The following is a 55,460-nucleotide window of genomic DNA, read 5'->3' on the forward strand; positions in this document are numbered from 1 at the left end:
CTGCGACGACAACCAGTTAGCCAGCCCCCGAACCCCCTGGCAACGACCCCCCTCTACGACCGCCCATCGCAGCCGGCGAGCGAGAGCTTCCGCCGGGCGGTAGCTCTCCGGGCAGGTGAGAGCGGGTTTCCCGCCGGGTCGGGGACCTACTATCCGGGCGCGAATGTGACGCAGGTCCTGTGGGCCGCCTCACCGCCCAGGCGCCGGAATGTCACCTTCCGTGGCTGTTTGTATCCCATTGGGGAGTGTCCCTGGCCGGATCTCGGTCTGTACGGGCCGTTCCAGGGAGCTCCCACCGGTGCCCGTGCGCCGGTGCCGTCGGCCACCGCGCTCGGCGGCGTCGGCATGGGTGTCAGGCGGCGACGGTCATGACATCATCCAGCTACGCAAAGGCGCGAGGGGGTTACGTCGGATGGCGGCAGTGCGGGCAGGTATGGGGCAGCGGCGCTGGCTGGTCCCCGCGTCCCTCGCGTTGGCGAGTTCGGGTGGCATGCTCGGGGATCTCCTGTTCGGCATCGGGCTCCCCACGAAGTACGCGGTCGGGGGCATGGTCGCCGCCATGGGGTCCGTTGCCGTTCTGACCTTCACGGCCGAGCGCAGGGCCGACGCCGGCCGGGCCGAGGCCGAGGCCGATCACTCGGTCATCGACCAGCTCGCGCCCGAGCCGGTCCTCATCGGGCGAACGGCACTGGCCCGCGCCCTGTGCAGCGAGCTGGAGGATGTCGCACCTGCCCGAGAGGCCCTGCGCACCTCGGATCCGGCCCAGGGGCGGGCCCGGGTGATCGTGGTCCACGGCGCGGCCGGCACGGGGAAGACGACGCTGGCCCTGTACGCCGCGCATCAGGTCAAGGGCAGTTTCCCCGACGCGCGCCTCTACATCGATCTGCAGGGCGACGGCACCGCGCCGGTCTCCAGCGCCCAGGCGCTGGAGCACTTCTTGCGCAGCCTCGGGGTCGCGACGCCCGAGATCCCGCGCAGCGTGGGTGACCGAGCGGCCTTGTTCCGCTCGCTGGTCGGTCGGTTACGGATGCTCGTGCTCCTCGACAACGCGCATTCCACCGAGCAGATCAGGCCCTTGATTCCGGCCGGGCCGGGATGCGCGGTCATCGTCACCAGCCGCAGGGCCCTGACGGGCGGCAACATCAGCAATCGCCAGGAGATCCGGGTCGCTTTGCCGGAGGAGGACGAGGCGCTCGCCGTCTTCTCCCACTACGCCGGTCGGTCCCGGGTGCATGAGGATCCCGCCGCTGCGCTGGAGATCGTCCACTTCTGCGGAAGGCTGCCCCTTGCGCTGCAGATCGTCGGTGCTCGGCTGCAGTCCCGCAGCGACCTCACCCTGGGGCGGATGAGGGCACGGCTGGAGGACGAGCGATCGCGTCTGCGCGAGCTGGCCTACCAGGACAGCAGTCTGCAGGCGTGTCTGCTGCTCAGTCACCGCGATCTGTCGGAGCCCGCCCGGCGGGTGCTGGGCGGGCTGGGCGGACTGCCGCGCGGGCGGCTGGCCGAGTGGCACGTTGCGCTGGTCGCCGCGGACGGTGCGACCGCGGTCGGCGCTCTCGACGAGCTCATGGAAACCGCGCTCATGGAGCAGGGCGGGAGCGCCGCCGACCCGGAACCGGAGTACCGCCTCCACGACCTGGTCCGGGTCTTCGCCCGCGACCAGTACGGGCAGCTGCCGCCGGAAGATCGCCGCCTGGCTGAGCGCAGGATCGTCACCGGCTACCGGGATGCGGCCCTGCAGCTGGCCGCGGTCCGGGCGCCCGAGATCGCCGCCCGTGAGTCCGTGACCCCTGCCGGGCACATGGCAGGGCAATCCGCCGCGGAGTGGTTCTCGGCAGAGGCGGAGCGACTGGTGTGGGTGCATGCCCGGGCTGCCGAGGTCGGTGAGCCCGAGGCGGCGGTTCTGATCGCCGAGTGCGCCTCCTACTTCCTTGACGAATTGAGCGCGGCATCTGCGGACCTGGGTGCGATGTTCGCCGCGCCGGGCACGGGCCCGCACTCGGCGCACACCCGTGCCCGGGCGGCGTTGCGCCTGGCCGATCAGGACTTCGACGGCGCCCTGGCGGCCCTGGAAGGCGGTGACGCGTCGGCCGACGGGCCGTACGGCGCGGCCAGGGCGCTCGCGCTGACCGCCCGGATCGAGCGCGAGCAGGGTCGCTACGACGCGGCGACCGCGCACATGTCCGCTGCCGTCGAGCAGCTGCGCGCGCTGGGCGACCGCTGGCACCTGGCCCTCGCATGGGAAATGCTGGGCGAGATCAAACGGGCACGGGGCATGCCGTCGGAGGCCGAGTCGTGCCAGCGCGAGGCGCTCGCCATTGCCGTGGAGTTCGCGGACCTGCGCGCCCAGGCCCGGCTGCGCCGCACCCTTGCCGAGACGCTGGCCTACAAGCGGGAGTTCCCGGAGGCCGGGGAGTTGTTGCGGGCATCCTCCGCCGGCTTTCGACGTCTGGGCGACCGCACCTGGGAAGCCCGTACGTTGTACGTCGAAGGCCGGGTGCAGCGGCTGCTCGGAAAGCGCACGGCCGCGCTCGCGAGCTACGAGAGGGCCCTGCACATCTTCGACCAGCTCGGTGAGCGCCTGTGGTCCGGCCGCGTCCGCAACGCCCGCATCCGCCTCTTCGCGGGTCTCGGCGACATGGGACGCGCCCGTGAGGAGGCCGAAGCCGCGCTCGCCGTCTTCGCCGAGGTCGGGCACACGCTGTGGCACGCGCACACCCTCCGCGATCTGGGGTGGCTGGACCTGCGAGCCGGCCGGCCCGAGGAGGCCGTACCGCTGCTGGAGAGCGCCGTTCGCACCTGCCGTGAGGCCGGCGACACTCACGCCGAGGCAGCGGCGGGCCACCTGCTGGGGGTCGCGTACCGCAATACCGGCCGAGCAGCGGATGCCCGCCGAGAGCTCGAGGCCGCCAGGGCGATCTACGCCGCCGGGGGCTACGCCTGGCAGGAGGCCACCTGCGTACACGACCTGGTACGTGCCCTCCGGGCAGCGGGCGACGCGACCGGAGCCGACGAGCTGGCACGCGCAGCCGCCACGGCGAATCCGTACTTCGCCGCGATGTCGGGTCGTGACGGCGCGGTGGCCGTGCCCGACGAGGACTGATCCGAGGAACCTTCTGCCTGAGGCCGCCACCCGGAACTGCTGTGCGGGGGCGACCTCTCGGGCAGGTGCGGCCGGTCCTGTCAGTGCTTGGCGATCTGCTGGAGTGCCTCGCCCTGGTAGCGGGCCCCGGCGTTCCAGAGGATGAAGGAGCTCATCTTGTTCGCTGCCGCGGCCTTGATCTGTTCGGCCACCTCGGCCGGCCCGTAGGTGCTGCCCATCGAGAAGTCCTGCAGCCACGGGATGATCTCGGTCTGCGTGCCCTTCGCCTGGCGGGCGAAGTCGGCGAGCGAACGCTGCACGATCGCGTACGGGGCCGTGTCCGGCTCTGCGACGCCGTACTCCCCCGGCCCCCAGTGGGACGGGTAGACCATCGGGGCGATGTAGTCGGTGACCTTGACCAGGGAACCGATGTCCTGGGCGATCTCGGTGGGACGGGTCGCGGCGATGCCGAAGACGGAGACGCCGAGGTAGGCGGGGTGGGGACGGAGTGCGGTCCGGGTGTCGGCGACGAACGAGGTGATCGACTGCTCGGGCGTGGCGGTACCGATGCCCGGGAAGCGCATGTCCCTCAGCGGGCCGTCCGGTCGGCGCACGTAGTCGTAGAGGATGTCGTCGAAGCCGAGGCGAGCTGCTTCGACGGCGAGGTCCTGATTGTACTTGCGGACCGCGGGGTCGGCGAAGTTCGTGAAGGACAGGGCGCCGTAGTGGCCGCCGTCGTACGGTTCTCCCCCCGGAGTCAGCACGAGCCGGTCCCGCTTGCCGGACTCCCAGGAGGCCGAGGCGAGCTTGGGGTCGCGGAAGGCCACGATGCGGCCGATGGCCTGGGCGCCGGCGGCGTGGATCTCTGCGATCGCCTTGCGGGCGTCGTAGTAGCCCTTGGCCGCGCCGATCTGGCGGGCCAGCGGCACCTGGGAGGCGTACCCGACCTCACCGTCCTCGTCCTTGACGTCCAGTTCGACGGCGTTGAGCTTGCCGCTGCGGACCAGAGCGAGGATGTCGCCGCGCAGCGTGTCGTCGCCCCAGCCGATGGCCGTGATGTGCGCGGCCCGGACCATGGGACGGCGTCCCCGGGCGGACACGTCCTTGGTGGTGGTGTTTCCGGCGCGGTCCACCGCCGTGACCTTGACGAAGGGTGTGCCCTTCGGCACCTTGATCCGGAAGGCCCCGGCCTTGTCGACGGGGACCCTCTTGCCGTTGACGCTCACTTGGGCGTCGGTGGAGGCCTTGCCGGTGATGGTCACCGGCTCGGCGTTCTTGATCACGGGATCGGCCACGTGCAGCTCGGGGGCAGTGGTGTCCACGCTGAAGCCCACGACCTGGCGGGAGGAGACGAAGGGGAGGCTGCCGCCGGCGGCCACCACCAGGGTGTGCCGGCCTTCCTTGAGGTGCGGAAGTGCCAGTTTCAGGCGGGCGCCGTCGGTGGTGAGGGGGATCGCCGCACCGTCCAGGGTGGCGCGCAGCTTGTTCCTGTCGCCGGCCGCGTCGGCGGCGAGGTAGGCGCTGACCTTTGCGGCCGCGCGCCCGTCGAGGACCGCGCCGTCGCTCACGCCCTGGATGTCCGGACCCCGCGCGAGGAACGTCCAGGCTCCGACGCCGGCTCCGGCCAGCGCGAGCGCCCCGGCTGTCGCTTTGAGGGCGCCGCGACGGACGCGGCGGCGGGGCCGGAGGGAGGGGCTCGAGTGCGCTATGCGTGTGGGGAACATCTTGAGGTCCTTCGTGCCGTGGGGTGGGCGTGGGCCGGATGTTGCCTCCATTCATTGCCGCCCCGTCTGCCGGTCGCCTCGCTCCGCTCGGATTTCATACGAACGGCCGCGATGGGCTCCGGCGTGGCAGTTACGCCATGCAGGGGGCACTGCGGTACGAGGGCACCCCTCGCAGGTAGTCATGGCGCGACACATTGCCTTGGAGAGGCTTGCTTCCGATGCGCCACCCGCTCGTTCCGCTCGGCGCCCTCGCGGGCGCCGCCGCCCTGCTCGCCACCGGCTGTTCCGCGCGGCCGTCGCCGGCCGCGGGGCAACACCCTGCTGCCGCGTCCTCGGCGGCGGCCGGCCCCGTCGCCGCCAAGAGGCCGGCGGAAGTCGGCGCCAACGAACTCGGCCAAGTGCCGGTGCTGATGTACCACCAGCTCACCGAGGATCCGGCCAGCGTCTACGACCGCACCCCGGCCGACTTCCGGGCCGAGTTGGAGCGCCTCGCCCGGGAGAACTACGTGCCGGTGACCGCACGGGACTTCCAGACGGGCCGCATCGACATCCCGGCCGGCACGCACCCCGTGGTCCTCACGTTCGACGACTCGACCAACAGTCAGGTGCGCCTCGGCGCCGACGGGGCCCCGGCGCCGGACACGGCCGTCGCCATCCTGGCGGAAACGGCGAAGAAGCACCCCGCCTTCAAGCCGGTGGCGACCTTCTTCGTCAACGCTGACGCCTTCTCGGCCACGGGCTCCGCCAAGGCCCTGACCTGGCTGAAGGAGCACGGCCACGAGGTCGCCAACCACACCGGCCGGCACGAGAACCTCAGCTCTCTGGACCAGGCGGACGCCGCGAGGGCGATCTCGGCCGGCCAGGAGGCGATCGAGAAGGCCGCGCCCGGCACGCAGGTCACCTCGCTCGCCCTGCCCTTCGGCGCCATGCCCGAGCCGGCCGGGGTCGCCCTGCGCGGATCGGGCTACCGCTACGACGGGGTGTACCTCGTCGGGGCCAACCCGTCGGTCTCGCCGTTCGCGAAGGCCTTCACACCCGGCGCGATCCCCCGGATCCGCTCGGCGGGACCCGACGACGAGGACGCCGAGTTCGGTTCGTCGCGTTGGCTGGACAAGCTCGCCGCCGGGAAGAGCCGGTACGTCTCGGACGGCGACCCGAACACCGTCGCCTTCCCGAGCGCCTCGCAGAACGAGCTGTCGCCGGCCTTCGCGAAGCGGGCCAGGCCGTACTGACTCCCTGACCCCTGACCTCTGACCTCTGACCTCTGGCGGCCTACGGATATCCAGGGATGTTTCGTACAATACTGGAGTAAATGTACGGCGTATCCCTCCGTGCACGGAGCCCGGTCGGCTCCGCGCAGGCACCGCCGGGCGATGGGAGTACGGACATGGTCGAGCCGGACACCCCGGAACGGCGGGGCCGCCTGAGCCGCCCCCTGGTGCTCGCCGCGGCCGTCGCCCTGGTCGACCGCGAGGGCCTCGCGGCGCTCACCATGCGCCGGCTGGCCGCCGACCTGGGTGTGGAGCCCATGGCCATCTACCGGTACACCGTCGGCAAGGAGGCCCTGCTCGACGGGCTCGTCGAGGCCTTCTTCGCCGAGGTGAACGACCGGCTGCGCACTTCGGCCGGCACGGCTTCCGACGTCCCGCCCGACGTACCCGCCTGGCGGGCGGAGCTGCGGCGGATCGCCCGCGCCTTCGCCGCCGTGGTGCACGCGCACCCCGAGATCCTTCCCGTGGTGGCCACCCGTCCGCTCAGCGTGCCGGTGGCCCGGCGCCCGGCCCCGATGCTGCAGCTCACCGAGCACATCCTCGCCGTCCTCGGCCGGGCCGGTTTCGACGACGCCACCGCGCTGACGATCTACCGCGCCTTCGTGGCGTGGAACCTCGGCTGCCTGCTCGTGGACAAGCGCCAGGTGGTCGACAACCCCGACGAGCCCGACCTGATGCTGCGGCTCGGCCTGCACCGGCTGCCCGCCGCGGAGTACCCGCGACTGCGCGCGCTCGCCCCGAAACTCGCCGATTACGACGACGAACACGAGCTCATAGCCGGTCTCGACAGCCTCCTCAGCCGCATGCCCGAGGCGCCACTTGACGCCTTCTACGGCGGAGGCGCACGCTGAGGATACGACGTACACATCGCTCATATGCGTACGTATCCCACCCGACGGCGCCGCAAGGAGGCCCGTCATGTCCCACGAGAACGAGTACACGGTCCTGCGCGTCCGGGTCACGGCCAAGGACGCCGACACCCTCCGCGCACTGCTGCGCGAGGCCCGTCCCGACGTCGGCGGACGCGTCCACGAGGCCGAGGACGGCAGTCTCACCATCGACGCCTACGTCTCCCCCGAACAGGCCGAAGCCCTCGAGCGCGACGGCGTGACGGTCACGACCGTCGAGGACGCCGCCGCCGTCGGCCGCGCCCGCCAGGCCGAGGTCGGGCAGGGCGACCGGTACGCACCGCAGGACGCGGTTCCGCAGGGTCTCGCCCTCAAGGTGAAGGACGCCTAGGAGGGACGCCATGCCGTACCTGAACATCACCGAAGTCTCCTCCGGAGTGACCAGCCTGGCCACCGCCTTCGGCGACACGGCCGACCTCGTCGAACTGCCCGAGCGCACCTTCGAGGGCCGGGCCTGCCACGCCCTGCGGATCGGCGTCCGCACCGTGGCGCCGAAGCCCACCGTCGTCCTGATCGGCGGCGCGCACGCCCGCGAATGGGGCAGCTGCGAGATCCTGCTCAACCTCGCGGCCGACCTGCTGCACGCCCACGCCGGCGGGACGGGCCTGGCGTACGGCGGTACGAGCTTCACCTCCGCCCAGGTGCGCACGATCATGGAGGAGCTCGACGTCATCGTCTTCCCGCTCGTCAACCCGGACGGCCGGCACTACAGCCAGACCGTCGACCCGATGTGGCGCAGGAACCGCAACCCGGCCCAGTCCGGGGGCGACCCGGCCGCCATCGGGGTCGACCTCAACCGCAACTACGACCACCTCTTCGACTTCAAGACGGCCTTCCACCCGAACGCCCCGGTCAGGGTCTCGGACGACCCGGCCGACCCCGACCAGGTGTACCAGGGGCCCCGGCCGTTCTCGGAGCCCGAGACGCGCAATGTCCGCGCGCTGCTCGACGGCCACCCGCGGACCCGCTGGTTCGTCGACGTGCACAGCTACACCCAGAACATGCTCTACGTCTGGGGCGACGACCAGAACCAGTCCCTCGACCCCACGAGGAACTTCCGCAACCACGACTTCGACCACAAGCGCGGACTGCGGGACGACCTGCTCTACGCGGAGTTCCTCTCCAAGACCGACGCCGACGACTCCGCAGTGCTCGCCGAGCAGTTCTGCAAGGCCCTGAAGGGCGTACGGGGCAAGGAGTACACCCCGAAGCCCGCCTTCGACCTGTACCCGACCTGCGGGACGAGCGACGACTACGCCTATGCGCGGCACATCCTCAACCCGTCGAGCGAGAGGATCCTGGCCTTCACCATCGAGTGGGGCAAGAGCTTCCACCCGCCGTGGAACGAGATGAAGAAGATCGTCCTCGACGTCGACGCCGGCCTGGTGCAGTTCTGCCTGACCGCCGCCACGTGACGGTGGTTCCCCTCCGTCCCCCTTGGATGGTTGAGGCGCCCGCAGCGCGGGCGCCTCAACCATGACCGGGGCCGACCGGGGCCTCGGCGGCCTACGCGGCCCGGGTGTAGTGGTAGAAGAACGGGTCGATCGACGGCGGCACGCGCGTGACGTTGTCGAGGTCGAGCAGTTGGTGGCTGACGAAGTCGGCGCGGCGCTGGTACTTCACGCCCTCCGGGAAGTTGGCCGGGTCGGGCGTGTTGTTGCCCGAGAACACCCCGTAGAAGTCCCGGCCGACCGCCAGCAGTCGGATGTAGTCGCCGATGTACGGAACGAAGCGCGCCACGGGCACGGAGGCCGACGCCTGGTGCAGCAGGTGGCGTTCGGCCGGGGTCTGCCAGCCGTCGGCCGTCAGCTCCAGCACCGTCATCCACTGCCCGTCCTTGAACTGCTGGTAGGCCAGTCCGAGGAGGGAGTCCGTGTTGACGGCCAGCGCCGGGTTCTTGCCGTTGGTGACGGTGCGGACATCGTCTGCCGACCAGGTCTGGCCGAGGTCGGTGGAGTGGCGTACGTGCAGGGTGCAGCCCGACTCCGCCGCGACCCGGTCACACCAGGCCACCCAGACACTGGCCGCGTCCGTGGGGTCCACTGCGATCGCGAGGTCGCCGCCGAGGCGTTCCTGGCCCATTTCGGCGTTGAACCGCTCGGTCCGGTCCGTCACCACCCGCTGGCCGATGGCCGAGTCATCGGCGTCCTTCAGGTCCTGGAAGGAGTTCACCCCGACGCCTCCGCCGTCGTCACGGGTGACCACGACGTCGAACGTGACCTTCGAGATGTCGCCGCCCACGTCGACGGAGTTCTGCCAGCTCTCGTAGGCCGCGTAGACGGTGCCGTCGGGGTGGAGCGCGATGCGTACCGGTGGCCCGTCCTGGCCGAAGGGGGTGCGCTGTTCGACCCGGTTGTGCTTGAACCCGGCGGGAGCCGGAGCCGTACGGGCGTCGTCGGAGACCTCCACGGCGGCGGACCGGGGGCTGCGTCCCAGGTCGTTGTTGCCGACGTACACCCGGTCGCGGCTGGGGCCGGCGCCGGTGCTCCCGGCGACGAGCCACGGCTGGTCCGGTGTGTCCCGGGAGACCAGGACCTGCATGGGTGCCGTCGAGGAGATGCCCGGCGAGCGGAGGATCTGCATGCGCAGGACGTCCTCCAGCTGGCCGGCCCGGGCGTTGAGGATGCCCGCGTAGAGGGCTCCTCCCTTCGACGCGAAGCCGATCGAGAGGTCCCCCGTGCCCTGGGTCGAGGTGGCGCCGGGGACGATGTTGCGCAGGACCCACGTGTCCCCGCCGTTGGTCGACACGTACACCGGGGCGAGGGGGCCCCGCATCGGGTCGAGGGTGAACGCGCTCGCGACGATCTGTTGGGGATCCTCGGGGTTGACGGCGAGGTCGGGCTCGGCGTCCTGCGAGCGGTCGCCGCTCAGTGCGGCGGGGGTGATGTTGACGACCTTGAGCGTGGACATGCCCGCTCACCTCCGTGCTGCCTGCAGCGTTTCGAGCTTCTGCGCGGGCTGGTAGTCGTCCGGGTGGACGATCTGGAACGGGGCCCACGCCGCCAGGTCGCCCTCGGTGGCGTGCAGCAGCCACATTCCCTCCTGCGAGGCCTTCGGCTTCGGAGCCGAGTACCAGTGGATGTCGCGGCTGTTGGGGTAGAGCACGGTGATCCGCCCCGGGGCGAGCTCCCCCTGCTCCACGTGGCCCACGTCGAGCTGTGCGACCCACCAGTCGGGCGTGTGCTCGGTGACGTTCGGCGACTCGCCGCTGCCCGCTCGCGCGCGGGTCGCCTGTTCCAGGCCGACGACCACGCCGACCACCACCGCGTCCGCCTCGTCCGCGTGGGACACCATGTCCTCGTCCTCGATGTCGCGCTGGAGCGCGGAGAACGGCATCGCATCGGCGGTCGTCGCGGCGCGCGCGATGTTGGGCCGGACGACGTCCGGGGACACCCGTCCGACTTCCTTGACGGCCAGGGCTTCGCCGTAGACCGCCTCGTTGGTGAAGAAGGCGGCCGCATCGCCGACGGCCGGCAGGTCGAGCTCGCCCGACAGCTGTACGGTGACCTCGCTGCCGGCGAGGTTCTTCAAGGCGTCGGGTGCGTGCAGCACCGCGTCCACCCTGACCACGGCGGTCCGCTCGTCGGCCGGTACGTCCGCCACCCGCGTGTCACCGAGCCGGGTGACCGTACCGACGAAACTCAGCGGTGCCTGCCTGATGAGGTCCCTCACGTCCTCGGGCATGGCGGTCCTCCTCTCGCTTCGGTCCGGTCCCCGCTAGCGCGTGCCGTGCGCGGCGGCCGGGTGCGCTCTGCGCCATTCCATCCGTGCGCAGAGCGCGCACAGGACGGTGACCAGAGCGGTGACGGACACGATGAGCCACTCGAGGGCTCCGCTGCCGGCGTCCGGCTCGACGCCGAAGAGGAGCTCGATCCAGTCGTGCCAGAGGAGCGTGACGAGGAGGAGCAGCCCGGAAAGGGCTCCCAGGGCGACCTCGAGCCAGAACCGGGGGCGGAGGGTGCCGGGGTTGCGGTCGTGCGGGGCATGGAAAGCCATCGCGGCCTCCCCTCTGTTACGCGCCCCGCGCGGAAGGGGGCGCTCGGGGATCGGCGTACACCTACGAGGCACGCGTACTACGTAAACAAGTCTCCGCGCGGGCACATGCCGCGGTCAAGGGCCGCCGGGCCCTCAGCTCCCCTCCCCCGGGTCACGGGCGGGTGCGGGGGCCGTGGTCCTGGGCGAAGGCGTCGAACACCTCGCGCGGTGTTCCGCTGGTGTGGAGGAAGCGCTCGTCGAGGATGACGGCGAGGTCCTCCAGCGCGGCGCGCAGTGCGGCGCCCGCGAGCCGGACGTCCGGATGCCGGGCGCCGGCTGCCTGGCCGGCGAGGTTGTCGGCGTACGCGAGGTTGCGGGCCAGGGACGTACGGTCGTCCCCGTCGTGGAAGTAGTACGACTCCGCGTACTGCATGAAGTCGACCGCGATCACGGAGATTCCGGCGGCCAGGCTGTCGATGACCGCCGCTCCCGCGTCGGTGTCGATCTGTTCCGTCGTGGGGTGCGTGCACGACAGGTGCCACAGGCGCAGGGCCAGCGCGCGGCGCCGGGCCAGGGCCGGGTAGATTCCGAGGGTCCACGACACGGTCGCCGTCAGCAGGACGAAGCCGACCACGGCCTCCATCGGGGCCAGGATGCGCAGCCAGCCCTCGGCGGGCGCGATGTCGCCCAGGCCGAGCGTGGAGACGTGGACCAGGGAGATGTAGAGCGCGTCGAGGAAGTCCGCGTGCTGCGCGGGCCGCAGCCCGACGGCGTAGGTGAAGTCCTCCGGCATGTGCGGCCAGTAGATGAGCGCCCAGCCCACCACCACGACCAGGGCCCACAGGGCAACCACCGTGACCATCGCCAACGGTCCCGCCAGCCCGGACGCGCGGCGTCCGCCCCGCAGCGAGGCCGTCAGCCGCCACAGGAGCGACATCACCAGCCGGCTCAGCCCGCCGTGGCGCGTCGGGTGCCACAGCGTGTGGAAGACGTCCCGCAGGATGTACAGCACCGAGACGAAACCCACGGCATTGACGAACCAGCCCACTGGCTTTACCTCTCACGTCACATCCGGCGCTTCGGGAAACGTACCGTCCGGACGGCCCGCGGGGCGGTGCTGCCCTGGCTCTCCGGCACCACTCGGGTGCCCCGGGGTCGCCCGTTTGGAGTAATCACGCGCGCCCGCGGACATGCCGCACAGCCATGCTGGAAGGGCCCGAACGGGCTAACCCGAGAGGAGCAAGCCATGCGCCTAAGGCGAACACTCGGCCTGGCTTTCGCAACCCTGGCCTTCGCAGGAATGAGCGCCACGGCGTCGTTCACGGCCGAAGCGGCCACGACACCCCAGGTGTCCTGGGGGGACTGCAAGTACGGCCACGGTTACCCGGTCAAGCACAGTGACGGCTATTGGTACTGCCAAGGTGGCACGTACGACGGCCAGCGGATCTACGGCAACACCGGCTATTGAGCCTGCACGCCCTTGGGCCGTCGGCTCGCTGCCGACGGCCCGAGCGGGTGTCTCCTCACCGGTGCGGGGATCCGGGACCGCCGCCCCGTCGGCGCTGTCCGCTCCCGTCCCCGGCCTCGCCCTCGCGGGCCGGCCGGTCCTCGCCCGTCCGGACGCCCTTCAACGGCTCGCCGCTGCCCGTGCCCGCCCGGTGGTAGCCCTCCCGCGCACTGGCCGTACCGGGAACGGTGCGCTCATGCGCCTGGCTCTCGGATCCGGAGTGGGCTCCCGGTTCCCCTTCGTCGCGCGCCCGCGCGAACGCGTCCTCGTCCTCGTGCCTGTCCTTGCGCTTTTGCCGGCTCATCCCGTGCTCCTTTCCGGTACCGCCCGGGTGGCTGCCCGGGAGGTGCGCAGCCCGAGCGGCCGCCACTCGCCGTGGCCCCCCCGGCGGCCGCCGGCCGCGCGGTGCGGTCTGCGTGCGCCGGATGGCGTCTTCCCGGCCGCCGGGCCGCCAACCCGCACCGCCACGGGAGCGTGGTGAACGACGCGCCGGACTCTCGGCCCTGCTGCGCAGTCGTCTCCGTGCCGGGCGCGCATAGTGGTGGTGTGAGCACGGATCGCGATGTCGCAGCCGACGACGGCACCCCCGACCCGAGCCGACCGGCGCCGGAGGGCACCGGCGGCGAGGAGGCGCAGGTCATCGTGGTCGGCGCGGGACCCGCCGGTTCCGCCGCCGCGGTGCACCTGGCGCGCGCGGGTGTGGACGTACTGCTGCTGGAGAAGAGCGACTTCCCTCGGGAAAAGGTCTGCGGCGACGGTCTCACCCCCCGCGGCGTCCACCAGCTCGTGCGCATGGGCATCGACATCGACTCCCCGGGCTGGATGCGCAACCGGGGCATGCGCTGGGTGTGCGGCGGACAGCAGGTCGAACTGGACTGGCCGCGCCTGGGCACCATGCCCGACTTCGGGCTCACGCGCAGCCGCCACGACTTCGACGACCTCCTCGCCGCACACGCCCGCACCGCCGGCGCCCGCCTGCACACCCGCGTCAAGGTGACGGCCCCGCTCACCGACCGGGCCGGCCGTGTCATCGGGGTCTGCGCCACCCGCGGTCCGGACGGGGAGCCGGTGCGCTACCGGGCGCCGCTCGTCGTCGCGGCCGACGGGGCCTCCGCACGTACGGCTCTGGCCCTGGGACTGCAGCGCGACACGCACCGGCCCGTCGCGGCCGCCGCCCGCCGCTACTACCGCAGCCCGGCCCGCACCCACGACCCGTACCTGGAACTGTGGGCCGACCTGCGCTGTCCCGGCACGGGGCGGGACCTGCCCGGATACGGCTGGGTGTTCCCGCTCGGAGACGGACGCGTCAACGTCGGCCTCGGCGCCCTGCCACAACACCGCCACCACCGGCCGGTCGACCTGCGCGCCGCACTGGAACACTGGCTCCGGCGCACCCCCGCGCAATGGGGCCTGCACGAGGACAACGCCGACTCGCCGCTGCGCAGCGCCCCCCTGCCGATGGGCCTGAACCGGCGCCCGCAGTACCGGGGCGGACTGCTCCTCGTCGGCGACAGCGCCGGCATGGTCAGCCCCTGGAGCGGCGAAGGCGTCGCCCAGGCCATGGAAGCCGCGGAGGTCGCGGCCGAGACCATCGTCCTGGCCCTCGCGCGACCCGCCGGGCCGCGACGCGAGCACGCGCTGCAGCAGTACCCGGCGCAGATCCGCCGCCTGTGGGGCCGCTACTACCGCCTCGGCAACCTCGCAGCCGACCTCGTCTTCTCCCGCTACGGCTTCCGGCCCCTCCTCCACCCACGGGTCATGGCCTCCCCCGCGCTCCTGCACACCCTGGCCCGTCTCCTCACGCAGGTGTCCGACGAACCCGCCCACGACACCGTCGACGCCGTCCTGCACACCCTTCTCCGCCTCGTCCCCAGCCCGCGACGCTGAGCCGGCTCTTCGAGCCCGACCGCTTCAGGCTCCACGCTTCACGCCTCCTGTCGCCCTCGCCTGCCCTCAGGCGTGGCGCGCCATCAGCCATGGGAAGTTTTCTGAAAATTGCTGCAAGCTTTTGCAGGCGTGGATAGGGTGAGGTCATTCCTCAACCACCCACGAAGGGACCCGAATCCATGCAGGTACCGAGACGTCGGCGCGCGACCATCGGCGTGACGGCAGCGCTGGCCGCCGCACTCCTCTCCAGCGCTTCGCCGTCCGCCGCCGCGGACGTCCCGGCGGGTGCGCCGATCCACTTCCAGGTCACGGCCGGCACCGAGTGGGGCGACCAGGTGTTCGCCGTCGGCAGTGCTCCGGCGCTCGGGTCCTGGGATCCGGCACGGGCCGTACCCCTCGATGCGCGCGGCTATCCCACCTGGGCCGCCGACGCCGTCATCACCTCCGGCTCCCCCGTCGAGTACAAGTACCTGGTGAAGAAGGCCGACGGAACGATCGCGTGGGAGGAGGGCGCGAACCGCCTCCTGCGCCCGTGGGCCGACGCCCCCGTCACCACCCGCGACACCTTCCGGCTCACCGCCGCCACGCCGGCCTCCGGTATAGCGCCCACGTGTGCCGGCTGGTCCGAGACCTGGCGCTACACCTCCGTCTTCAACGGCTGCGGCAGCCCCTACACCCTCCAGGTGCTCTACCGCGACGGCAGCACGTCGACCTGCCGGGAGGTCGCCCCCTCAGCGACCGCCACCTTCCCGGGGTACGGCCCGTACGAGAACCACCCCGTGGCCGTCAACCACTGCTGACGGCGGTCCGCCGGCCGGCTCCGGGCGGTTTCCGGCCGGTCCACGGAAGGCCGCCCTCTGGGTGTGGGACCGACCGCGGTGCAGCATCCTGCGGGTATGGGATCGATCATCGTCCTGTTCGAGCTGGAACCGGACCGGGCCATCGGCCCCGACGGCGTCAAGCCCGTCGTGGTCCGCGTCCACGCCGCCGGGGCCGACCCGGACGTACCGGAGGACCCGGCGCCCCGCACGCTGTGCGGGAAGGACACCGACCCGATGGAGCACGCGCACTACCGGCCGGCGGCACCGGGTGAGCCGTGGTACCCGGCCCCGCTTGAGGACCGGCGGTGCCACGCGTGCGAGGCGGCGCTGCGGCGGCTCTGAGGGCCTGCCCGCCGCCGTTCCTCAGTCCGGGCGGGCGTCCTCCGCAAGCCCGGCGGTCCAGCCGAAGGGAAGCTCGGCGCCGTCCACGGTCACCGCCTCGACGGCCCGCGTCTCCGGATCGATCTCGGCCTGCACCCCCTCGCCCGCGTAGCGCGGATAGCCGGAAACGCCGAGCGCACCGGTGGCCTCGACCCGGGCGGTGCGCAGGACGGTCTCGCGGTCGCGTTCGGCTTCGGAACCCGGTTCGGCGGGCGGTCCCGGGTGCAGCACGATCGTGTACCGGTCGGGGACGGGGGCCCGGCCGGGCTCGGCGGAGGCAGTCATGGGGCCAGGCTAGTGAGCGCCCGGCCCGCGGGCCCGCAGGCGAGGCGTGGAGTCGCCCCTCCGGCCCCTCCCCGGCCGTTTACCGGCCGCTCCCGGCCGCCGCTCCCGATCCTTCACGGCCCGCAGAACGACGGGGCATGCCGGTTTAGCCGCTGCGGGTGCGGTTAGTCACCCAGTATCGGGAGGCGCTCCCGCCGCCCGGGACCATCACGGGAGGTGACGGCGATGGTACTGCCGATCCGACGCCACGGGAGCAGCCCGGGTGCGGTGCTGCAGGGACGTGACCCGTTCGCGGAGTTCGAGAGCATGTGGGACCAGATGGGCCGCTTCCTGGAGCAGGCCGCCGCACCCGCCGCGAGCAGCGGGACCTGGCTGCCGATGGCCGAGGAGTCGGAGGACGACGACTCGTACACGCTCAAGCTGGAGCTGCCCGGCTACCCGGCCGAGAGCATCGACATCGAGGCCGAGGGCGAGGAACTGATCGTCAGGGGAGAACTGTCCGAGGAGCATCACGGCAAGGTCCTCAGCAGTCGGCGGGCCGGCTTCACGTACCGGACGAGCCTGCCGGCCGGAGCGGATCCTGAGCACTGCGACGCGGACCTCGACGACGGTGTCCTCACTCTGACCGTCCCCAAGACGACACGGCAACAGCGCCGCAAGATCGAAATCGGGCAGCACAAGCAACAACACGGACTCGGGGGAAAGTCGCCGGGCGAGCCGGCGGGCACGAGCCGCATGACCCCGGTCGAAGCGCACAACACCTTCGTGGCGGGCGCCACGGCCCGGGCCGAGGAGGAACGGGCCGGCGGCGGCAGTGGATCCCCCGGGGCATCCACGCTGGGAGAGCCCGAGACGGGCATCTGACCACTCCCGCCTCGCACCTTGAACCCGCCCGCGCTGCCGTGACCGGCGGCGCGGGCGGCCCCGCGAGCGGCCTCCGTTGAGGCCGCCACGCCCCTCTCGGCTTCCAGCCGGCCGCCACTTGCGGTGCGGCGTCGCCGTGGACAGGGCGCCAGTGGACGCGCCGGGGCGGGCAGTGCGCAGAGCCGCCTGTTCTCAGGACGGGTCGGTGGGGGCGTTCTCGCGCGGGTCGGGAGGGGTGGAGGGGTCGGGGCCGTCGGCTGCCTTGTTGCGGCGGTTGCGCAGCCATGCCGCCAAGGCGACCAGGCCTGCGCCGGCGATCGCGACGGCCTTGATCGCGACCTTGACGGACAGGTAGCCGACGAAGATGGGGATGTGCCAGCCCTGCCACCACGTCAAGGCCACGAAGGAGAGGACGACGAGGACAGCGGCGATCACCATGCCGACGGTCACCAGTGTGGTGTGCCGATCGGTGCGGTCTATCGTGCGATCTTTCATGTGCATCACGCTAGTTGGCGTGATCGGTCCGGGTCCTACTCCTGAAGGACGATACGCAGTCGTCGAAAGTTGTTCCGGGGTCAGTTCTGGGAGGTGGGCCGGACGACGATCTCGTTCACGTCGACGGTCGCAGGCTGCTCGATGGCGAAGGCGATGGCCCGGGCGATCGACTCGGGCGGGATCGCGATCCGATCCCGCATCTCCGTGATCCGCGCTCGGACCTGCGGATTCGTTGATGCCTCGGCGAAGTCGGTCGCCACCGGGCCCGACGGTGGTCACCCGCAGGCAATCGCCGGCTTCCTGGCGCAGGCCTTCACAGATGGCGCGGACCGCGGCCTTCGTACCGGCGTAGACCGCCATGGCCGGCACGAGGCGGAATGCGGCCGTGGAGGCGACGGTGATGAAGTGGCCGGTGCCCTGGGCCCGGAAGACCGGAAGCGCGGCGCCGATGCCGTGCAGCAGGCCCTTGACGTTGACGTCGACCATCTGGTCCCACTCCTCGACCCGTAGATCGTCCAGGGGCGAGATCGTGCCGACCCCGGCGTTGCTGACGAGCACGTCGAGCCGGCCGAACCGCTCGCAGGCCAGTGCGACCAGGCCGTGCAGGTCGTCCCGTCGGGTCACGTCCGTGCGGGTCTGCACGGCTGCGCCACCCGACTCCTCGATCCGCGCCACCAGCTCCGCGAGGCGCTCGGTCCGGCGCGCGCCCAGGACGAGCCGCGCGCCCCGCTCGGCAAGGATGCGTCGTGAGCTGGCCGCTTTCCTTCGCAGCCGCAGAGAGCGGATCGCCCCCGACCAGGTCGGACTGCCGCTCACCGGCCGGCGGCGGACTCCGGGCCTGCGCAGAGAAGAACTCGCGCTGCTCGCCGGTATCAGCGCCACCTGGTACACGTACCTCGAACAGGGTCGGGACGTCCGCCCCTCGGACCAGGTGCTCGATGCCCTCGCCTCGGCGCTGCAGCTCGACCGGCACGAGCGCGGTCATCTCTTCCGGCTCGCCGGCCACGCGCCCGCGATGGAGCCGGAAGGACCCGAGCCGCTCTCCGCCGAGGTGGCGGCCGTTCCGTTCCTGCTCCAGCCGCAGCCGGCGTACATCATCGGCGGCAACTACGACGTGCTGAGCTGCAACCAGGCGGCCGGCGCGTTGTTCCCGCAGCTCACCTCGGCGGCGGACCAGCCGGCGAACTTCGCACGCTGGGTTGTTCCTCGAGCCTGCTGCCCGGGAGGTTCTGGTCGACTGGGAGATCGAGGCACGCGGCCTGCTCGCCCGGTTGAGGACGCTCGCCGGACGCCGCCCGGGCGACGCCCGGTACACCCGGCTGATCGACGAGCTGAACGCGGGCAGCACCGACGTGCAAACCTGGTGGCCGCTGCACGACGTGCAGCCCCGGCACGGCGGGCGGAAGCGGCTGCGCTGCCCGGGGCGCGGGCTCGTCGAATTCACCTACACCGCGTTCCACCTGGCCGAACAGCCGGAACAGACACTGGTGATCTACTCCGAGTAGGCGGGCGGACTTCGAACTTCCTCCGGCGCGGCTTCAGTCGTCGGTTCCGGCACCGCGAGCCGGTGCGCTCATGTCCCCCGTGGCGGGGATGCCGTCGGCGAGCCCGTAGCGCAGGTACACGGTGCCCTTCGGGCTGGCTGCCGGGGGTGCGAGGAGCGTGACGTTGGTGGGCACCGCGCCACCGTCGAACACCTTCTTTCCGACGCCCAGCACAATCGGGTGCAGCCAGAGGTCGAGACGGTCGAAGAGCTTCTCGCGCAGGAGGGTCTGCACGAGGTTCAGGCTCCCGACGACCTTCACGTGCTCGTGGCGGTCACGGAGCTCGCGCACCGCGCCCGCCAGGTCCGGGCCGAGCTGCGTGGACCCGGCCCACGAGAGGTCGGGCCGGCCGCGCGAGGCCACGTACTTCGGGACGCTGTTGAAGAGCATGGCGATCCGGTCGTCCTCGCCGCCCTCCTGGTGCGGCCAGTAGGCGGCGAAGATGTCGTACGTCCGCCGCCCGAGGAGGAGGGCGTCCGTGCCTTCGTACGCTGCACCGACCTGCGCCCCGGCGACCTCGTCCAACAGGGGTGCCTGCCAGCCGCCGAACGGGAACCCCACCGGGTCCTCGTCGGGGCCGCCGGGCGCCTGCCCGACGAGGTCGAGGGTCGCGAACAGCTCGATGTGGATGAGGCCCATGGCTTGCTCCCGCTGAGTCGGTCGTCTCCGTCAAGAGATAGACCTGCGGGGGCCCACGAACTCATCGCCGCGCCGGTAGCGTGCGTTCCGTGATCTCCCTCGATGCACTCGACGCCCTCGTCCGCCTCTGCCCGCCGCCCGCCGAACCGCCGCGCGCTGTCGACTGGGCGCAGGCCGAGCGCGCCCTGGGTACGGCTCTGCCCGCCGACTACAAGCAGCTCGTCGAGACGTACGGCGACGGCATCTTCGACGACGCGGTCTGGCTGCTCGTCCCCGGCTCCGCCTACAGCGACTGCGACCTGCACGCGCAGACGGCGGAACGGGACGAGATCCTGGCCGGCCTGTGGGAGTTCGAGGCGAAGCCCGCCGGCCTGCTGGAGGCGGGGGCGCGGGTCCTGCCGTGGGCGTTCGAGGAGGGCACGGGGGCGTTCCTGTACTGGCTGGTGCGGCCCGGGCAGCACCCTGACGAGTGGACCGTGCTCTACAACGAGGGGCGCGGCCCCCTGTGGGAGGACCACGCCATGGGATGCGTGGCCTTCCTGCTGGCGGTGCTCACAGGAACGGCGGAAACGGAGTATTTCGGTTACCTCTGCGAAGTGCTGAAGCCGACGGAGCACCGCTTCCTGACGGCCGACCAGACCCTCGGCGCGGCCCGGCGCTGACGCGGCCCGGCCCTCGCGGGCGGGAGCCCGGACCCGCTCGGAGCCACCCTCGTTCGACGACGGATGTTCTTGGCTTCGCAGGGCGTTGATGCTGCCCGTACAGCCCGTTCACAATGCCAGTGGATGATCTTCATGGTACGTCGGCCCGCACCTCAGGAGCCGCGTCCCGCGGGGGCGGAAATCGCCTGGCCCGGGTACGCCCACACGGCCTTCGGGCGGGCTCGCCGTGGTCGGGCGGTCCGGGATGCCCCCGTACAGGGCCATCAGCCCGGACGCCCCCGCACCGCCCCGGGCTGCACCGAGCACGACCTCCTGCGCACCAGCCCCGGGACACCGACCACCCGCCCCCGTGAATCCAGGGACCGTCAACCGATGCACCGCAGTACGCCATTTCTGATCATTGGCCACCACCGATCCGGCACGAACTTCCTCGGAGAGCCGATCCAGCGGAACCCGGTCGTTGCCCGTGCCAACGAACCGTTCTCCATGCGCACCGACTTCTTCCGCGACAACGACCTCAGGCTCTGGTTCGCAGCCGTCGTCAAGGGCGGGGCATGGAACAAGTCCGCCGCCCTGCTCGCCTGCGCCGCCCGGCGCGGCCGGTGGTACATCGCGGGTTCGGCTTCCATCGGTTTCCGCGTGGCTTGGTAGGGCTGAGCGATGCTTTCGGTGATCTTCGATCTGGACGACACCCTGTGCGACTACGCAGCCGCCCGCCGGCGCGCCAAGGGGAAGATCGACGTGCTGCTGCGTGAGCGCGGCGTGCCGGCCGGGCCGGCGTATTGGGCCCGGTTCGACGCACTGGACCCCGTGCTGTTCGCGCGGTTCACGGCCGGCGAGCTGGCTCGGGAGGAGTACCGCCGCCTGCGGTTCGAGATTCCGGCGGCCGAGGCGGGAGCGGACCGGGCCACGGCCTCCGCTGCCGCCGCGCAGGCGAACGCCGTATACGTGGCGAGCGCCAACACCGACATCGAGCTGTTCGACGACGCGCTGCCGGCCCTCGGCGCCCTGCGCGCCGCCGGGGCAGAGCTTTCCCTGCTCACCAACGGGCCGTCCGACGGTCAGCGCGCCAAGATCCGCGCGCTGGGCCTGGCGCCGTACGTCGACCACGTCTTCGTCAGTGAGGAACTGGCCGCGGCCAAGCCGAGCCCCGCGGCGTTCGGCGCCGTTCTCCGCGCCCTCGGCCGGTCCGCGCGGCAGAGCATCATGGTGGGCGACTCTCCCGCCACCGACATCGCCGGCGCCCATGCCGCTGGTATCCGTGCGGTTCTGCTGGACCGCACCGGCCGGCAGAGCGGTCCGGGCGTCGAGACGATCGCGACCCTCGCCGAGCTGCCCCGCCTCCTGGCGCCCGCCCTGTGAGCACCGAGACACCTGGCACCCCTGGCATGCAGGGGACCGAAGCGTACGGCGGCGGTTGCGCTGCACGGCGAGGACTGCGCAGGTGAGGAACTCCCGGATATTGCTCGGGACGCGTTCACTCTCCCTCCTCCCCCTGGTGCTGTGCGTCGCGTCGCTGGCCGGCACGCTCCGCTTCGTCCCCGCCGACGGGGCGACGACCCGTCGCGACGCGGCACCGGGTGACCCGGTGCCGGCCTGGCGCCGGTCGACCTGCGGGCCCAGCGCTCCCCGGCGCTGCCGGCTGCGGGTGGGTCGGCCCTGGCCTGCGGGTACGCCTTCATGGCGGCCGGGATCGTGATCCCTGTGCTGGTCCAGGCCCCGCCGGAGACCGGCTTCGGCCTCGGCGGATCGGCCACCACCGATGGATTGGTCCAACTCCCCAGCGCCGCCGGGTACCTCGCGGCGACCCTCGATCACGGCGGTCTCGCCTCGCTGTCCGCCATGAGCGTCGTACGGGGAGCCGACCTGGGCCTCGGCTACGCGGCCATGGGTGCTCTGGCCGTGCAGTCCGTACCCCCTCCTGCTCACCGACGGCTCCCCGGAGGCCGTCACCACCGCCTACGCGGTGCCGGCCGTCATGATGACGCTCACCCTGGCCGGTTTGACCGCGGCCGGCCGACGGCGCGCGATCGGTACGGGCTGACCCTTCGGGCTGAATGCCGGGCGTGTGCCGTGGACCGGGCGCGCACGGGCTGATAGCGCTGGACCGCAATCCCCGTCCGCACGCGCTCAAGGTGGTCTGCCATGCCTCTTCCCGACCCGGTCAAACCCGGTGACGTCGTACTGTCCCGGGGAACCGGATCCATCTCGCGGGCGATCTGCCTGTTCGACGGCAGCGAGGTCAGCCACGCCGCACTCGCCCTGGATCGGGAACGGGTCGCGGAGGCGGTCGGCGCGGGACTGCGCACCATCGGTTCCGAAGAGGTGATGAAGGGACACGACCTGATGGTGGCCCGCACCATGGCGGCCCCGGCCGAGACGGCACCGGTGCTGAAGGTCGCGGCCGGCTACCTCGTGCACGGCGCCCGGTACGCGCACCAGCAGGTCGTGCTGCTGGCCGTGCTGTGCGTCTCACGGCACATCCCGCTCCCGCCGGGCGCGCGCCGCATGGTGCGTACGGTGCTGGACTAGGCGGCCGGCGCCGTCAACGCCATGGCCGAGCGCGGACAGCACCCGATGATCTGCTCGGAGTTCGTCTACCGGTGCTTCGCCGAGGCGCAGCCGAACGCCCCGTACGTGCTGAAGATCGGGCAGGAGGAGTCGGGCGCCGGGGGCTCCCTGCTGGACTGGGCCCGCGCCACCCCCGCGCTCGACGCCGTGCGCGCGCGTCCCGGGGCAGGACGCTTCGATGCCGCCGCAGCGGAGAGGGAACTGGCCCCGCTGGTCTCCGCCTACGCGGCCGCCACGGCACGCAGCTCGAAGCGCCCGACCGGCACCGGGGCGGCGCCGGTCCCGGGTGGGGCAGCCCTCTCCGACCCCGGCGAGGAGGAGTTGCTGGCGTCGATGACGGCGTTCGGGACTGCACTTCACCGCGCGGGCACCGGGGGGACGAAGGGGTCGCATACCCCGCGTGAGGCGGTCGCCGAGATCCGGTCGGTGCAGGAAGAGCCGAACTTCGTGACCCCCGGCGACCTCCTGCGAAGCGCTTCCCTGGTGGAGGTCCACCGCCGGACGTCCGCGCCGGAGTAGGCCGGGCCATCAGGACGTGGTGCCCCTGCCCGAGGCCGGCCCCGGGCCGAAGGCAGGGGCATGCCGGCGGCCGGCCGGGTCAGCTCCAGTCGAAGAGCACGCAGGCCGCGGCCGGGACCTCCAGGCGGCCGGTGCGTTGCAGACGGCCCGTCAAGGGGTCCGCGTCGAACCATGTGACGTCGCCGGACCACTCGTTGCACACGTACAGCCGTCGCCTGGACGGGTCGGCCACCAGGTCGCGGGGCCAGGTGCCGCCGCACTCCACCGCGTCCACCGGCTGCGGCTTCTCGGGGCCGTCGGCGAGGGACAGGGTGACGATGAGGTCGGCGCCGCGGACGGCGGCCCGGAGGAAGCGCCCGTCCGGGGAGACGGCCGGCACCGACGGGTACGGGCGCGCGCCCGAGGGCGCGTCCGCCGGCAGGACCGCGACCTCGCCGACCGGGACCAGCCGCCCGTCGGCCGCGTCCCAGCGGCAGACGGTCAGCTGTGGCTCCAGCTCATGCAGGACGTAGACCACCTTGCCGGCCGGGTGGAAGGCCAGGTGGCGGGGTCCGCTCCCGGCCCGCAGGGCGGTCTCGGCGTGCATGTGCAACTCCCCGCTCCCCGGTTCGAGCGTGCAGACCCGTACCGAGTCGGTGCCGAGGTCCACGCTGAGCACCCAGCGGCCGGAAGGGTCGGACAGTACCTGGTGGGCGTGCGGCCCCTGCTGCCGGTCCGGGTCCGGGCCCGAGCCGCGGTGGGTCAGGACGGAGGGCGGCCCGCCCGGGGTGCCGTCGGCGCCCAGGGGCAGGCTGGTCACCGTGCCGGACCCGTAGTGCGCAGTCAGCAGCCGGCCGCCGGCCACGCTGAGGTGGGTGGGACCGGTGCCGCCGGACGGGACGGGCCGGCCGAGGAGTGTCACGCCCTGCGGTGTCCGCCGGTACGCGGCCACGGCGCCGTCGTCGGTCTCGCTCAGCGCGTACAGCACTCCGGTACGGGGCGCGAGGGCCAGCCAGGAAGGGTTCGGGAGGCCGTCCGCGGCACCATCGAGCGGGGTCAGCGCTCCGGTCGCCGGATCGACGGTCGCGGTGGTGATGCCACGGCCGCCTCCCGAGGTGAACGAACCGATGTACGCGCGTGTGCTGCCGCCCTCGACCATGGGGCGAAGGTAACAGCAGGAACCGCTGCGGCCGCGGAAACCGCTCACCGCGTGTTCGAGGGCGGACGGCGGGGGTGCGCTGTCAGGTGCGCTCCCCCGCCGCCCGCGTTCTCAGGAGGCCCGGACGCGCAGCGCGTCGGCCTCTTCGCCGCCCCAGGTGAGGGCGACGGGGGTGGTGGACGGTGGCTCGGGCGTGGCCAGCCAGCCCAGGAGCGCGCCGTCGCGGCTGACGGTCACGGCGGCGGAGCCGGGGGGCAGGTCCAGCGTCCAGCCGCCGCCGGTGCCGGTGACCCGGTCCTCGCCGTCGGTGGGGTTGAAGGCGCCGGTGATGCGGACGCCGCCGGGCGCCGACCTGCTCAGTACGCGGGCCCTGCCGTGGGCCGTGGTCCAGCGGGGCCGGCCGGGGGCGGGGAGCCCGGCGGCGAAGGCGGCGACGAACGCCGTGACCGCCCCGTCGGCGGGTTTCCCGGCCGGGAGGACGAGTTCGCCGCTGCCCTCGCAGCCGTCCGGGTCGCCGGCGCGCACGACGGCCACGGGGACCTCGGAGCCGTCGGCCGCGGCCGGCCCGGGGTGCTCGTCCAGCCAGCCCAGGCCGATCATGCGGCCGGTAGCGGCGAGCTGCTCCTGTACGGCGTCGGCGAGTTCTGCGAGGGCCGTGCGTCCGCTGCGCTGCCAGGCGCCGGCCTCGGGCAGGGCCCGGTCGAGGAGGACCACTGCGTCGCGGTCCTGCGTGCTCGCGAGCAGCAGGTCGCCGTGGCGTTCGAGGAAGGCGGCCAGCAGGCGCAGCCCTTCGGCGTTGGCCTGGTGCCGGCCGGACTCGGCCAGGGGCGCCCCGGGGCTGTACGGCGGCGCGTGCAGCGCCGGGTCGACGCCTTCGGAGCGCAGCCCGTCTGGATCCATGTCCACCAGGGCGCCCCAGTTGGCCGTGGCGCAGGCGGTGTAGACGCTGATGGTGCCGGAGCCCAGCAGCAGGGCGAGCAGGGCGTTGAAGACCGGTGTGGCGGGTTGGGCGAACGTGGGATCGGTCCAGGTGAAACCCCAGTTGGCCTCGACCACGTCGGTGCCGCCGAGGAGGATGCCGGCCAGGTGGGAGCCGAAGGCGGTGGTGTCCCGAGCCGGGTTGCCGACCCACTCGGTGTGCCCGATCAGGTGTCCGGAGCCCCGGATGGCGCGCTGCCGGGCGGCCCAGGCGTCGAGGGCGGCGCGGGGGGCGTCCACGCCGGTCAGGGGGACGTTGGCCAGCCGGGCGGGGCCTGCGGGGAACAGGGCGGAGATCCGGTCCCACAGGCCGACGATGGCGTGTCCGGACCACTGGGACCACTGCAGCTTCAGGGCGCTGCTCCACCGGCTGACGTCCGCGTGGGCGAGTGCGGCTTCGTCGGGCAGGCCCCGGCCGGTCAGCCAGCGTGCGAAGGCCTCGCGGGCGGCGGGTGAGGCGTCCTGGGCGTCCACGGGGAGCTGTGCGTCTCCGCAGGTGCCCTCGTTGCCGAGTTGGAGGGCGACGACGGGGCCGTCGGGGGCGACCGCCTTGGCGACGACCTCGTCGGCGACGGCCTTCAGCCAGGTCTCGGTCTCGGCCTGCACGGCCGGGTCGAGGAGGCTCGGCAGCGGCTTGCCCTGGGAGGTGAGGACGGTGCCGTCCAGCCCCCGGTAGGGGGCGGGTCCGGTGCCGCTCAGCCGGTCGGGCAGGCCGCCGAGCTGGACCTCGGCGTGGATGAACGGGCCGGGCTTGAGGAGGACGCCCAGTCCTGCGCGGGCGGCCAGCTCCAGCAGTCCGACCACGTCGCGCTGCGGGTCGGTCCTGCCGGTGAAGTCGAAGGTGCGGCCGCCGCCGTCGTCGACCTCGTGGAAGCGCCACGGCAGGTAGCAGGAGACGACGTCCACTCCGAGGCCGCGCAGTTCCCGCAGGTTGGAGGCCCAGTTGGCGGGGTCGGCCCGGTAGTAGGGGTACTCGCCGACGACGACCGGGCGCGCAGTGCCGGGGACGAGAGCCTCGGCCAGCCGCCGGCGCGGCCGCGGGCTCGGCTGGGGGCGCGGCCGCGCGCGCCCGTGCGGGTGCCGGGGTGCGGTCGAGGGGCTCATGCGGCCGTCCCGGTGTGCGGCGGTACGAGGAGGACCTTCAGGGCGGCGTACTCGGCGCCGGGAACGGCGGCCAGCACCCTGAACGCCTCTTCGTGGTCGGCGAGGCCGAAGCGGTGGGTGACGACGCGCTCCAGCGGCAGCTGCCGGGCCAGCTCGACGGCCTTCGGGAAGATCATGCTGTTGTAGTCTCCGGCGCCGATGATCTGCAGCCCGCGCTGGAGCAGGGTGAGCGGGCGGACGGTGGCCGAGGCGTTGCTGTTGAAGCCCATGATGACGACGCGGCCCCGGACGGCGGCGTAGGCGAGGCTCTGCTCCAGGAGGTTGCCGACGGAGTCGACGACCAGGTCGCCGCGCTCGGTGAGCTCCGGGTCGTCCGGGGTGTGGACGGTGACGCGGCCCGCGAACTCGGGGGTGTCGAACACCTCTTGGTCCAGTGCGCGGCGGACCGGGTCGGGTTCGACGAGGAGGACGCGGGCGCCGTGGAACTGGGCGGCCATGGCGGTGACGACGCCCATGGGGCCGCCGCCGACGACGACGGCGGTCTCGCCCGCCGCCAGCCGGCCGGCCTCGATGTTGTTGAGGGCGCAGGCGAGGGGTTCGACGACGACCGCGCGGTTGAAGCTCATGCCGTCGGGGATGGCGTGGCAGAAGAGTTCGGGCAGGCGCATGAACTCGGCGAAGGAGCCGTCGTAGTCCAGGCCGACCTCGGTGCCGGCCTTGTGGCCGCAGAAGTTCCAGTGCCCTTCGAGGCAGGCGGTGCACTGGCCGCAGTAGAGGGTGGGGTTGACGATGACCCGGTCGCCCACGGCGAAGCGGGTGACCCCGGGGCCGGTGGCGTCGACGATGCCGACGGCCTCGTGGCCCATCACCACGCCGGTCTCGGCGGGGAACTTGCCGACGAGCACGCTGCGGTCGGTTCCGCAGATCCCGCTCTGGGTGATGCGGATGACCACGTCGTCCGCGGCCCGGGGCTCGGGCTTGGGGTGGTCGACGAGGGCGAGCGTGCGCTCGGCGGTCAGCGTCAGGGCCTTCATGATTCCTCCTTCACCACCGGCGCGGCGGCTGCGCGGCCGAGGTCCCAGCGGATGGAGTCGAGCAGTTGCTTGTGGAGTGCGGGGGTGGCCGCGGCGATGCAGGACTTCTGGTTCATCGGGCCGAGGTCCACCAGGGAGGTGGAGCCGAGGTCGTCCCCGTAGGCGTCGGTGATGACGACGCCGGCCAGCCGGGCGAGGTAGACGGCGGCGGCGATGTCGTACGGGAAGAGGTGCAGGATCGAGCCCCGGCCCACCCGCAGGAACTGCTCTTCGGTGTCGGGGTGGTCGCGCAGGACGCGGTTGCCGATGTCGGCGTAGGCGTCGAGCTGGCCGGTGATGATGCGTGAGATGGAGAAGGTGCTGCTGTTGAAGACGAAGATGCCGCCGGTGTTGGCCGAGCTGTCGACGAGGTGGCCGTAGGCCTCCGTCATCAGGTCCATGGGGTGGCCGTTGAACTCGATCGACCAGAACATCCGGGTCAGGTCGGTGTTGCGGCTCAGTCGGGGCACCGCCGTGGGGTAGCCGCTGCTGTCGAGGCCTTCGGTGTCGTCGCCGTAGAGCCAGGCCCCCGACTTGATCTCCACCAGGCATGCGGCGTCCACGTCGGCGAGGGTGGGTGCCCCGTCGCCGTAGGGGGCGGCGGCGATGGACACCATGCCCATCTCCAGCCCGGCCGACGTGGGCCGGGTGCCGTCGATCGGGTCGACGACGAGGAGGACCTGCGGCTCGGGGGCCAGTTCGACGTAGGAGCCGTCCTCGGTGTAGAGGGCGATCGGCACCTCGGCATGGGCGCGCAGGTAGTCGAGTACGGCCCGTTCGGCGACCTCGTCCACGTCGAACTGGGCGTCGCCGCCCGGCGAGTCGCCGTGGACCTCGCGATCGCGGCCGCGGGCCTCGTAGGCGAGCAGTTCGGAGCGGACGTGCAGGCCGAGGGAGACGATGAGCTGCTTCATCGGGTTCGCGGGGGTCGTCATCGGGCCAGCTCCGCGAGGAAGAGGTTCTCCAGCTTGTCGCAGATCTCCTCGGCCTGGTCCATGGTGAGGATCAGCGGCGGGCGGATCTTGAGGACGTTGCCGTAGCCGTAGCGCGAGGTGCGCAGGATCAGGCCGTGCTCCATGGCCTGGGCGGCCAGGTGGTTGGTGAGCTTCACGGCCGGCTTGCCGTCCGGCTCGGCGATCTCGAATCCGATCATGAGCCCGACGCCGCGGACGTCCACGATGGCCGGATAGCGGCGCTTCATGTCGTGGAGGCGTTCCATGATGTGGTCGCCGGTCCGGGTGACATTGGCGAGGAATTCCGGCTGCCGCACGATGTCGAGCGTGGCGTTCGCCGCGGCGGCGGCGAGCAGATTGGCACCGTAGGTGAAGGAGTGGTGGTTCGCGGGGAGTCCGGCGAGCCGCTCGTTGGTGAGGATGGCCGCGACCTGTGCACCGGATCCGCCGAGGCCCTTGGCGGTGGTGATGGCGTCGGGTTCCACGCCGAAGTGCTGGGCGGCGAACATGTGGCCGGTCCGGCCGATACCGGTCTGGATCTCGTCGAATATGAGGGCGATGTTCTGCTCGTCGCAGAAGGCGCGGAGCTTTTGCATGTAGCCGTCCGGCGGAACGATGTTGCCGCCGTTGCCGGAGATCGGCTCGATGAGGACGGCGGCGACCCGGCCGGAGCTCGCGTACTCGACGAAGTCGTCGAGCCGGTCCACGCACATCATTCCGCAGGAGCCCTGCTGCTGCCCGTAGAAGCAGCGGAAGCAGTAAGGGTCGGGGACCTGGAGGCTGCCCGGGAAGAGGTTGGGGAACGGCTCGCGGCGGAAGCCGTTGCCCGACATCGACGTCATCATCATCGTCTGTCCGACGTGGCTGCGGAACAGGGTGATGACCTCGGACTTTCCGGTGGCCATCTGCGCCATCTTGATGGCGCCCTCGTTGGCGGCCGAGCCGCCGGACACCTTGGGGTGCACCTTGGTCAGACCGGCCGGAGAGACGTCCACCAGCCGCTGCACCAGCCCGTCGATCGGGTCGCTCCGGTACGAGGAGGTGATGTGGACCACCTTGTCGAGCTGGTCCTTCATGGCGGCGATGACGGCCGGGTGGGAATAGCCCAGACTCAGGTTGAAGGTCGCCGATGCGCAGTCTAAGTAGCTCCTGCCGTCCTCGTCGTAAAGGTAGACGCCCTCACCGCGCGCCATTTTGTAGTCGCTGACGGGGTAATAGATGTGGTCGGTAACGTCCTTGGTTTCCATCGGTCCCTCTCGCGCTGGTCAGTAGAGAACGTCAAGATGTCGGTCTTTCCTTCGGCCGGATTCCCGGCCGGAAGTGGACAGAGCTGCGGGGTCGCCGTCACGCCGGGGCCGCTTCCAGTACGTCGCGCAGCGCGTCGACGGTGGTGAACACCCATCCCTCGAGCCCGAGTTCGCGGGCCGCCTCGACGTTGTCGGGCCGGTCGTCGACGAACAGGATCTCCTCGGCCGGCAGCCCGAGTTCCCGGATGCACCACCGGTATGCCGCCGGTTCGGGCTTGGCGCTGCCGATCCGGCAGGACAGGCCGCGGACCGCGAACCGGTGCAGCCACGGCTGGGTGGCCTCGTAGCGCACGGCCAGCTCCTCGGGGATGTTGGAGAGGAGCCCGAGGGTGACGCCCCGGTCGGCGAGGGTGCCGAGCAGTTCCACGGCCTCCTCGTCGATCTCGCTCCAGCTCGTGAGGTCGGCGGCGATCAGGTCGGCGGTCAGGCGCTCGTCCAGCGGCAGGCCCAGCTGTGCGAAGACCGCCGCCCAGTAGCCCGGCCCGTCCACGTCGCCCCGGTCGTACGGGACGCGCTGCGTCCAGTACGCCTCCCAGAAGCGGTCGCGGTCGCCGCCGGCCACGCGGTGGAGTGCGGCCTTGGACGCGGGCGACTGGAGGCGGGCGATGACTCCGAACATGTCGAAGAGAACGGCTTTCATGCTTCTTGCTCCTTGCTCCTTTGCTCTTCACGTTCCTCAGGCGGCGGCCGTATCGGTCCGCGCCGCCCCGCCGCGGCCGGTCACGCCGCCGGGGTCGGGGGCGTTCCTGCGCAGCCACAGGCTCAGGACGGCGCACGCGACGGCGAGCGCGAACAGCACCAGGGGCACCGTCTTGACGTCCATGGTGTCGATGACCGCGCCCAGCAGCGGCGGGAAGGCCACCCCGCCGATCATCGAGGCGGCGATCACGTACGCGCCGGCCGCGGCCACGCTCGGAACGGCCCGGTTCAGCCAGGGCAGGCAGGTCGGGAAGATCGGCGCGATCATGAGGCCGACGCCGAAGTACGCGTACGGGGCGAGGGACGGGACGGTGGCCAGGAGCAGGAAGCCGGCCATGCCCGCGCAGCAGACGGTCAGGATCGACGGCGCCGACCAGCGCAGGCTCAGCGGCGCCACGACGAACCGGCCCACCGTCATGGCCGCCCAGTAGGCGGAGGTCGCCGTCGCGGCGGTGGCGGCGCCGTACCCGACGGCTTCGAGGTGGGTGGGCTCCCAGCCGCCCACGCCGGTCTCGATGGCGACGTGCAGCACGTAGATCCCGACGAAGACCGCGATGATCGGCAGCACCCGGGCCCCGCCGCCGGCCGCTGCGCCCTCGGCGGGCGTCGGTTCGGGCTCCCGGGCCGCCACACCGCCCAGGGTGAACAGGATCAGCAGGCTGATCACCCCGATGCCGACGAAGATCTGCGGGTAGTCCTCCGCCCCGAGCCAGCCGATGAGGGCGGGGCCCGCGATGGCTCCGATCCCGAAGTGCCCGTTGAGCAGGTTGAGCATGGCGGTGCTGCGGCGGCCGAAACCGACGGCGAAGAGCTGGTTGAGGCCGTAGTCGATGCCACCGAAGCCCAGGCCGATGACGAACGTGCCGGCCAGGGCCAGCGGCCAGTTCGGCGAGGAGGCGAAGGCCGCCGCCCCTACGGCCATGAGCACGTAGGAACCGCCGAGCAGGAGCCGGTTGTTCAGGCGGCCCCGCAGCACGTGGTAGACCAGCACGCCGAGGAGCGCACCGATGAAGTGGGCGCTGAGGCTGAGCCCGGCCACGGCGGGGCTGATGCCGTACTCCTCGCGCAGGGCCGGGATCGCGGGGCCGTAGAGCGCCTGGAGGGCGCCGATCACCACGAACGCGGCGCACGAGGCGGTGATCGCGACGGTGGTGAGGAGGGGCCTTCCCGTGCTTCCCGCTTCCGGCAGGTCGGCCTCACTCGTGGCGGACATCGCTCTCCTCATCGGTCGTAGCCGAATGAACGCGTTCCACGTTCACAGCAGCCTGAGTTTCACACTGCAGTGAGCAGATTAGTCATCTCCGGTGTTCGTTTCAACAGATACCATGTTCGAAACGCTCACCGACACTCCCTTCCAGGCGTGCATGTGCTAAAAGCAGACACATGAACGTGATGGAGAGGCACAAGTTCGTGGTGGAACTGCTCATGCAGCAGAACCGCGCGACCGTGGCCGAGCTGGCCCAGGCCACCGGGGCGTCCGAGATGACCATCCGCCGGGACCTGGAGGTACTGGAGTCACAGGGCGCACTGCGCCGCGTACGGGGCGGCGCGGTGAGCAGCCTGCCCGGCGGCGTCGAGCCGCCCTATGCGATCCGGGCGATGTCCGCCGCCCAGGCCAAGGAGCGGCTGGCGCGCACCGTGGTCGAACTGCTCACCGACGGGGAGACCGTGGCCCTGGACACCGGCACCACCGCCGTGGCGGTCGCCCGGGCCATGGCCGGCCGGCAGTTCACCGTCACGCCCCTCTCCCTGCACGCGGCGTTCGCCCTCTCCGGACAGTCCGGCATCCACCTGGTCATGCCCGGCGGGCAGGTGCGCCCCGAGGAGCTGTCGTTCTACGGACACACCCCGGTCCGGACCTTCGAGGACCTGTGCTTCGACACGTTCGTCCTGGGCTGCTGCGGCGTCGACCCGCTCCAGGGCGCCACCGCGTACGACCTCGACGACGTACAGGTGAAGCGGGCAGCGGTGGCCTCGGCGCAGCGGGTGGTCCTCGTGGCGACCGCCGACAAGCTCGGCCGTACGGCGCTCGGCCGGATCTGCCCGATGCAGGAGGTCGCGCTCGTCGTCACGGACGCGCCCGCCGACTCCCCTGCGGTCAAGGCGCTGCGGGAGCAGGGGGTGGAGGTCGTCCATCCGGCGGACAGCTGAACCGGACGGCCGCGGCCACAGCCCCGGCCCTGGCTCCGGCCCCGGCCCTGCCCGCGGTCGGCGACCGGGAATTCACGTGCACGTGCCCTCCTGACGGTGCGGCGCGCCCGGCGGGATGGGGGCGCGCCCCATCCAGCATCAGGGAGATGCAGCCGTCCGCCCATGGGGTCCGACCGTCATGTTGGCGACTGTCGGAAACCCGACAGCCGGTCCTTGCGGCCAGGCGCAGCGGCTGGGGGCAGGTCCCGGCCAACCCCCGGGAGGTCGGTCCGCGGAGGGCCCGCCGCGCACGCGTGCTCGAATTCCCGGTGTATCCAGGGGATTTGGGCAGCCGACCGGCGCTTGTCCCTCCTGTGCGGCCATGTCCGATACGTACTCCTGGCCGGGACGGGGCGGAGCGGAGTCTTCTAGCATCGCGGTCGCGACGGATGCGAACCAGAAAGCAGCGACATGGACACAGCCGCACTGCAGCGCCCGACTGACCGCGAACGACCGAGGGAGCTGACCCCCGAGGAGATGGATCTCTACCGGGAGTTCGCTGAGCAGGGACCGCTCGACGCGAGCCGGCTCCTCGCCCGTGAGGACGCCGGGGCACATGCGCGCGCCCTCGAGTCCCTGCTCGCCGCCGGCCTGGTCCAGCAGATCGACGTCGATCGCTTCGCAGCCGCCAACCCGGCCGAGGTGTCGGAGCAGTTACTCAAGCGCTGGGAGGAGCGGGTACACGGCGCCCAACTCGACTTACTCCGCATGCGCGGACAACTCGCGGAACTCGCCATCGTCCACGCCGCCCGCCGTCACGTCCTGCAGGGGCCGCCGCTGGAACGGGTCGAGTCGGCCGCCGCACTGCACCGGATACTCGACGAGCAGGCCGCCGCATGCTCACGGGAGGTGCTGAGCGCGCGGCCCGGCGGCCCCCAGCCGTCCGCCGAACTGCGCCGCGTCGGCGCCTGGACCCGGCGGCTGCTGGCCCGCGGCGTCCACGTCCGCACGCTCTACCAGCACTCCGCCCGCTTCGACCCGACGACCGCCCGGTACGCGGCGGAGATGACAGACCTGGGCGCCGAGGCCAGAACGCTCTCGGGCGGGCTGACCAGATGCCTCCTGTTCGACCGGGCCCTGCTCGTCCTCCCGCTCCGGGACACGCCCGGCGGGGCCCTGCTCGTGCGCAGCCCCGACCTGGTGGCCTTCGCCGCCGAGCTGTTCGACCTGCTCTGGGCCAGGGGCGAGCACATCGGCAAGCCGCGCGAGAAGGCGCTCGTCCAGGACGTGTCCGATCAGACGAAACGATCCATCCTCCAGCACCTGATCGACGGGTACGACGACCGGGCCACGGCCCGCGCCCTGGGCATCTCGGTACGCACCTGCCAGCGCCACGTCTCCGCCGTCATGCGCCAGGTCGGGGCGACGAGCCGCTTCCAGCTGGGCTACCTCGCACACCAGCACGGTCTGCTCGACCCCGACGCCCCGCACGGCCGATGAGCGGTGCGACGACGAGGAGTTGCGCGGCCGCCAGGACGCCGTGTCACTGCCGGGCTCGGTCGGATGCCGGTGCGGGACCGCTGACGGGCGTTGGCGGCCGGCCTTCGCCGGCGCAGCCGAGGTGGTCCCCGGTCACCGGAGCGCCTTCGGCGACGTTGCGGTCGTAGGTGACCTTGCGGACGCTGACCGCGGCCGTGCCGACGAGGACGTCGAAGAACCCGTCATGCTGTGCGACCGCCTCTTTCCGCGCGCCCGGCAGGGCCATGGCGAGCGTGGCCGCGTCGTCCTCCCGTCCGGGGGCGTAGCGGATGAGGGGCGGTCCGGAGTGGCGTACGGCAGGCGCCGCGGAGGAGGTGTCGGTGACGACGAAGTGGGCCGCCCGCAGGGCCTCGGCCACCGACGCGTCGTCGACGCGGACCTTCACACCGGCGGGATTGGTGGGAACGAGGTTGGCCGGGCGGGGCTGGACCCGGGTGTCGCCGGTGAAGGGCCGGTCCGCGGCGAGCGCGGCCCACAGGGCCCGGGAGCGCGATTCGTGCCAGATCAGGGTGGAGCCGACACCGGGGACCCGGTAGTCGAACTCCTTGATGGGGACCGTCGCGAACTCGGTCCGGGAGGGATCCATGCGGCCCAGGGTCCATCCGATGTGCGCCACGTCCCAGATGCCGGTGCGGTCGTCCGTGCGGACGGACTTCAGCAGCTTCCGGGCCGTGGTGAAGGCGGCGGCCGGATCGGCGAGGGCACCGTCGGCGCGGAGCTTGGCCAGCAGGTCGGAGACCATGCGCTGCTGCCGCCGCACCCGGCCGAGGTCTCCCGGTCGGTTGATGTGCCTGGCGCGGACGTAGCGGAGCGTGCCGCGGCCGTCGGTGTGGTGGACGCCTGCGGTGATGTCGAGGCCGGAATTCTCGTCCTTGAGCGGCTTGTCGGTGCACACCACGGCGCCGCCGAGCCCGTTGATCGCCTGCTCGAAGCCGGTGAATCCGGTTTCGAGGTAGTGGTCGATGTGCAGTCCGGTGGCCTGTTCGACGGTGGCCACGGTCAGGGGGCCGCGTCCGAGGGCGTAGGCGCCGTTGATCTTGCCCTTGCGGACGGGTTCCGTGTTGGCGTAGGCCACGTAGGAGTCGCGGGGAAGGGAGACGATGCTGGCGCGGCGCTCGTCCTGCGACAGGTGCACCAGCATCATCACGTCGGTGCAATTGCAGCCTTTTCCTCCGACGTTGAGCCGGTTCTTCTCCGCGGTGGAGAGTCCTTCGCGGCTGTCGATCCCGACGACGAGCCAGTTCGTGCCGCGGCGGGCACCGGCCGCCGGTGCCGGGTCGTCGGCCGAGACGGCGCCGGCGGCGGGCCACGAGCCGAGCGCGAGGGTGGACACCAGGGTGAGCGTGAGGGTCAGCCGTCGCACGGCACACTCCCAAAACGGGTCTTACGGGTGGATTTCCGACATTAAGGGACGGGACGGCGCGCGTGCTGGTCACACGCCGCCGGCCGGCGCCGGGGCCCCCGGGTAATAGGCCGTCAGGTTATCCTCGGCGGGCCTCGCCAGGCCTGCCGGACCCTGGGCGAAGGCGCGCAGGAGGTTCTCGGTGACCGTCCTGGTGAAGGCTCCCGCCCTGGCGTCCAGGCCGTGGTTGCCCTTGCCGCCGGGGCCCGTGGCGTCCAGCGCCTCCACCCACCTCATCGTGCCCGTCGCGAAGACCCCCGCCCCCGAGGGCATCGTCGTGTAGGCCGAATCGGCGTGGGTGCGCCGCTTCTTGCACACCACCGGCGAGTGGGCGATCACCTGGATCGGGCGGGGGGTGGGGTGTTTCGTGTTCACCCGGTCGTACTCGACGCCCACCAGGTGCGGAAACGACTGTCCGCGGCGCACCCCGGTCCCGGCCAGCAGCCAGTGGTCGGGCTCCGACACCACGTACGGTGCGTCGACCGGATAGCCGTCGTAGATCACCCCGAGCAGTTCGCTCTCCGGGCGGGACAGCGGGGCACGCCGGAAGTCGTTGGTGGGCGGCAGGCCTGCCCGGTACCCGGGGTCGTCGGCGTAGTCCTCCTTGAAGCACACCACCGTGCGGTCCGCGCCCACGGCCGACGCCTCGAGCCGGACGCGCCGGTAGCAGCAGTTCGCGCCCAGCACCGCCAGGTTGGTCCCGGCGTCCCGGGCCCGCGTGACGTGCAGCCGCTGCTCCGGGCTCCAGTACTCGTCGTGTCCCAGGGACACCACGCCCACCGCCCCGCACAGCAGGGCTGGGTCACGGGCCACGTCCACGCCGGTCACGTAGGCCAAGGGCAGCCCCATCCGCTCGGCCAGGGCGAGGAGCGGAGCCTCGTAGAGCAGGAACTGCCCCGCCCCCCGGCCGCTGTCGTACGGACGGTCGAAGGAGACCGCCAGGGACCGCGATCCCTTCTTCCCCGTCGTCCCCTTGTACAGGTCCGCGCCGCCCCAGCGGTTGTACGCCTGCCAGGTGGCGACCGAGTTGACCACCACGAGGCGGCCCGCGGTGGAGCAGGACCGGACGGTCACCGGCACGTACCGCTCGGCCCGGCCGTCGGCGGTGTCCAGGCGCAGCAGGTAGCAGCCCTCCGGCCAGCCCGTGGTGTCCAGCTGCACCGACGGCCGCCAGTCGGTCGTCACCATGCGCGTGGCCGCATCGACGCGGGCGGCCGGCTGGCGCGCCCCGGGCAGCGGGCCGGAGCGCCACACGAGGCGGGCCCGTGCTCCCGCGTACCAGCCCATCCGGTAGGCCGAGACGGTGTAGGCGTCGGCGGTGGTCGACACGTGCAGATCGAGCGGCTGCCCGGGCAGGACGCTGACCCGGCTCGTGTATCCCTCGACCGCTCCGGCGGGACCGGGGCGGGTGATGCGCCAGCCGGCGTGCCCGGGCCTGGTGTTCTCCGCGGTCACGTCCAAACCGCGGCCGCGGCCCGGCCCCGGCGCGGCGGCCGCCGCCCGGTTCGGGCCGCCGCGAGGCGCTTCCGCCGCTGATGCCGGCCCGGCGCCGCCGTGCAACCAGGGCCCGGCGAAGCAGGCCGCGGCCATCCCGAAGACCCGTCTGCGCTCGGGTCCGCCCGGAGTGGACTCCGTCCAGCCCTGCGGTTGTCCCGGCGAACCGCTGCGCTCCTGTTCGCGCCCCATGCCCACCACCTGCCTCTGCCGCCACCGCGCCGCCTCGTGCTGTCTGTCCTTCTAGGCGACGGCGCGGCCCCCGGCCCGTTCGGCCACGCCACGGGCCGGACGGCCCACCCGAAAGCAGCAAGCGGCCCGGGGCCCGCCGCTACCGGGACGAGGTCGGGTTCACCGTGCTCCAGTCCTCCTCGCCGCGGCCCTCGGCGAGTGCGGCGGAGAAGAGCGAGAGGACGCCGTCGAGGAGGGGGTGACGGCTCTGGCCGGCCTCGTCGGCCAGGCGGGCCGCGTAGGTGAGGTCCTTGTGCGCCCATGCGGCGGAGAAGTTCAGCGGCTCGGGCGGCGTCAGGTAGCTGTCCCAGGCGAGCCGGGTGACGACGCCTCCGGGGCGGTCGAGCAGGGCCTCGCCGACCTGGTGCGGGTCCAGGCCCGCCGCCTCGGCCATGCGCAGCGCCTCCCCGAAGCCGGCCAGGTGGAGGGCCTGGAGGGCGTTGAGGATCAGCTTGAAGCGGGTGCCGGCGCCGGCCGGGCCGAAGTGCCGTACCTCCCGGGCGATCGCGTCGAACACGGGCTGCATCGCCGGCAGGCCGCTCGCGTCGCCGCCCGCGAGGAGCACCAGGTTCCCGGTCCGGGCACCGGCCGCGCCGCCGGTGAGCGGCATGTCGTAGAAGGCCGCGCCCTGCCGGGCGCACAGAGCGGCCAGTTCCTCGACCCAGTCGACGGGCAGGGTGGCGGAGGTGATGAGCACGGCGTCCCGGCCCGCGCCCTCCAGGATGCCGTCGGGGCCCTGCCACACCGCACGTGACGAGCCCTCGTCGGCCGTCACCTCGAAGACGACGTCGGCGCGGGCTGCGGCTTCGGCGGGGGTGGCCGCCACGGTCGCTCCCTCCCGGGCGATGTCGAGGGCCTTGTCCTGGCTGCGGTTCCAGACGGTCACGGTGTGACCCTGCTTCAGGAGGTTCTCGGCCATGCCCCGGCCCATGATGCCGAGCCCCACCACCGCCACGTTCGCCATTTCTCCGCTTCCTTTCGCCTGACGTCGTACGACGAATCCGCGACGCCCGGATGGGGCGCCGTCGGAAGCCAGTCTGCGCAGGAGGGCCCCCGTTCCGGGACACCCGCCCGAGAGGGGCCCTGGCAGGGCCCCTCTCGGGCGACGGGATGATCGTCATACTCGAGGGGTGGACACAGACGAAGCTTCCGGACTGGGAGAGTTCCTGCGGACGCGGCGGGCCAAGGTCACGCCCGAGCAGGCCGGGCTGCCGGGGACGACCGGGCGCCGGCGCACCACCGGCCTGCGCCGGGAGGAAGTCGCCCTGCTCGCGGGCGTCAGCATCGAGTACTACCGGCGGCTGGAACAGGGCAAACAGCACCGGCCCGGGCCGGCGGTCGTGGAGGCCGTCGCCCGGGTGCTCCGGCTGGACGAGGACGAGCGCAGGCACCTCTTCGAGCTGGCCAGGGCCCCCCGGGAAAGCAGCGCCGCGGACCCCGGGACGGCACCCTCGCGGGCCCTGCGCCCGGACGTGCTTCGGATGCTGGACATCGTCGACCCCTGCCCCGCGTACGTACTCGGCCGGGCCAACGACCTCCTCGCCGCCAACCCGCGCGGGCTGCGCCTGCTGCCCGGCATCGAGGCGTGGCCGCAGCCGCGCCGGAACACCGCCCGCTACACCTTCCTCCACCCCGCCGCCCGGACCCTCTACGGCAACTGGGAGGACGTGGCCGCGGATACCGTCGCCCATCTGCGCGCTGCCGCGGGGCGGTATCCCGAGGCGCCCGACATCACCGCGGTGGTCGGTGAACTCGTCGTCAAGAGCGAGGAGTTCGCGGCGCTGTGGCAGCGCTACGAGGTGCGCAGCCGCACCAACGGGCGCAAGCACTTCACCCACCCCGCCACCGGCACCATGACCTTGAGCTACGAGGCGTACGAGGTCGCCCGCACCGAGGGCCACCGGCTGATCGTCTACCAGGCCGAGCCCGGCACCCCGGACCACGACGCGATGCTGCTGCTGGCGCACGCGGACGCCGCCGCGGCGCGCGACGGAACGGCGGACCCTTCCTCGCCCCGGGCACACAGCCGCTGATCCTGCTCGGCCGGGGTGTGCCCCCTGTGCGCATCAACTTCCCCGGGGCGTACGGTACTTCGAGGCGCGACAGCAATGTCGAAGGGGATGGGGGACCACCATGGACGGGACGGTCGACGCGGCATCGGAGGGCGAGGCGGACCTGGCACGCCGCAGGCGCCTGCGGCGTGGCACGGTCTGGGGCGGGATCGCCGGCGCGCTCGGCAGCGTGCCGATCGCCATCGAGGGGCCTGAGTACATGCCCTGGTGGCTCAGCATGACGCTCAGCCTCGCCGTCGGCCTCATGGCGGGCCTCGGCGGAGCGATGGCCGCCCGCCGGTCCGGCATCAAGGCCGAGGTCCGCAGGGACACACTGCGTCCGGGGGAGATGGAGCTGAACAGCTACCGCGTGAAGCCCATTCCCGAGGGTGCTCCGGTGCCACCGCCCCTCAAGGAGGACGACTACACGTCCTACTCCCTGACCACGACCACCCGGCAGCTCCAGCTGTGGGAGTTCGGATACGTGCCGCAGTGGAGCCACCCGTGGAGTGAGCTGCGCCTGAGCACGGAGGGGCACGTCCTGGTCGTCATCGGGCCCGAAGGCCTGCTGGGCCGGTTCGTCCTGCAGAGGATGATCGTACCGGAGGAGCTCGTTCTGACCTCGAACCGCCTGCGCGCCCGCTCACCCGGCAGACCGTCATCCGCACCGCCCACGGCTCCGGGTACGGACTGAGCCGTACGGCCCGTTCCGGATCGGGACGGGCCGCCTCGCAGACGCAGGCGCCGGCGTCGGCGTCGGCGTCGTCTTCCCGTCACGTCCGCCAGTGCTGGCCGGTGTAGTTCCCACAGGGGTTGAGCACCAGGTCGACGTTGAGTGCCGGGGGTCCGCTCGTGTCGAGGCAGAGGCCGCTCGTGGGGTTGACGAACTGCTTGCTGCCGGCGTCGTAGCGCCATTGCTGGCCGCTGTAGTAGCCGCAGGAGTTGAGTACGGCCCTGACGCCGGTGGCGGGCTGCCCGTCCGTGTCGAGACACAGGCCGCTGGGAGTGTTCGTGAGGTGCAGGCTCGTCCGGTCGTGCTGCCAGATCTGACCGCTGAAATTCGCGCAGGCGCGGAGCACCACCTCGAGTCCGGGTCGTTGCGGGCCGTTGGTGTCGATGCAGAGGTCGCTGTGCGCGTTGGTGATCGCGCCTGTGGACGGAGGAGTCGACGGCTGCGGTGGGGGTGGCTGGGCCGCCGCCGAGGTGGGCGGCGCTGAGGTCGGCGGCGCTGACGTCGTCGGAGACGAGGAGGGTGCCGTGCTCCTCGGCGTGCTCGGAGGCGCGGTCGTGCCGAACGCCGTCGGGTGCCCGCCACCGGACGTCACCGTCCAGAGGATCCCGGCGGTCGAGAGCAGGAGCACCACCGCTGCCGCGGCGGCGGCCCGCGCGGTGCGCTGCTTCGGCACGGGCCTTGGCGGCGCGGCCGTTTCGGGCATCTGCCATGCAGTGGCGAGCACCGTGGTGACGGCCTCCACGTCGGGGATCGTCCGAGGATCCGGGGCGCCGGTCAGTTCGGCGAGCAGGTGCCCGGGCGTGGGACGTCGCTCGGGTGATCTGGCCAGCGCAGGCGTCAGCAGTGCCCTGAGGCGGTCGGGCACACCGTCGAGGTCGGGTTCGTCGTGCAGGACCCGGTAGAGCACCGCCTCGGACGGTCCGGTGCCGAACGGCGGCCGCCCGGTGGTGGCGTAGGCCACGGTCATCGCCCAGGCGAACACGTCGGCCGGGGGTCCTGCCTGCCCGCGCACCTGTTCCGGTGCCATGTACCCGACGGTCCCGATCGAGACGCCGGGGCGGGTCAGCGCCGTCGCATCGGCGGCCTGTGCGATGCCGAAATCGATGACCTTCGGGCCCTGGTTCGACAGCAGGACGTTGCCGGGCTTGAGGTCGCGGTGCACGAGGCCGGCCCGGTGGATGGCCATGACCGCCTCGGCGAGCCCGACGGCGAAGCCGTGCGCCATGTCCCCTCGCAGCGGGCCGTGCTCGGCGACGTGTTCCGCCAGCGTCGGGCCCTGTACGTACTCCATGACGACGTAGGGGCTGCTCGCGTCTACCTCGACCGCCAGGACGTGTGCCGTACATGCGCCCTGGACGCGCAGCAACGCCGCCGCCTCACGCCGGAACCGCGCCCGGAACTCGGAGTCGGAGGCGAGTTCCTCACGGAGCCGCTTGAGGGCCACCAGTCGGCCGTCGGGGCCTTGCGCCAGGTACACGACACCCATGCCACCCGCGCCCAGCCGACCGACGAGCGTGAACTCGCCGATCTGCTTCGGGTCCCCCGCGCGCAGCGCACTCAAACTCACCTGGCTCCTCCTGAGACGTAGGGTGGTCGCGGACCACGGACGCCCCGGAGGCTTCGCGCCACCGTACCCGCCCCCCTCGATCCGCCCCACGCTCAGAATGCAGTCCGTCAACACCGCTGCACTCACAGTCGGTTGAGGCTGAAACAGAGCTGTGACCGGGCCCGGACGCCGGCGCGGCGTTCCGCTGCTTCACAGCCGTCGGACGCGCAGCACTCCGGTCAGCATCGGCAGGGTGAACTCGCCGTGGGCGGTCTCGGGCCGGTCCGCGAGGAACGCCCGGATCCGGCCGAGCGTGGCGGCCCGCTCGTGTTCCGGCATGACGAGCATCCCCGCGCGCGTCGCGATGGTCGCGACGAGGGAGTCCGCGGTGCGGCGCTGCCCGTGCGGGAACTCGGCCTGCTCCGGGGAGCCGAAGCGGGCGGCGGCCGCACCGGTCTTCGGAAGATGCATGTCCGCCGTCGCGGCACGCCAGCCGGCGGGCGTGTCCCGCGGGCCTATGGCCGCGCTCCCGCTGACCCGGGCGAGCCCGGCCACCCACTCCACCTGGTCGTCCATGAGGTTCCACAGGCCGGCCAGGATCCCGCCGGGCGCGAGGACCCTCGCGATCTCGGGCCCCGCGACGGCCATGTCGAACCAGTGCATGGCATTGCCGGCGAGCACGGCATCGACGGAAGCGTCCGGCAGCGGGATCGTCTCCGCGCTGCCCGGCAGGGCCCGGACCGACGGGAGGGAGCGGCGCAGCTCGGTCAGCATCGCCGGGTCCGGCTCGACCGCGATGACTTCGGCGCCCAGCGCGACCAGGGTGGCGGTCAGCTTGCCGGTCCCGGCCCCGAGGTCGAGCACGCGCGGGCCGGGCGCCGGTTCGAGCGCCCACCGCACCGCGGCTTGGGCGTAGTCCGGACGGTGCTCGGCGTATGCGACCGCCGCTGCGCCGAACGACGAGGCGTGGAGTGACTGCTCATCATGATCCATACCGCCAAGCTATGCGGTACTCCCGGCGGTCGGCCAGGCCGTGTTCCACCGGTGCCACGGTTGACCTTGACACTGTGGCAAGGCCTTCACTGCTTCCGAGGAGGTGGTCACGGTGATCATTCGGGCAGAGGAAGAGGAAGTGGATACGGTGCGGGCTCTCGAGGCCCTGGCGAGCAGCAGTTCGTCGGTACGGCTGCGGGCGGCCCTGGCGGTCGGCACGGCAGCGGACCCCCGCTGCGTCGACACGCTGATCGAGCGGTGCGCGGTCGAGCCGGACTTCCATGTGCGGGACATGCTGACGTGGGCGCTGACGCGCCACCCGTCCTCGGTGACCGTCCCGAAGCTGGTCGAGGCGCTGGGCTCGGAGCGCGCGCAGGCGCGCAGTCAGGCCCTGCACACGTTGTCGAAGGTCGGGGACCGGCAGGCATGGCCGGCGATCACGCGGGCGCTGCTGACCGACCCCGACGATGAGGTGGCGCGCAGCGCGTGGCGGGCAGCGGTGGTCCTGGTACCGGAAGGCGCCGCGTCGGGTTTGGCCGAGGTGCTGGTGACGCAGCTCGGGCGCGGCGGCCGTGAGACGCAGCTGAGCCTGAGCAGGGCCCTGGTCGCGCTGGGTGAGGCCGTCGCCCTCCCCGTCCTGGGGGCCGCGATGACGGATGCGGACCCCCGGGTGCGTCAGCACGCGATCGCCACGGAACGGCTGGTGCGCGACCCCGATGCCGGGTTCGGGTTCGCCGTCGAGGAGGCGAAGCGGATCATGGTCTTGGGCACGAGCGCCCGGGAGGAGTGACAGGACGTGTTGATCGGTGATGTGGCACGGCGGTCCGGGGTCAGCGCCCGAATGCTGCGCCACTACGAGTCCCTGGGCCTGCTGCGGCCGACAGGGCGTACCGGGGCGGGCTACCGGGAGTACTCGGGCGAGGACATCCGGCGGATCTTCCACATCGAGAGCCTGCGCTCGCTGGGGCTGCCGCTGCGCGAGGTCGCGCGGGCGCTTGACGATCCCGGGTTCACCCCCGGCGGGCTCATCGAGACCCTGGTCGGCCAGACGCGCGAACGCATCGCGGCCGAGACGGAGCTGCTGACCCGGCTGGAGCGGATCGGCGCCGCGGAACCCGCCGACTGGGAGGACGTCCTGCGCAGCGTCGCGCTCCTGCACGGCCTGGGGTCGGAGAGCGCCGGGAAGCGCCAGCGTGCGGCGCTGGCCGCGGCCGAAGGCAGTACGGTGCCGGTGGACGCCCTGGTCGAGGCCGCGCTGAGCGAGTCGGATCCGAGCGTCGCCGGCGCGCTGCGGTGGGCGCTGGCCCGGTCGGGCGATGCCGCCCTGCCCCTGCTGGCGCAGGGACTGGGCTCGTCGGCGGCCGAGGTACGAAGGCGCGCCGTGCAGGCCGTCGCGGAGCTGCCCGACCCCGGGGCGACCGCGCTGCTGCGGGACGCCCTCGCGGACCACGACCTCGCGGTCCGGCGGTGTGCGGCGCTGGCGCTCGGGGCACGCGGGGTGGCCGACGCGGTCCCGGCGCTCACCGACATGGTGGCCGACGGCGCGAACGACGTCGATGCGGCCGACGCCCTGAGCGCGCTGGCGAGCGATCCCGCGCTCGCGGACCGCATCGCCGCCGGGCTCGTCGACCGCCTCGGCACCGGCAGCGTGGGAACGGCCGGCGCCGCCCGGCTGCGGCTGGCGCAGGCCCTCGCGGACATCCCCGGCGGCACGGCCTCACGTGCGCTCGCCGACCTGTCCCGGGACGAGGACCGTGCCGTCGCGCTCACCGCGGCGTACGTGCTGGGCCTGCGCGACACGCGGTGACGGACCGCACCGCCGTACCCGTACCCGTACCCCGTTCGGCTTGCAGAGGGCACGGGTCGTGCCGGGGCGGGTGGGTACGGCGGGGCCACCGGTCCTTCCTCAGAGCGCCGAGATCTCGGCCAGCAGGTCGTCCAGGCCCAGTGAGCCCTGCGACAGCGCGGCCATGTGCCAGGCCTTGAGGTCGAAGTCCGCTCCGTGCCGCGCCCGGGCCGCCTCCCGGCCCGCGAGCCAGACCCGTTCGCCGAGCTTGTAGCCGATGGCCTGGCCCGCCATGCCGAGGTAGCGGGTGACCTCGCTCTCGACGTAGTCGGCGGGGCGGCTGGTGTGGCGGGCGAGGAACTCCTGGGCCAGCCCCGGCGTCCAGCGCTCCCCCGGGTGGAAGGGGGAGTCCTTCGGGATCTCCAGTTCCAGGTGCATCCCGATGTCGATGATGACGCGGATGGCCCGCATCATCTGCGCGTCCAGGTACCCCAGTCGGCGTTCGGGCTCGGTCAGGAAGCCCAGTTCGTCCATCAGGCGCTCGGCGTACAGCGCCCAGCCCTCGGCGTTGGCGCCGACGACGCCCACGGTGGTCTGGTAGCGGGAGAGCTCGCCGGCCACGTGCGCCCACTGGGCCAGCTGGAGATGGTGACCGGGCACGCCCTCGTGGTACCAGGTGGTGACCAGGTCGTAGACCGGGAAGCGGGTCTGCCCCATCGTCGGCAGCCAGGTGCGTCCGGGCCGGGAGAAGTCCAGCGACGGCTCGGTGTAGTAGGGGGCGGCGGCGCTGCCCCGCGGGGCGATGTGCGATTCGACCCGGCGGACCCGCTCGGCCAGTTCGAAGTGGGTGCCGTCCAGGGTGTCGATGGTGTCGTCCATCAGCTTCTGGAGCCACTGCCGGGTCTCTTCGACCCCCTCGACGGCCTCGCCGTGCCGGTCGCACCACGCCAGCGCCTCCCAGGGGGTGCCGGCGCCCGGCAGGACCCGCTCGGCCTCGGTGCGCATCTCGGCGAGCAGCCGGTGGAACTCGGCCCAGCCGTATGCGTAGGCCTCGTCCAGGTCGAGGTCGGTGCCGTTGTGGTAGCGGGCGAGTCGGACGTAGCGCTCCCGGCCGACGACGTCCGGTGCTCCCTCGACGGCCGGGGCGTAGGTGTCACGGAGCCAGTCGCGCAGTTCCGCCAGGGAGCCGGTGGCCACGGCGGCGGCCGCGGCGAGTTCGTCCCGCAGCGGCTCGGGGCCGGGGTCGGTGAACTCGGCGAACCAGCTGCGGTCCGTACCGATCCACTCGGTCAACTGGCCGACGACGGCCGAGACCTGCCGCGGCCCTGCGGGCAGTTCGCGGGCGAGGCCGGCGTCCAGAGAGGCCCGGTACCCCGCCAGGGCGTCCGGCAGGGCGCGCAGCCGCTGTGCGATGGCCGCCCAGTCCTCGTCGGTGTCCGCGGGGGTGAGGGTTAAGGCATCGCGGATCTGGTGGAGCGGTGAGCCGAGGTTGGCGACGTGCCGCAGGCTCTCCCCCGCCTCGTCGACGGCGAGTTCGGCGGTGAGCCGCTCGCGCAGCAGCCGGGCGCAGCGGCGCTCGCCGGTGTCGTCGGCACCGGGGGCGGTCTCCGCCGCGGCGAGCTGCCTCAGGGTGGTACGGGCCAGGTCGGCCACCGCTTCCCGGCCTTCGGGCGAGAGGTCGGGAAGCCGGCCGGAACTCCCGGCGATGCCGAGGAAGGTGCCGGCGATCGGGTCGAGTTCCACGAGGGCGTCGACGTGGGCGTCGGCGACCTGGCGGGGCAGCCGACCGTCCGCGGCAGGGTTGGAATTGCTGGAATCGGGCATACGAGCCGTCCTTGAACCGATGCGTCTGCAAGAGCAGTCGGACATTAGCAGTCGGTGCCCGCGGCGCAACAGATTCCTAGTGCATTCGCCGCGATGCGGTCCGCACGGCGGCGCGGACGCATCAGATCCATTCGTGTTTCCGGGCCAGGCGCAGTGCGTCAATGCGATTACGGGCACCCATATTCGCCACGATGGTCGAAATGTAGTTGCGCACCGTCCCTTCGGACAGGCACAGCCGGGCGGCGATCTCCTCCATCGTGTCGCCGCGCTCGACGTGTTCGAGTACGGACAACTGCCGGGGGGTCAGGGGGCAGTCCCCGTTCGACACGGCCGCGACGGCCAGCTCGGCGTCGAAGGCCCGCTCGCCCCCGTGCACCAGATGGACGGCCTCGAACAGGCGCTGGGGCGGGACGCTGCGCCGCACCATTCCGTCGATTTCCCCGCCGAACACCCTGCGGACGACCGGCCGGACACATGCAGTGGCCACCAACAGCGTCCGGACGTCCGGAAGGATGGCGATCTTCTCGGCGACGTCGACCGTTTCCTCGTCCCTGCCGTCGAAACTGACGATCACGACGTCGGGTCGATTCAGCTCGGCGAATTCGAGCGCGGCATATATGCTGTCCACCGATCCGACGACCGCGATATCGGGATGCTGTTCCAGTAATGCCGTGAGCGCAAATCGGGATAGGGAAAGATCATCGTAGACCATCACATCGACACTCATTCGATTCCCCTGTGAATTGAGACGATGCAGCGATAGCGTGCGCGCGCAGCGCCCCTGTACGGTCAGCAGGTTCGGGGCGCCGCATACCGGACACCTTTGCACGCGGGTGCGCTTCGGGCGTCAAACCGTCCGCTGCCTCTGTCAGATCGCTCGCGGTTCTGCACCGAGTCTGGGGCGGGCCGCTCCCGGAGCGTTCCCGACCGGTTCCCGCAGCGCCAGGGGAAGGCTCCGGGAGGGCCGGCGGGGGATCCCGGCATGGCTGCGCCGCCCACCGGGGCCCCGGTGGGCGGCGCGGCGCCCCGGTCACCGCGGCGGCGTCAAAGGCGCGGCGTCAAAGGCGCGGCGTCAAAGGCAGTGCGAGGAGGTCCACACCGTGCGGTGGACCCGTGAGTTCTCCGACTTTCGTCCAGCCCCACCGCCGGTACAGCTCGCGCGCCGACGCCCTGCTCGACGCGGCGAGTACGGCGAACGGCTCGGTGCGGTCGGCCAGCAGCAGGTCCAGCAGCTCGCGCCCGTACCCGCGGCCGCGCAACTCCCTTACGACCGCCAGCTCGTAGACGTAGAACAGCGGTCGGCGCAGCCACGGCGGGGCGGGGTCGGCCGCCCGCGGATGCCACCACCCCGCCTCGCGGTGCACCCCGTACGCGAAGCCGCCGAGCCCGCCGGGCTCACTGCCGTCGCCGACGGTGGTCACGCAGAAGCCGGGCAGTGCCGCGTGGTCGGCCAGTTGCCGGGCGAAGCCGTCCGCCGCGGCCGCATCCTCGTGGTAGGGCGGCTCGCGGTAGACCCGGTGGTAGACCTCGCGGAACTCCTCGGGGCGGCGGATCCGGGAGCTGAGCTCAGGCATCGACGGTCTCGCGCTGGACGTGTGCGGGCAGCACCCGGTGGAGCCGCTGCAGCAGCACGAGCGCCACGAGGAGGCAGAGGCCGAGCGCGAGCCACGGCAGGCCTGCTCCCCGGGCCAGCAGCCAGGTGAACACGGTCGGCGCCAGCACCTTGGCCAGGCTCCACATCAGCTCCTCCAACCCCAGGTACCGGCCGCGAAGGTGTCCCGCGGCCATCCCCACGATCAGGGCACTGCTGGTCGGGGCCTGGAGCAGCTCCGCGACCGTGAAGACGACCATGCCGAGGACGAGCCCGCCGAAGGCCAGGCCGGCGTGGTCGCCGGGCACCGCCGCGAACAGGACGAAGGACACCATCCACAGGACGGCCGCCACCTGGAGCACTCCGGGCCGCCGGTAGCGCTCGACGGCCTTGGCCAGTGCGGTCTGCGCCAGCACCACCATGACGGTGTTGATCGCGAACAGCATTCCGGGCTGCCAGGCCGGCAGCCCGCGTGCCTCGATCACGTACGCGCTGAGCAGCACGGTCAGCGCGAGGTCGCACAGGGCGAAGACCCAGACGGTGGCCAGGACGCCGAGGAACGCCCGGTCGGCGAGCACCTCCCGGTACCCGCCGCGCCGCTGCCCCGCGGCGTCCGCGGCCGGGGCGGGTGCCTGGGCCGGGCCGGCGCCCGCGCCGGCGGGGCGCGGGACGGCGGTCCGGCGCCAGCTCGCGACCAGCGCGGCCGCGACGAGGAACGACACGGCGTTCAGGACGACCACGGCGGTGTATCCCGAGCTGCCGCCCCAGCCGACGAGCGTACTGCCCACCAGTCCGCCGGCGCCGATCCCGGCGTTGCGCAGGGACCTGTCCATCGCGTACCAGCGCGCGCGGTGCCCGTCGTCGGCCACCTGCGCCACCAGCGCGAAGACGGCGGGCCGGAACAGGCTGTCGCCCCACATGGTGGCCGTCACCAGGAGGACCAGCTGCCACGGGGTGTCCGTGAACACGTAGGCGGTGAAGGTCAGTACGCGGAGCAGGTTGCTCGCGACGAGCACGCGCCGCGGCCCGACCCGGTCGATCAGCCGGCCCCCCAGCGGGCCCGCGGGCAGCGAGAGCAGGGCGCCCGCGGACAGCATCAGGCCGACCGTGGTCAGCGGGATGCCCTTGGCCGCGTGGAAGTACACGACGGCGAACGGGAGGAAGAGCCCGGTGCCCAGGGCGTCGACGACCTGCGCGACGATCAGGGGTGTGCGGCCCTTGGTGTTCGGCAGGCCGAGTGTGTCGATGACAGCCATCGCAATCGGTATCCCTCACGCGTGGGGTAGCGGGAAGACGTTGAACTCCTCCTCGGACAGCGGCTGCGACCGCCAGCCGAGCCCGACGCCCGCGCGGCCGATCCTGCCGTCGCCCCACATGGGCATGCCGGCAGGGAAGTTCGACACGAGGCCGGGCACGATCGTGTGGGCGGCGCTGAACCCGGCTGCTTCGGCGTCACAGGTCGTCAGGTCGACGCTGATCACTTCAAAGCCGCGGGCCTCGACCCGTTCGCGGTACGCCCCGAGGCTGCGCTCGGCGAGTGCGGGCAGTCCGTCCCAGGGGCGGGTGGGGAGGTCGTGTATCCAGGGGACCCGCTCCCCCGCCCGCGGGTCGAGGTGGAGCTGCTGCTGGCACAGCAGGTCCCGTACGTCGCCGAAGTCCGGGCGGTACGAGTCGAGGTAGCGCCGGTCGGCGCGGTACGGCTTGAGGTTGCCCAGGTGGGGCAGGTCGGCCAGGCCGTCCGCCAGGGCCTTGTCGTCGTCGAGGAAGCGGCAGGTGTGGTGCAGGGTGAACCCCTCGGCGAGGGCCTTCTCCGCCGCCTCCTGCGGGTCGGGCCGGGTGGCGAAGCCGATGGCCAGCCAGCCCGCGGCGCGGTCGCGCACGACCGCGGCGAGGACCGGGACGTCGAACTCGTTGTCCAGGTGGATCAGGGTGGTGTCGTACGCGTCCCGGCTGTCGGCGACCAGCTCGCGGATCCGGTCGGTCATCGGCAGCCGGGGCAGGCGGGCGGCGTTGGCCCACCACAGCATGGTGGTGTCGCGCTCGATGACCTCTTCGAGCCCGGAGGTGACGGCGTGCTCCTCGCTGACGCCGCAGGCCACGCCGGCGACGAGCGGGTCGGAGTAGGAGACCGGGTCGTGCTCCCCGTGGGCGACCAGGAAGGCGGGCACCCACACCGGCTCGCCCGTCGTCCACGAGCGGCCCTCGACCCAGGCGCACTCCGCGTCCACCGTCAGCGGCGCGAAGGGGAAGCCCTGGCTGCGGTACTGGCGCTGCGAGTACAGGTGCAGCCGGCGCGGGTCGAGCGCGGGCACCCCGGCCCTGCGCAACTGGGCATGACTGCCGAAGCGTAGCCGGTCCTCGGGCAGCCGGCTGCCGCAGTAGCGTTCGACGGCCTCGCCCACTGCGCTGCGGCGGGCGGCGTCGAAATCGGACCAGGACGTGCCGAACGCCTGCCGGTCGTTGGGCCAGTCCGCGACGCGCCGCATGTCGGCGACGTCCACCGCGCACACCCTCAGCTGCGCCGGCATGCCCGGCAGGGGGGCCAGCTCCTGGACGCCGGTCACCACGCCGACCTGGTCGTCGACGAGCAGGTCCCCCTCGGGGTTGCCGCGCACCACGGGCCGCGGCCGGGTCGGCACGGGCAGGACGGTGCGCTCGATCCGGTCGAGGCGGCGCGGATCGAGCTCGACCTCGTCGACGCCCGCCTCGCCCGTGATCCAGCGCTCCAGGAAGGCGGCGAGCTGCGCCGATGTCCAGCGGACGTCGCCGTCGCGCAGCGGGTGGCCGGCCGGGCGCGGCGCGGCCCGTACGGCCTCGACGATCCGGGGGTCGTGCGCGGCGGAGAGCCTGCGGTCCAGTACGTCCGCGAAGTCGGCCGTGAGGCCCGGGGTGATGGCGGGGCCGAGGACGGCCCGGCCGCGCTCGTGGCGCAGCGGCAGCCAGCGCAGGCCGAGGCGGGCGCACTGCTCGTCGATACGGCTCAGTTCTTCGTGGGCGGGGTAGGAGAAGGCGGCCACGAGCACGGTGTCGCCGTCGCGGACGTCGACGTCGGACAGGTCCTGCGGGGCCGGGCCGACGTGGGCGTAGCCGGTGGTGCTCAGCGCGTGGGTGAGCGGGGCGGCGAGTTCCGGCGTGCCGGTGATGAGGACCGTGGTACGGGCCACGAGCGCCGCCCGCTCGGCGTCGGCTCCGGCCTCGGCGGGGCGCAGGCAGCCGTCCTGCCGCAGGACGTCCAGGACTTCGGCGTATTCGGGGGCCGTGCCCGCGAGCAGTTCGCTGCGGGACCTGGTTCCGTCGCAGCGCGCCAGCCATGCGCGGAACTCGGACGGGGGGGCGGAAATGTAGAACTGCCCACCGTTCGCGGTGGCGAGGAAGCACAAGTCCTGCTCGAGGTCGTATATCTCTACGTCCACGAGTTCCAAAGCGGTGTCGTCCGCCGGCATATCAGCCCCCATAGAAACTGACTCTCTTTATGAAAAGTGCCACGGTCCCGGGGAGAATCCGGGACCGTGGTCGCAAGACCTCAGAGGGTCAACTTCACTTGGAAACCGAGCGGTTGTGGACGACGGCGCGGTTGTGGACGACCGCGCGGTTGTGGACCACGGCACGGTTGTGGACGACGGCGGTGACGACGTTGGCCTTGACGGTGGAGATCATGATGTTTACCTCCCGTTTCGGTTTTCTGTTTCGCTGACAAGAGAAACGTTACGGGGATACGGGTGCCGCGCCCAGATGCATTCCTCACGAGTCCTCATGAATTCTGCACGGGGTCTTCTGGCCCCCGCGCCTCCAGCAGGACGAGCACCGTGCGGAGTTGCTCGCGCACCCTTTCGTCGGTGATGGCCCCGTCCCCGCCGACCGTCCCCCGGTCCACGGGAATCCGTACGCACGCCGCCTCCACGATGTCGGCGCCGGTGTAGCCGAGCACGGTGCGCAGCGTGGCCTCGGCGCCCTGGCCCCGGCCGGGGGCGGCCGCGTTGATCCAGGCCACGGGCTTGTCGCAGATCTCGGTGCCGCCGACCGTCCAGTCGAGCAGGTTCTTGAACGAGCCCGGCAGGGTGCCCGCGTACTCCGGGGCGCAGATCAGCACCGCGGTCGCCTCGCTGATCAGCGCCCGCAACTCGGCCACCGGAGCCGGCAGCGGGTGGGTGTCATCGTCGGGGTTGAAGTGCGGCAGCGCAGCCAGGCCGTCGTAGAGGACGGTGCGCGTCCGCGGGGGCGCCACGGCCCGTGCGGTGCGCAGCACGGACTCGTTGGAGGAACCGGTCCGCAGGCTTCCGGACAGCAGCAGGATCACAGGCGGCTTCGACATCCGCTCAACGTACTGCCCCTGTCGGCCGCCTCCCCGACCCGCCGACATCCGCGCACCGCAGTACCGGGGAGGGCGCTGCCGGTCGCCCTCAGGAAGCCCGTCTCCGCCAGGCCTCGGGGGTCTTGCGGATCACTGCCAGCAGCCGGGTGAGCTCGTCCTCGTCGAAGAGGTCCTGGTAGGTGCCGCCGGTGACCTGCTTGTCGTTGATGACGACGGAAGGGGTGCCCGGCCCGATCGGGTCGTCCCCGGTCCGCTGGTACGCCTTCTGCGACGCGGCCACGAAATCGCTGTACTTCATGGTGGACACCGCAGCGTCGAAGGTCTCGCTGCGCAGTCCCGGCACCTGGTCCGCGAGGCTCAGCAGTCGCTGCGTGGTGTAGCCGCCGGACGACTCGACCTCTTCCTGGTGTGCCGTCAGCACTGCGTGGTACTCGGTGAACTTCTGCACGTCGAGCGCGGCGCGCAAGGCGTTGACCGCGCGCTTGGAGCCGTCGCCGCCGAGCCGGTCGTCCTTGAAGGAGGCGAGGGTGTACTCCGTCCGCGCCTCGCGCTTGATGGTCTGCGCCCGGACCGCCTTGGCGCCGCTCGCCTCGAAGTCGGCGACGACCGGACAGCGCGGGTCCTCGTAGAGCCGGACGACCGTCCTGGCCTCCGGATCCCCCACCCTGATCGTCGTGCCGTCACTCGACAGTTCCTCGGGCAGTTCCGTGGCGTCGGCGTACGCCTGGGCCGCCGACTCGGGCTCGAGATCGTCCTCCAGGTCCGCCAGCACCCGCGAGCCGAGGCCGGCCACGGCCACCGCGATGGCCGCCCAGACGGCTGCGTAGCCGAGCTTTCCGGCATGTCTGATCTGCATGGACTCCCCCAGGTCGAAAGCGCCCACTGTAGGAGCCCGGCAGGGAATGCGCACATCCGTTTCCCGTGCCGCGGCCGGGAGCCCGACCGGCGGTCAACGGCGGGCGGTACCGCCCCGCGCAGGCCCGCCGCCCGGGCGGGGAACGCCCGAGATGTGCACTGCCGGCAGCCGGGCCACCATGGCAGAAGACCCCCGGGCCCGCAGGGGCACCCGGCGGAGGAAGGACGGCACGTCCCGGACGGGAGGCGACACGTGCACCTGGACGAATCACGCCGAGCCTGGCTCATGATCATCGGTGTTCTCGCCGTCATCTTCGCGAACTACGCGGCGATCATCCTGATGAACGTCCTCGGCTGGTGACCCCCGACGCAAATTCGCGCGCCCGGGCCGGCGGGCGCGCGTTATGGTCGACCCCATGAACGTCACCGGCCGAAGCCCCGTCGCGACCGCGCGAGCGGCCAGCTCGCCGGTTGCCGCCGCCTGACCTTCCCCCTCTTCCCACCGGCGACCGGAAACGGCCGGCGGTGGGCCCTGATGACGTACCGGCCCCGGTCTGAACGACCTCGCCGATCCCGTTGTCCGGTGCCTCCCTTGCTGTGACGCGAAGGAGTCACCCCATGAAGACCGAGCAGATCGTCCGCACCTTCGTCGAGTACTTCGAAGAGCGCGGCCACCGTCGCATCACCGGCTCGACGCTGCTGCCTCCGGCCGACGACCCGGTGCTGTTCACCACCTCCGGCATGCACCCGCTCACGCCCCACCTCGAGGGCCGCCCCCATCCGCTGGGCAGGCGGCTGGTCAACGTGCAGCGCTGTCTGCGCACGACGGACCTGGACGAGGTCGGCGATGCCACCCATCTGACCGTCTTCGAGATGCTCGGCACCTGGTCCCTGGGCGACTACGAGGGCCCTGTGAGCCTGGACTGGGGATACGGGCTGCTCACCGAGGGCCTGGGCATCGATCCGGGTCTCCTGCACGCCACCGTCCACGGCGGGGACGACCGGACCGGCCCGGACACCGCTTCCCTGGAGTTCTGGCAGGACCGCGGCGTACCTGTGGAGCCCACCGTGCACGACAACTGGTGGTCCAACGGCCCGACCGGCCCGTGCGGTCCCGACTCGGAGATCTTCCTGTGGAGCGGTGACACCCCGCCCCCGCCCCGGGCGACGCCCACGGGCGACGACCGCTGGGTGGAGGTGTGGAACCACGTGATGATGCGCCACCGGCGCCTCGCCGACGGTTCCCTCGTACCGCTCCTGCAGCGCAACATCGACACCGGGCTCGGCCTGGAGCGGCTCGCCTCGCTCCTCCAGGGCAGGTCCTCCGTGTTCGACTGCGACGTCTTCGCCCCCTGGCGCCGTCTCGTGCCGCCACTGTGGCCCCTGGAGGAGCGCTCGCTGCGCGTGGTCTGCGATCACCTCCGGTCGGCCGTCGTGGTGCTCGGCGACGGGGTGCGCCCGGCCAACACCGGGCGGGGCTACGTGCTGCGCCGGCTCGTACGGAGGGTGCTCACCCTGCTGTGGCGGGACGATCCGACGCGCTGCCTCGGGGACCTGCCGCCGGAGCTGATCGGGCACACCCTGGACCGCTTCGGCCAGGACATGGAACCGTATGACGTACACCGGATGCTGCTCGAAGAGGAACGGCGGTTCCGCCGGCTGCTGGAGCGCGGCCGGCGGGTACTGGCCCGGCCCCGTTTCCGAGGTTCCCTGGGCGAGGAGGACTTCCGCTACCTCCACGACACCCACGGCCTGCCGAGGGACCTGGTCACGGGTCTGCTGCACGGCTGAGGGCGAGGTTCACGGCCTGATCGACGACAGGTCCCGGTCCGCGAGTTCGGGGCGGGCGGTCAGGGCGGCGTGGACCGCGTCCAGGATCGGCAGCGGCGCTCGCGCGGTGGCGAGAGCCACGTCCTTCGCCGCCAGCGCCACCGGGAAGTGGGCGCCCTCGGCGTACGCCCGGGCCACCGCGCCGGCGAGCGGCCCCTTGGCGAGTTCGCCGCGCACCAGCGCCTCGGGCAGTCCGAGGGACCGTCCCAGCTCCAGGGCCTCGGCCACCACGGCCACGCCGCCGATCACCGCGTTGATCAGTACCAGCTTCAGCGCGGCCGCCGAGCCGACGGGCCCGCACTCGGTGACGCTTCCGAGCAGGTCCAGCACCTTGGCGACCGGGCCCGGCAGCGGCCCGCCGGCCAGCACCCACAGCTCCCCGGCCGCCGCCCGGTCCACGCTTCCCATGACCGGCGCATCGGTGAACGTCACCCCTTCCGGCAGCTGCTCCACCACCTCGCGGACGGTGTCCGGCCCGACGGTGGAGGTGTCGATCCAGTGGGTGCCGGGGCGCAGCGCCGGCACCATTTCGGCGGCGACGGCGCGCAGTGCCGCGGGGTCGGCGAGCATGGTGACGACGAGGTCGGCCTCGCGGACGGCTTCCGCGGGGCCGGCGGCGTACACCGCGCCGGCCTCGACGAGCGGCCGTGCTTTGTCGGCCATGCGGTTCCAGACGGTCAACGGGTGCTCGGCGGACAGCAGATGACGGGCCATCGGGAGACCCATGGCGCCGAGTCCGAGGAATGCGATCTTCTC

The 55,460-nt window shown here is 72.2% G+C and carries 52 protein-coding genes and 2 pseudogenes (1 of these 54 running past the window's edge); 24 read left to right on the forward strand and 30 right to left on the reverse strand.

Annotated elements, in window-relative coordinates; translation table 11 throughout:
• The first annotated feature begins 490 nt into the window (after positions 1–490).
• The gene (locus ABZ924_RS20475) at positions 491–3,103 is read left to right on the forward strand and encodes a tetratricopeptide repeat protein (protein WP_361911428.1); all 2,613 of its coding nucleotides are present in this window, start codon (positions 491–493) and stop codon (positions 3,101–3,103) included.
• An 80-nt stretch (positions 3,104–3,183) separates the two neighbouring features.
• Here the strand turns inward: ABZ924_RS20475 and ABZ924_RS20480 are convergent, their stop codons facing one another.
• Positions 3,184–4,806 carry a putative glycoside hydrolase gene (locus ABZ924_RS20480; RefSeq protein WP_361911431.1) on the reverse strand — a complete coding sequence of 541 codons (1,623 nt, stop codon included), beginning with the start codon at positions 4,804–4,806 and terminating at the stop codon, positions 3,184–3,186.
• A 218-nt stretch (positions 4,807–5,024) separates the two neighbouring features.
• Between ABZ924_RS20480 and ABZ924_RS20485 the strand changes: the two genes are divergently transcribed.
• The 4 genes from ABZ924_RS20485 (at position 5,025) to ABZ924_RS20500 (ending at position 8,400) form a co-directional block, all read left to right on the forward strand.
• Positions 5,025–6,038, forward strand: coding sequence for a polysaccharide deacetylase family protein (locus ABZ924_RS20485; protein ID WP_361911434.1), 1,014 nt, complete (start codon positions 5,025–5,027; stop codon positions 6,036–6,038).
• 155 nt (positions 6,039–6,193) lie between these two features.
• Positions 6,194–6,928 carry a TetR/AcrR family transcriptional regulator C-terminal domain-containing protein gene (locus tag ABZ924_RS20490; protein ID WP_361911437.1) on the forward strand — a complete coding sequence of 245 codons (735 nt, stop codon included), beginning with the start codon at positions 6,194–6,196 and terminating at the stop codon, positions 6,926–6,928.
• A gap of 67 nt (positions 6,929–6,995) precedes the next feature.
• Positions 6,996–7,316: a hypothetical protein gene (locus ABZ924_RS20495; RefSeq protein ID WP_361911440.1), complete on the forward strand. Its 321-nt coding sequence runs from the start codon at positions 6,996–6,998 to the stop codon at positions 7,314–7,316.
• 10 nt (positions 7,317–7,326) lie between these two features.
• Positions 7,327–8,400: a M14 family metallopeptidase gene (locus ABZ924_RS20500; protein ID WP_361911443.1), complete on the forward strand. Its 1,074-nt coding sequence runs from the start codon at positions 7,327–7,329 to the stop codon at positions 8,398–8,400.
• Positions 8,401–8,491: 91 nt separating this feature from the next.
• On the opposite strand, the gene ABZ924_RS20505 is transcribed toward ABZ924_RS20500, so the two are convergent.
• The 4 genes from ABZ924_RS20505 to ABZ924_RS20520 form a co-directional block, all read right to left on the reverse strand.
• Positions 8,492–9,895, reverse strand: coding sequence for a hypothetical protein (locus ABZ924_RS20505; protein WP_361911446.1), 1,404 nt, complete (start codon positions 9,893–9,895; stop codon positions 8,492–8,494).
• 6 nt (positions 9,896–9,901) lie between these two features.
• A complete protein-coding gene (locus ABZ924_RS20510) occupies positions 9,902–10,669 on the reverse strand; it encodes a hypothetical protein (RefSeq protein WP_361911449.1) in 768 nt (255 codons plus the stop codon).
• A gap of 33 nt (positions 10,670–10,702) precedes the next feature.
• Positions 10,703–10,981: an ABC transporter permease gene (locus ABZ924_RS20515; RefSeq protein WP_361911451.1), complete on the reverse strand. Its 279-nt coding sequence runs from the start codon at positions 10,979–10,981 to the stop codon at positions 10,703–10,705.
• A gap of 151 nt (positions 10,982–11,132) precedes the next feature.
• Entirely contained in the window at positions 11,133–12,008 is an 876-nt protein-coding gene (locus ABZ924_RS20520; protein WP_361911454.1) for a potassium channel family protein, read from the reverse strand.
• A 252-nt stretch (positions 12,009–12,260) separates the two neighbouring features.
• Between ABZ924_RS20520 and ABZ924_RS20525 the strand changes: the two genes are divergently transcribed.
• On the forward strand, positions 12,261–12,428 hold the full coding sequence (locus ABZ924_RS20525; protein ID WP_361911456.1) for a hypothetical protein: 168 nt from the start codon (positions 12,261–12,263) through the stop codon (positions 12,426–12,428).
• A 55-nt stretch (positions 12,429–12,483) separates the two neighbouring features.
• Here the strand turns inward: ABZ924_RS20525 and ABZ924_RS20530 are convergent, their stop codons facing one another.
• Entirely contained in the window at positions 12,484–12,771 is a 288-nt protein-coding gene (locus tag ABZ924_RS20530; RefSeq protein WP_361911459.1) for a hypothetical protein, read from the reverse strand.
• A gap of 335 nt (positions 12,772–13,106) precedes the next feature.
• Between ABZ924_RS20530 and ABZ924_RS20535 the strand changes: the two genes are divergently transcribed.
• The 3 genes from ABZ924_RS20535 to ABZ924_RS20545 all read left to right on the forward strand — a co-directional run bounded on the left by ABZ924_RS20535 (position 13,107) and on the right by ABZ924_RS20545 (position 15,517).
• Positions 13,107–14,354, forward strand: coding sequence for a geranylgeranyl reductase family protein (locus ABZ924_RS20535; RefSeq protein WP_361911592.1), 1,248 nt, complete (start codon positions 13,107–13,109; stop codon positions 14,352–14,354).
• A 179-nt stretch (positions 14,355–14,533) separates the two neighbouring features.
• Positions 14,534–15,154: a carbohydrate-binding module family 20 domain-containing protein gene (locus ABZ924_RS20540; RefSeq protein WP_361911462.1), complete on the forward strand. Its 621-nt coding sequence runs from the start codon at positions 14,534–14,536 to the stop codon at positions 15,152–15,154.
• 96 nt (positions 15,155–15,250) lie between these two features.
• Entirely contained in the window at positions 15,251–15,517 is a 267-nt protein-coding gene (locus ABZ924_RS20545) for a hypothetical protein (protein WP_361911465.1), read from the forward strand.
• A 21-nt stretch (positions 15,518–15,538) separates the two neighbouring features.
• Here the strand turns inward: ABZ924_RS20545 and ABZ924_RS20550 are convergent, their stop codons facing one another.
• Positions 15,539–15,841: a hypothetical protein gene (locus tag ABZ924_RS20550; RefSeq protein WP_361911468.1), complete on the reverse strand. Its 303-nt coding sequence runs from the start codon at positions 15,839–15,841 to the stop codon at positions 15,539–15,541.
• Positions 15,842–16,108: 267 nt separating this feature from the next.
• On the opposite strand from ABZ924_RS20550, the gene ABZ924_RS20555 reads away from it, so the two are divergent.
• A complete protein-coding gene (locus ABZ924_RS20555) occupies positions 16,109–16,705 on the forward strand; it encodes an Hsp20/alpha crystallin family protein (RefSeq protein WP_361911471.1) in 597 nt (198 codons plus the stop codon).
• A gap of 192 nt (positions 16,706–16,897) precedes the next feature.
• Here ABZ924_RS20555 and ABZ924_RS20560 read toward each other — a convergent pair whose 3' ends face one another.
• On the reverse strand, positions 16,898–17,200 hold the full coding sequence (locus ABZ924_RS20560) for a hypothetical protein (protein WP_361911474.1): 303 nt from the start codon (positions 17,198–17,200) through the stop codon (positions 16,898–16,900).
• A gap of 80 nt (positions 17,201–17,280) precedes the next feature.
• Positions 17,281–17,986: pseudogene (locus ABZ924_RS20565) on the reverse strand (SDR family oxidoreductase).
• Here ABZ924_RS20565 and ABZ924_RS20570 point away from each other — a divergent pair.
• Positions 17,940–18,705: pseudogene (locus tag ABZ924_RS20570) on the forward strand (helix-turn-helix transcriptional regulator). The pseudogenes ABZ924_RS20565 and ABZ924_RS20570 overlap by 47 nt on opposite strands.
• A gap of 33 nt (positions 18,706–18,738) precedes the next feature.
• Here the strand turns inward: ABZ924_RS20570 and ABZ924_RS20575 are convergent.
• Positions 18,739–19,383 (reverse strand): dihydrofolate reductase family protein, encoded by a 645-nt coding sequence (locus ABZ924_RS20575; protein ID WP_361911477.1) that lies wholly within the window; start codon positions 19,381–19,383, stop codon positions 18,739–18,741.
• Between the two features lie 89 nt (positions 19,384–19,472).
• On the opposite strand from ABZ924_RS20575, the gene ABZ924_RS20580 reads away from it, so the two are divergent.
• The 6 genes from ABZ924_RS20580 to ABZ924_RS20605 all read left to right on the forward strand — a co-directional run bounded on the left by ABZ924_RS20580 (position 19,473) and on the right by ABZ924_RS20605 (position 23,135).
• On the forward strand, positions 19,473–20,045 hold the full coding sequence (locus ABZ924_RS20580) for a hypothetical protein (protein WP_361911480.1): 573 nt from the start codon (positions 19,473–19,475) through the stop codon (positions 20,043–20,045).
• 372 nt (positions 20,046–20,417) lie between these two features.
• On the forward strand, positions 20,418–20,696 hold the full coding sequence (locus tag ABZ924_RS20585) for a hypothetical protein (protein ID WP_361911483.1): 279 nt from the start codon (positions 20,418–20,420) through the stop codon (positions 20,694–20,696).
• Positions 20,697–20,714: 18 nt separating this feature from the next.
• Entirely contained in the window at positions 20,715–21,407 is a 693-nt protein-coding gene (locus ABZ924_RS20590; protein ID WP_361911486.1) for an HAD family hydrolase, read from the forward strand.
• Positions 21,408–21,936: 529 nt separating this feature from the next.
• Entirely contained in the window at positions 21,937–22,089 is a 153-nt protein-coding gene (locus tag ABZ924_RS20595) for a hypothetical protein (protein ID WP_361911489.1), read from the forward strand.
• 101 nt (positions 22,090–22,190) lie between these two features.
• Positions 22,191–22,577, forward strand: coding sequence for a hypothetical protein (locus ABZ924_RS20600; RefSeq protein WP_361911492.1), 387 nt, complete (start codon positions 22,191–22,193; stop codon positions 22,575–22,577).
• Positions 22,578–22,598: 21 nt separating this feature from the next.
• A complete protein-coding gene (locus ABZ924_RS20605) occupies positions 22,599–23,135 on the forward strand; it encodes a hypothetical protein (RefSeq protein ID WP_361911495.1) in 537 nt (178 codons plus the stop codon).
• A gap of 79 nt (positions 23,136–23,214) precedes the next feature.
• Here ABZ924_RS20605 and ABZ924_RS20610 read toward each other — a convergent pair whose 3' ends face one another.
• The 7 genes from ABZ924_RS20610 to ABZ924_RS20640 form a co-directional block, all read right to left on the reverse strand.
• A complete protein-coding gene (locus tag ABZ924_RS20610) occupies positions 23,215–24,273 on the reverse strand; it encodes a lactonase family protein (RefSeq protein ID WP_361911498.1) in 1,059 nt (352 codons plus the stop codon).
• A gap of 111 nt (positions 24,274–24,384) precedes the next feature.
• Complete coding sequence (locus ABZ924_RS20615) at positions 24,385–26,355, reverse strand: beta-galactosidase (protein WP_361911501.1); 1,971 nt, start codon at positions 26,353–26,355, stop codon at positions 24,385–24,387.
• The gene (locus ABZ924_RS20620; protein WP_361911504.1) at positions 26,352–27,389 is read right to left on the reverse strand and encodes an alcohol dehydrogenase catalytic domain-containing protein; all 1,038 of its coding nucleotides are present in this window, start codon (positions 27,387–27,389) and stop codon (positions 26,352–26,354) included. Before ABZ924_RS20620 ends, ABZ924_RS20615 begins: the two co-directional genes overlap by 4 nt.
• On the reverse strand, positions 27,386–28,363 hold the full coding sequence (locus tag ABZ924_RS20625; protein ID WP_361911506.1) for an inositol monophosphatase family protein: 978 nt from the start codon (positions 28,361–28,363) through the stop codon (positions 27,386–27,388). Before ABZ924_RS20625 ends, ABZ924_RS20620 begins: the two co-directional genes overlap by 4 nt.
• Positions 28,360–29,628, reverse strand: a complete 1,269-nt coding sequence (locus tag ABZ924_RS20630) for an aminotransferase class III-fold pyridoxal phosphate-dependent enzyme (protein ID WP_361911509.1) — start codon at positions 29,626–29,628, stop codon at positions 28,360–28,362. The genes ABZ924_RS20625 and ABZ924_RS20630 overlap by 4 nt, the downstream gene beginning before the upstream one ends.
• A gap of 97 nt (positions 29,629–29,725) precedes the next feature.
• Positions 29,726–30,328 (reverse strand): HAD family phosphatase, encoded by a 603-nt coding sequence (locus tag ABZ924_RS20635; RefSeq protein WP_361911512.1) that lies wholly within the window; start codon positions 30,326–30,328, stop codon positions 29,726–29,728.
• A gap of 36 nt (positions 30,329–30,364) precedes the next feature.
• Positions 30,365–31,600: an MFS transporter gene (locus tag ABZ924_RS20640; RefSeq protein WP_361911514.1), complete on the reverse strand. Its 1,236-nt coding sequence runs from the start codon at positions 31,598–31,600 to the stop codon at positions 30,365–30,367.
• 170 nt (positions 31,601–31,770) lie between these two features.
• Between ABZ924_RS20640 and ABZ924_RS20645 the strand changes: the two genes are divergently transcribed.
• Complete coding sequence (locus ABZ924_RS20645) at positions 31,771–32,538, forward strand: DeoR/GlpR family DNA-binding transcription regulator (RefSeq protein WP_361911517.1); 768 nt, start codon at positions 31,771–31,773, stop codon at positions 32,536–32,538.
• A 450-nt stretch (positions 32,539–32,988) separates the two neighbouring features.
• The gene (locus ABZ924_RS20650) at positions 32,989–34,017 is read left to right on the forward strand and encodes a helix-turn-helix transcriptional regulator (RefSeq protein WP_361911519.1); all 1,029 of its coding nucleotides are present in this window, start codon (positions 32,989–32,991) and stop codon (positions 34,015–34,017) included.
• A 43-nt stretch (positions 34,018–34,060) separates the two neighbouring features.
• Here ABZ924_RS20650 and ABZ924_RS20655 read toward each other — a convergent pair whose 3' ends face one another.
• From ABZ924_RS20655 to ABZ924_RS20665, 3 genes are all read right to left on the reverse strand, one after another.
• Positions 34,061–35,419: an LCP family protein gene (locus ABZ924_RS20655; protein WP_361911522.1), complete on the reverse strand. Its 1,359-nt coding sequence runs from the start codon at positions 35,417–35,419 to the stop codon at positions 34,061–34,063.
• 69 nt (positions 35,420–35,488) lie between these two features.
• Positions 35,489–37,144: a N,N-dimethylformamidase beta subunit family domain-containing protein gene (locus ABZ924_RS20660; protein WP_361911525.1), complete on the reverse strand. Its 1,656-nt coding sequence runs from the start codon at positions 37,142–37,144 to the stop codon at positions 35,489–35,491.
• A 139-nt stretch (positions 37,145–37,283) separates the two neighbouring features.
• Positions 37,284–38,147 (reverse strand): NAD(P)-dependent oxidoreductase, encoded by an 864-nt coding sequence (locus ABZ924_RS20665; protein ID WP_361911528.1) that lies wholly within the window; start codon positions 38,145–38,147, stop codon positions 37,284–37,286.
• Positions 38,148–38,313: 166 nt separating this feature from the next.
• Between ABZ924_RS20665 and ABZ924_RS20670 the strand changes: the two genes are divergently transcribed.
• Both ABZ924_RS20670 and ABZ924_RS20675 read left to right on the forward strand, forming a co-directional pair.
• Complete coding sequence (locus ABZ924_RS20670; protein ID WP_361911531.1) at positions 38,314–39,216, forward strand: helix-turn-helix transcriptional regulator; 903 nt, start codon at positions 38,314–38,316, stop codon at positions 39,214–39,216.
• Positions 39,217–39,316: 100 nt separating this feature from the next.
• Positions 39,317–39,928: a hypothetical protein gene (locus ABZ924_RS20675; protein WP_361911534.1), complete on the forward strand. Its 612-nt coding sequence runs from the start codon at positions 39,317–39,319 to the stop codon at positions 39,926–39,928.
• 79 nt (positions 39,929–40,007) lie between these two features.
• Here the strand turns inward: ABZ924_RS20675 and ABZ924_RS20680 are convergent, their stop codons facing one another.
• Positions 40,008–41,534, reverse strand: a complete 1,527-nt coding sequence (locus tag ABZ924_RS20680; protein WP_361911536.1) for a protein kinase — start codon at positions 41,532–41,534, stop codon at positions 40,008–40,010.
• 189 nt (positions 41,535–41,723) lie between these two features.
• Complete coding sequence (locus tag ABZ924_RS20685; protein WP_361911539.1) at positions 41,724–42,506, reverse strand: class I SAM-dependent methyltransferase; 783 nt, start codon at positions 42,504–42,506, stop codon at positions 41,724–41,726.
• Positions 42,507–42,624: 118 nt separating this feature from the next.
• Here ABZ924_RS20685 and ABZ924_RS20690 point away from each other — a divergent pair, with 118 nt between their 5' ends.
• Together ABZ924_RS20690 and ABZ924_RS20695 are read left to right on the forward strand one after the other, a co-directional pair.
• A complete protein-coding gene (locus tag ABZ924_RS20690) occupies positions 42,625–43,296 on the forward strand; it encodes a HEAT repeat domain-containing protein (RefSeq protein WP_361911595.1) in 672 nt (223 codons plus the stop codon).
• 6 nt (positions 43,297–43,302) lie between these two features.
• Positions 43,303–44,313, forward strand: a complete 1,011-nt coding sequence (locus tag ABZ924_RS20695) for a HEAT repeat domain-containing protein (RefSeq protein WP_361911541.1) — start codon at positions 43,303–43,305, stop codon at positions 44,311–44,313.
• A gap of 99 nt (positions 44,314–44,412) precedes the next feature.
• On the opposite strand, the gene ABZ924_RS20700 is transcribed toward ABZ924_RS20695, so the two are convergent.
• From ABZ924_RS20700 to ABZ924_RS20730, 7 genes are all read right to left on the reverse strand, one after another.
• Positions 44,413–46,116: a DUF885 domain-containing protein gene (locus ABZ924_RS20700; protein ID WP_361911544.1), complete on the reverse strand. Its 1,704-nt coding sequence runs from the start codon at positions 46,114–46,116 to the stop codon at positions 44,413–44,415.
• Between the two features lie 121 nt (positions 46,117–46,237).
• On the reverse strand, positions 46,238–46,843 hold the full coding sequence (locus ABZ924_RS20705; protein WP_361911547.1) for a response regulator transcription factor: 606 nt from the start codon (positions 46,841–46,843) through the stop codon (positions 46,238–46,240).
• A gap of 331 nt (positions 46,844–47,174) precedes the next feature.
• Positions 47,175–47,690 (reverse strand): GNAT family N-acetyltransferase, encoded by a 516-nt coding sequence (locus tag ABZ924_RS20710; protein ID WP_361911549.1) that lies wholly within the window; start codon positions 47,688–47,690, stop codon positions 47,175–47,177.
• Entirely contained in the window at positions 47,683–48,963 is a 1,281-nt protein-coding gene (locus ABZ924_RS20715) for an MFS transporter (RefSeq protein ID WP_361911552.1), read from the reverse strand. Before ABZ924_RS20715 ends, ABZ924_RS20710 begins: the two co-directional genes overlap by 8 nt.
• Before the next feature lie 15 nt (positions 48,964–48,978).
• Positions 48,979–51,120, reverse strand: coding sequence for a YcaO-like family protein (locus tag ABZ924_RS20720; RefSeq protein WP_361911555.1), 2,142 nt, complete (start codon positions 51,118–51,120; stop codon positions 48,979–48,981).
• Between the two features lie 338 nt (positions 51,121–51,458).
• A complete protein-coding gene (locus tag ABZ924_RS20725) occupies positions 51,459–52,019 on the reverse strand; it encodes an NADPH-dependent FMN reductase (protein ID WP_361911557.1) in 561 nt (186 codons plus the stop codon).
• Positions 52,020–52,107: 88 nt separating this feature from the next.
• Complete coding sequence (locus tag ABZ924_RS20730; RefSeq protein ID WP_361911560.1) at positions 52,108–52,875, reverse strand: thioredoxin domain-containing protein; 768 nt, start codon at positions 52,873–52,875, stop codon at positions 52,108–52,110.
• 617 nt (positions 52,876–53,492) lie between these two features.
• Between ABZ924_RS20730 and ABZ924_RS20735 the strand changes: the two genes are divergently transcribed.
• A complete protein-coding gene (locus tag ABZ924_RS20735) occupies positions 53,493–54,665 on the forward strand; it encodes an alanine--tRNA ligase-related protein (protein ID WP_361911563.1) in 1,173 nt (390 codons plus the stop codon).
• A 9-nt stretch (positions 54,666–54,674) separates the two neighbouring features.
• On the opposite strand, the gene ABZ924_RS20740 is transcribed toward ABZ924_RS20735, so the two are convergent.
• Positions 54,675–55,460, reverse strand: the 3' portion of a protein-coding gene (locus ABZ924_RS20740) for an NAD(P)-dependent oxidoreductase (protein ID WP_361911565.1). 3 nt of this gene lie beyond the right edge of the window; the window shows 786 of its 789 coding nt (coding positions 4–789); the start codon falls outside the window, past its right edge; the stop codon is at positions 54,675–54,677.

Source organism: Streptomyces sp. NPDC046876, from assembly GCF_040645035.1.
Lineage (GTDB): Bacteria > Actinomycetota > Actinomycetes > Streptomycetales > Streptomycetaceae > Streptomyces.

Excerpts from the sequence above, each read along its gene's own strand:
- ABZ924_RS20475 (WP_361911428.1), top strand. The coding sequence starts at position 491 with ATGCTCGGGGATCTCCTGTTCGGCATCGGGCTCCCCACGAAGTACGCG.
- ABZ924_RS20480 (WP_361911431.1), bottom strand. The coding sequence starts at position 4,806 with ATGTTCCCCACACGCATAGCGCACTCGAGCCCCTCCCTCCGGCCCCGC.
- ABZ924_RS20485 (WP_361911434.1), top strand. The coding sequence starts at position 5,025 with ATGCGCCACCCGCTCGTTCCGCTCGGCGCCCTCGCGGGCGCCGCCGCC.
- ABZ924_RS20490 (WP_361911437.1), top strand. The coding sequence starts at position 6,194 with ATGGTCGAGCCGGACACCCCGGAACGGCGGGGCCGCCTGAGCCGCCCC.
- ABZ924_RS20495 (WP_361911440.1), top strand. The coding sequence starts at position 6,996 with ATGTCCCACGAGAACGAGTACACGGTCCTGCGCGTCCGGGTCACGGCC.
- ABZ924_RS20500 (WP_361911443.1), top strand. The coding sequence starts at position 7,327 with ATGCCGTACCTGAACATCACCGAAGTCTCCTCCGGAGTGACCAGCCTG.
- ABZ924_RS20505 (WP_361911446.1), bottom strand. The coding sequence starts at position 9,895 with ATGTCCACGCTCAAGGTCGTCAACATCACCCCCGCCGCACTGAGCGGC.
- ABZ924_RS20510 (WP_361911449.1), bottom strand. The coding sequence starts at position 10,669 with ATGCCCGAGGACGTGAGGGACCTCATCAGGCAGGCACCGCTGAGTTTC.
- ABZ924_RS20515 (WP_361911451.1), bottom strand. The coding sequence starts at position 10,981 with ATGGCTTTCCATGCCCCGCACGACCGCAACCCCGGCACCCTCCGCCCC.
- ABZ924_RS20525 (WP_361911456.1), top strand. The coding sequence starts at position 12,261 with ATGAGCGCCACGGCGTCGTTCACGGCCGAAGCGGCCACGACACCCCAG.
- ABZ924_RS20530 (WP_361911459.1), bottom strand. The coding sequence starts at position 12,771 with ATGAGCCGGCAAAAGCGCAAGGACAGGCACGAGGACGAGGACGCGTTC.
- ABZ924_RS20540 (WP_361911462.1), top strand. The coding sequence starts at position 14,534 with ATGCAGGTACCGAGACGTCGGCGCGCGACCATCGGCGTGACGGCAGCG.
- ABZ924_RS20545 (WP_361911465.1), top strand. The coding sequence starts at position 15,251 with ATGGGATCGATCATCGTCCTGTTCGAGCTGGAACCGGACCGGGCCATC.
- ABZ924_RS20550 (WP_361911468.1), bottom strand. The coding sequence starts at position 15,841 with ATGACTGCCTCCGCCGAGCCCGGCCGGGCCCCCGTCCCCGACCGGTAC.
- ABZ924_RS20560 (WP_361911474.1), bottom strand. The coding sequence starts at position 17,200 with ATGAAAGATCGCACGATAGACCGCACCGATCGGCACACCACACTGGTG.
- ABZ924_RS20575 (WP_361911477.1), bottom strand. The coding sequence starts at position 19,383 with ATGGGCCTCATCCACATCGAGCTGTTCGCGACCCTCGACCTCGTCGGG.
- ABZ924_RS20585 (WP_361911483.1), top strand. The coding sequence starts at position 20,418 with ATGCACCGCAGTACGCCATTTCTGATCATTGGCCACCACCGATCCGGC.
- ABZ924_RS20600 (WP_361911492.1), top strand. The coding sequence starts at position 22,191 with ATGCCTCTTCCCGACCCGGTCAAACCCGGTGACGTCGTACTGTCCCGG.
- ABZ924_RS20605 (WP_361911495.1), top strand. The coding sequence starts at position 22,599 with ATGGCCGAGCGCGGACAGCACCCGATGATCTGCTCGGAGTTCGTCTAC.
- ABZ924_RS20610 (WP_361911498.1), bottom strand. The coding sequence starts at position 24,273 with ATGGTCGAGGGCGGCAGCACACGCGCGTACATCGGTTCGTTCACCTCG.
- ABZ924_RS20615 (WP_361911501.1), bottom strand. The coding sequence starts at position 26,355 with ATGAGCCCCTCGACCGCACCCCGGCACCCGCACGGGCGCGCGCGGCCG.
- ABZ924_RS20620 (WP_361911504.1), bottom strand. The coding sequence starts at position 27,389 with ATGAAGGCCCTGACGCTGACCGCCGAGCGCACGCTCGCCCTCGTCGAC.
- ABZ924_RS20625 (WP_361911506.1), bottom strand. The coding sequence starts at position 28,363 with ATGACGACCCCCGCGAACCCGATGAAGCAGCTCATCGTCTCCCTCGGC.
- ABZ924_RS20630 (WP_361911509.1), bottom strand. The coding sequence starts at position 29,628 with ATGGAAACCAAGGACGTTACCGACCACATCTATTACCCCGTCAGCGAC.
- ABZ924_RS20635 (WP_361911512.1), bottom strand. The coding sequence starts at position 30,328 with ATGAAAGCCGTTCTCTTCGACATGTTCGGAGTCATCGCCCGCCTCCAG.
- ABZ924_RS20640 (WP_361911514.1), bottom strand. The coding sequence starts at position 31,600 with ATGTCCGCCACGAGTGAGGCCGACCTGCCGGAAGCGGGAAGCACGGGA.
- ABZ924_RS20645 (WP_361911517.1), top strand. The coding sequence starts at position 31,771 with ATGAACGTGATGGAGAGGCACAAGTTCGTGGTGGAACTGCTCATGCAG.
- ABZ924_RS20650 (WP_361911519.1), top strand. The coding sequence starts at position 32,989 with ATGGACACAGCCGCACTGCAGCGCCCGACTGACCGCGAACGACCGAGG.
- ABZ924_RS20660 (WP_361911525.1), bottom strand. The coding sequence starts at position 37,144 with ATGGGGCGCGAACAGGAGCGCAGCGGTTCGCCGGGACAACCGCAGGGC.
- ABZ924_RS20665 (WP_361911528.1), bottom strand. The coding sequence starts at position 38,147 with ATGGCGAACGTGGCGGTGGTGGGGCTCGGCATCATGGGCCGGGGCATG.
- ABZ924_RS20675 (WP_361911534.1), top strand. The coding sequence starts at position 39,317 with ATGGACGGGACGGTCGACGCGGCATCGGAGGGCGAGGCGGACCTGGCA.
- ABZ924_RS20685 (WP_361911539.1), bottom strand. The coding sequence starts at position 42,506 with ATGGATCATGATGAGCAGTCACTCCACGCCTCGTCGTTCGGCGCAGCG.
- ABZ924_RS20700 (WP_361911544.1), bottom strand. The coding sequence starts at position 46,116 with ATGCCCGATTCCAGCAATTCCAACCCTGCCGCGGACGGTCGGCTGCCC.
- ABZ924_RS20705 (WP_361911547.1), bottom strand. The coding sequence starts at position 46,843 with ATGAGTGTCGATGTGATGGTCTACGATGATCTTTCCCTATCCCGATTT.
- ABZ924_RS20710 (WP_361911549.1), bottom strand. The coding sequence starts at position 47,690 with ATGCCTGAGCTCAGCTCCCGGATCCGCCGCCCCGAGGAGTTCCGCGAG.
- ABZ924_RS20715 (WP_361911552.1), bottom strand. The coding sequence starts at position 48,963 with ATGGCTGTCATCGACACACTCGGCCTGCCGAACACCAAGGGCCGCACA.
- ABZ924_RS20725 (WP_361911557.1), bottom strand. The coding sequence starts at position 52,019 with ATGTCGAAGCCGCCTGTGATCCTGCTGCTGTCCGGAAGCCTGCGGACC.
- ABZ924_RS20730 (WP_361911560.1), bottom strand. The coding sequence starts at position 52,875 with ATGCAGATCAGACATGCCGGAAAGCTCGGCTACGCAGCCGTCTGGGCG.
- ABZ924_RS20735 (WP_361911563.1), top strand. The coding sequence starts at position 53,493 with ATGAAGACCGAGCAGATCGTCCGCACCTTCGTCGAGTACTTCGAAGAG.